This is a genomic window from Acinetobacter sp. VT 511 (assembly GCF_001077515.1).
In the GTDB taxonomy this organism is placed as follows: Bacteria; Pseudomonadota; Gammaproteobacteria; order Pseudomonadales; family Moraxellaceae; genus Acinetobacter; species Acinetobacter schindleri.
The window spans coordinates 1-57671 of sequence record NZ_LFRE01000048.1 but is presented as its reverse complement, the minus strand read 5'-3'; the positions used below and the strand labels follow the sequence as shown (position 1 = coordinate 57671).

At 43.5% G+C, this 57671-nt stretch carries 49 protein-coding genes, 1 other RNA gene and 3 pseudogenes; 30 read left to right on the top strand and 23 right to left on the bottom strand.

Translation table 11 applies throughout. The annotated features are described in order from the left end of the window. Nucleotides 1-82: 82 nt before the first annotated feature. Nucleotides 83-904 (bottom strand): IclR family transcriptional regulator, encoded by an 822-nt coding sequence (locus ACS72_RS04560; RefSeq protein ID WP_048881366.1) that lies wholly within the window; start codon nucleotides 902-904, stop codon nucleotides 83-85. Between the two features lie 188 nt (nucleotides 905-1092). Here ACS72_RS04560 and fahA point away from each other — a divergent pair, with 188 nt between their 5' ends. The 11 genes and pseudogenes from fahA to ACS72_RS04495 all read left to right on the top strand — a co-directional run bounded on the left by fahA (nucleotide 1093) and on the right by ACS72_RS04495 (nucleotide 13086). Then, nucleotides 1093-2376: a fumarylacetoacetase gene (gene fahA / locus ACS72_RS04555; protein ID WP_048881365.1), complete on the top strand. Its 1284-nt coding sequence runs from the start codon at nucleotides 1093-1095 to the stop codon at nucleotides 2374-2376. Nucleotides 2377-2396: 20 nt separating this feature from the next. After that, nucleotides 2397-3035 carry a maleylacetoacetate isomerase gene (gene maiA, locus ACS72_RS04550; RefSeq protein WP_048881401.1) on the top strand — a complete coding sequence of 213 codons (639 nt, stop codon included), beginning with the start codon at nucleotides 2397-2399 and terminating at the stop codon, nucleotides 3033-3035. Nucleotides 3036-3055: 20 nt separating this feature from the next. Then, a complete protein-coding gene (locus tag ACS72_RS04545; protein ID WP_048881364.1) occupies nucleotides 3056-3631 on the top strand; it encodes a VOC family protein in 576 nt (191 codons plus the stop codon). Nucleotides 3632-3652: 21 nt separating this feature from the next. Further along, complete coding sequence (locus tag ACS72_RS04540) at nucleotides 3653-4354, top strand: CoA transferase subunit A (RefSeq protein ID WP_048881363.1); 702 nt, start codon at nucleotides 3653-3655, stop codon at nucleotides 4352-4354. A 2-nt stretch (nucleotides 4355-4356) separates the two neighbouring features. Then, a complete protein-coding gene (locus tag ACS72_RS04535; protein ID WP_048881362.1) occupies nucleotides 4357-5004 on the top strand; it encodes a CoA transferase subunit B in 648 nt (215 codons plus the stop codon). Nucleotides 5005-5917: 913 nt separating this feature from the next. After that, nucleotides 5918-7072 (top strand): annotated as a pseudogene (locus tag ACS72_RS17300) (IS3 family transposase). Nucleotides 7073-7738: 666 nt separating this feature from the next. Next, nucleotides 7739-8254, top strand: coding sequence for a hypothetical protein (locus ACS72_RS04515; RefSeq protein WP_228156214.1), 516 nt, complete (start codon nucleotides 7739-7741; stop codon nucleotides 8252-8254). Beyond that, nucleotides 8251-9144, top strand: a complete 894-nt coding sequence (locus ACS72_RS04510; protein ID WP_045796778.1) for a hypothetical protein — start codon at nucleotides 8251-8253, stop codon at nucleotides 9142-9144. Before ACS72_RS04515 ends, ACS72_RS04510 begins: the two co-directional genes overlap by 4 nt. Further along, the gene (locus ACS72_RS04505; RefSeq protein ID WP_045796777.1) at nucleotides 9141-10394 is read left to right on the top strand and encodes a glycosyltransferase; all 1254 of its coding nucleotides are present in this window, start codon (nucleotides 9141-9143) and stop codon (nucleotides 10392-10394) included. The genes ACS72_RS04510 and ACS72_RS04505 overlap by 4 nt, the downstream gene beginning before the upstream one ends. Then, nucleotides 10391-12211 carry a hypothetical protein gene (locus ACS72_RS04500; RefSeq protein ID WP_048881359.1) on the top strand — a complete coding sequence of 607 codons (1821 nt, stop codon included), beginning with the start codon at nucleotides 10391-10393 and terminating at the stop codon, nucleotides 12209-12211. The genes ACS72_RS04505 and ACS72_RS04500 overlap by 4 nt, the downstream gene beginning before the upstream one ends. After that, entirely contained in the window at nucleotides 12211-13086 is an 876-nt protein-coding gene (locus ACS72_RS04495) for a hypothetical protein (protein WP_048881358.1), read from the top strand. Before ACS72_RS04500 ends, ACS72_RS04495 begins: the two co-directional genes overlap by 1 nt. On the opposite strand, the gene wecB is transcribed toward ACS72_RS04495, so the two are convergent. Further along, nucleotides 13076-14230: a non-hydrolyzing UDP-N-acetylglucosamine 2-epimerase gene (wecB, locus tag ACS72_RS04490; protein ID WP_048881357.1), complete on the bottom strand. Its 1155-nt coding sequence runs from the start codon at nucleotides 14228-14230 to the stop codon at nucleotides 13076-13078. The genes ACS72_RS04495 and wecB overlap by 11 nt on opposite strands. Before the next feature lie 2 nt (nucleotides 14231-14232). After that, a complete protein-coding gene (locus ACS72_RS04485) occupies nucleotides 14233-15405 on the bottom strand; it encodes a M48 family metallopeptidase (RefSeq protein WP_048881356.1) in 1173 nt (390 codons plus the stop codon). A 395-nt stretch (nucleotides 15406-15800) separates the two neighbouring features. Here ACS72_RS04485 and ACS72_RS04480 point away from each other — a divergent pair. Next, nucleotides 15801-16683 (top strand): annotated as a pseudogene (locus ACS72_RS04480) (Rieske 2Fe-2S domain-containing protein); the annotation flags it as partial. On the opposite strand, the pseudogene ACS72_RS04475 reads toward ACS72_RS04480, so the two are convergent. Both ACS72_RS04475 and ssrA read right to left on the bottom strand, forming a co-directional pair. Then, nucleotides 16675-17295, bottom strand: a pseudogene (locus ACS72_RS04475) (tyrosine-type recombinase/integrase); the annotation flags it as partial. The pseudogenes ACS72_RS04480 and ACS72_RS04475 overlap by 9 nt on opposite strands. 182 nt (nucleotides 17296-17477) lie before the next feature. Beyond that, nucleotides 17478-17838: a transfer-messenger RNA gene (ssrA, locus tag ACS72_RS17295) on the bottom strand. 130 nt (nucleotides 17839-17968) lie between these two features. Between ssrA and glpK the strand changes: the two genes are divergently transcribed. Beyond that, a complete protein-coding gene (glpK, locus tag ACS72_RS04470; RefSeq protein ID WP_048881355.1) occupies nucleotides 17969-19453 on the top strand; it encodes a glycerol kinase GlpK in 1485 nt (494 codons plus the stop codon). A gap of 50 nt (nucleotides 19454-19503) precedes the next feature. Here glpK and ACS72_RS04465 read toward each other — a convergent pair whose 3' ends face one another. Then, on the bottom strand, nucleotides 19504-19995 hold the full coding sequence (locus tag ACS72_RS04465; RefSeq protein ID WP_048881354.1) for a thioesterase family protein: 492 nt from the start codon (nucleotides 19993-19995) through the stop codon (nucleotides 19504-19506). 107 nt (nucleotides 19996-20102) lie between these two features. Between ACS72_RS04465 and hemB the strand changes: the two genes are divergently transcribed. Continuing rightward, a complete protein-coding gene (hemB, locus tag ACS72_RS04460; protein ID WP_048881353.1) occupies nucleotides 20103-21116 on the top strand; it encodes a porphobilinogen synthase in 1014 nt (337 codons plus the stop codon). Nucleotides 21117-21199: 83 nt separating this feature from the next. After that, nucleotides 21200-22321, top strand: coding sequence for a glycine oxidase ThiO (thiO, locus tag ACS72_RS04455; RefSeq protein ID WP_048881352.1), 1122 nt, complete (start codon nucleotides 21200-21202; stop codon nucleotides 22319-22321). On the opposite strand, the gene ACS72_RS04450 is transcribed toward thiO, so the two are convergent. Continuing rightward, on the bottom strand, nucleotides 22301-23212 hold the full coding sequence (locus ACS72_RS04450; protein WP_048881351.1) for a TIGR01777 family oxidoreductase: 912 nt from the start codon (nucleotides 23210-23212) through the stop codon (nucleotides 22301-22303). The genes thiO and ACS72_RS04450 overlap by 21 nt on opposite strands. A gap of 180 nt (nucleotides 23213-23392) precedes the next feature. Further along, nucleotides 23393-23848: an ABZJ_00895 family protein gene (locus ACS72_RS04445; protein ID WP_048881399.1), complete on the bottom strand. Its 456-nt coding sequence runs from the start codon at nucleotides 23846-23848 to the stop codon at nucleotides 23393-23395. Nucleotides 23849-24367: 519 nt separating this feature from the next. On the opposite strand from ACS72_RS04445, the gene ACS72_RS04440 reads away from it, so the two are divergent. The 3 genes from ACS72_RS04440 to ACS72_RS04430 are packed head-to-tail and all read left to right on the top strand — an operon-like array spanning nucleotide 24368 to nucleotide 30354. Next, the gene (locus ACS72_RS04440; protein ID WP_048881350.1) at nucleotides 24368-25618 is read left to right on the top strand and encodes an exonuclease SbcCD subunit D; all 1251 of its coding nucleotides are present in this window, start codon (nucleotides 24368-24370) and stop codon (nucleotides 25616-25618) included. A 9-nt stretch (nucleotides 25619-25627) separates the two neighbouring features. Then, complete coding sequence (locus tag ACS72_RS04435; protein WP_048881349.1) at nucleotides 25628-29242, top strand: SbcC/MukB-like Walker B domain-containing protein; 3615 nt, start codon at nucleotides 25628-25630, stop codon at nucleotides 29240-29242. Between the two features lie 5 nt (nucleotides 29243-29247). After that, nucleotides 29248-30354, top strand: a complete 1107-nt coding sequence (locus ACS72_RS04430; RefSeq protein ID WP_048881348.1) for an acyltransferase — start codon at nucleotides 29248-29250, stop codon at nucleotides 30352-30354. 45 nt (nucleotides 30355-30399) lie between these two features. Here ACS72_RS04430 and ACS72_RS04425 read toward each other — a convergent pair whose 3' ends face one another. Next, nucleotides 30400-31086: a YggS family pyridoxal phosphate-dependent enzyme gene (locus tag ACS72_RS04425; protein WP_048881347.1), complete on the bottom strand. Its 687-nt coding sequence runs from the start codon at nucleotides 31084-31086 to the stop codon at nucleotides 30400-30402. A gap of 123 nt (nucleotides 31087-31209) precedes the next feature. On the opposite strand from ACS72_RS04425, the gene ACS72_RS04420 reads away from it, so the two are divergent. Beyond that, the gene (locus tag ACS72_RS04420) at nucleotides 31210-32247 is read left to right on the top strand and encodes a type IV pilus twitching motility protein PilT (protein WP_004811122.1); all 1038 of its coding nucleotides are present in this window, start codon (nucleotides 31210-31212) and stop codon (nucleotides 32245-32247) included. A gap of 30 nt (nucleotides 32248-32277) precedes the next feature. After that, a complete protein-coding gene (locus ACS72_RS04415; protein WP_048881346.1) occupies nucleotides 32278-33399 on the top strand; it encodes a PilT/PilU family type 4a pilus ATPase in 1122 nt (373 codons plus the stop codon). 77 nt (nucleotides 33400-33476) lie between these two features. Here the strand turns inward: ACS72_RS04415 and fur are convergent, their stop codons facing one another. Next, nucleotides 33477-33914, bottom strand: a complete 438-nt coding sequence (gene fur / locus ACS72_RS04410; RefSeq protein WP_004811125.1) for a ferric iron uptake transcriptional regulator — start codon at nucleotides 33912-33914, stop codon at nucleotides 33477-33479. A 112-nt stretch (nucleotides 33915-34026) separates the two neighbouring features. Here fur and ACS72_RS04405 point away from each other — a divergent pair, with 112 nt between their 5' ends. Then, nucleotides 34027-34425, top strand: a complete 399-nt coding sequence (locus ACS72_RS04405; RefSeq protein WP_004811126.1) for an outer membrane protein assembly factor BamE — start codon at nucleotides 34027-34029, stop codon at nucleotides 34423-34425. Between the two features lie 109 nt (nucleotides 34426-34534). On the opposite strand, the gene ACS72_RS04400 is transcribed toward ACS72_RS04405, so the two are convergent. From ACS72_RS04400 to ACS72_RS04360, 9 genes are all read right to left on the bottom strand, one after another. Further along, on the bottom strand, nucleotides 34535-34861 hold the full coding sequence (locus ACS72_RS04400) for an RnfH family protein (protein ID WP_004893334.1): 327 nt from the start codon (nucleotides 34859-34861) through the stop codon (nucleotides 34535-34537). 8 nt (nucleotides 34862-34869) lie between these two features. Beyond that, nucleotides 34870-35940: a membrane protein gene (locus tag ACS72_RS04395; protein ID WP_048881345.1), complete on the bottom strand. Its 1071-nt coding sequence runs from the start codon at nucleotides 35938-35940 to the stop codon at nucleotides 34870-34872. A gap of 139 nt (nucleotides 35941-36079) precedes the next feature. Next, nucleotides 36080-36535: a bacteriohemerythrin gene (locus tag ACS72_RS04390; RefSeq protein WP_004893331.1), complete on the bottom strand. Its 456-nt coding sequence runs from the start codon at nucleotides 36533-36535 to the stop codon at nucleotides 36080-36082. Between the two features lie 275 nt (nucleotides 36536-36810). Continuing rightward, on the bottom strand, nucleotides 36811-37659 hold the full coding sequence (locus tag ACS72_RS04385) for a class II glutamine amidotransferase (protein WP_048881344.1): 849 nt from the start codon (nucleotides 37657-37659) through the stop codon (nucleotides 36811-36813). A gap of 280 nt (nucleotides 37660-37939) precedes the next feature. Continuing rightward, nucleotides 37940-38848, bottom strand: coding sequence for an acetylglutamate kinase (gene argB, locus ACS72_RS04380; RefSeq protein WP_048881343.1), 909 nt, complete (start codon nucleotides 38846-38848; stop codon nucleotides 37940-37942). A 10-nt stretch (nucleotides 38849-38858) separates the two neighbouring features. Further along, nucleotides 38859-40277, bottom strand: coding sequence for a phosphomannomutase/phosphoglucomutase (locus ACS72_RS04375; protein ID WP_048881342.1), 1419 nt, complete (start codon nucleotides 40275-40277; stop codon nucleotides 38859-38861). A 232-nt stretch (nucleotides 40278-40509) separates the two neighbouring features. Beyond that, nucleotides 40510-40962, bottom strand: coding sequence for a dUTP diphosphatase (gene dut, locus ACS72_RS04370; RefSeq protein WP_008305534.1), 453 nt, complete (start codon nucleotides 40960-40962; stop codon nucleotides 40510-40512). Between the two features lie 46 nt (nucleotides 40963-41008). Continuing rightward, nucleotides 41009-43048 (bottom strand): UvrD-helicase domain-containing protein, encoded by a 2040-nt coding sequence (locus ACS72_RS04365; RefSeq protein WP_004893324.1) that lies wholly within the window; start codon nucleotides 43046-43048, stop codon nucleotides 41009-41011. A gap of 135 nt (nucleotides 43049-43183) precedes the next feature. After that, the gene (locus ACS72_RS04360; protein WP_048881341.1) at nucleotides 43184-43837 is read right to left on the bottom strand and encodes an OmpA family protein; all 654 of its coding nucleotides are present in this window, start codon (nucleotides 43835-43837) and stop codon (nucleotides 43184-43186) included. 250 nt (nucleotides 43838-44087) lie between these two features. On the opposite strand from ACS72_RS04360, the gene ACS72_RS04355 reads away from it, so the two are divergent. The 6 genes from ACS72_RS04355 to ACS72_RS04330 all read left to right on the top strand — a co-directional run bounded on the left by ACS72_RS04355 (nucleotide 44088) and on the right by ACS72_RS04330 (nucleotide 48720). Beyond that, entirely contained in the window at nucleotides 44088-45011 is a 924-nt protein-coding gene (locus tag ACS72_RS04355) for an acyltransferase (protein WP_048881340.1), read from the top strand. 19 nt (nucleotides 45012-45030) lie between these two features. Continuing rightward, complete coding sequence (locus tag ACS72_RS04350) at nucleotides 45031-46098, top strand: hypothetical protein (RefSeq protein WP_004893321.1); 1068 nt, start codon at nucleotides 45031-45033, stop codon at nucleotides 46096-46098. Nucleotides 46099-46255: 157 nt separating this feature from the next. After that, nucleotides 46256-46975: a septum site-determining protein MinC gene (gene minC, locus ACS72_RS04345; RefSeq protein ID WP_004893319.1), complete on the top strand. Its 720-nt coding sequence runs from the start codon at nucleotides 46256-46258 to the stop codon at nucleotides 46973-46975. Between the two features lie 65 nt (nucleotides 46976-47040). After that, nucleotides 47041-47853 carry a septum site-determining protein MinD gene (gene minD, locus ACS72_RS04340; protein ID WP_004811150.1) on the top strand — a complete coding sequence of 271 codons (813 nt, stop codon included), beginning with the start codon at nucleotides 47041-47043 and terminating at the stop codon, nucleotides 47851-47853. A gap of 2 nt (nucleotides 47854-47855) precedes the next feature. Beyond that, a complete protein-coding gene (minE, locus tag ACS72_RS04335) occupies nucleotides 47856-48128 on the top strand; it encodes a cell division topological specificity factor MinE (protein ID WP_004811152.1) in 273 nt (90 codons plus the stop codon). 304 nt (nucleotides 48129-48432) lie between these two features. Continuing rightward, nucleotides 48433-48720 carry a PA4642 family protein gene (locus tag ACS72_RS04330; RefSeq protein ID WP_005221110.1) on the top strand — a complete coding sequence of 96 codons (288 nt, stop codon included), beginning with the start codon at nucleotides 48433-48435 and terminating at the stop codon, nucleotides 48718-48720. Nucleotides 48721-48784: 64 nt separating this feature from the next. Here the strand turns inward: ACS72_RS04330 and ACS72_RS04325 are convergent, their stop codons facing one another. Beyond that, nucleotides 48785-51931 carry a DNA translocase FtsK gene (locus ACS72_RS04325; protein ID WP_048881339.1) on the bottom strand — a complete coding sequence of 1049 codons (3147 nt, stop codon included), beginning with the start codon at nucleotides 51929-51931 and terminating at the stop codon, nucleotides 48785-48787. A gap of 261 nt (nucleotides 51932-52192) precedes the next feature. Between ACS72_RS04325 and trxB the strand changes: the two genes are divergently transcribed. The 3 genes from trxB (at nucleotide 52193) to ACS72_RS04310 (ending at nucleotide 54807) form a co-directional block, all read left to right on the top strand. Beyond that, a complete protein-coding gene (gene trxB / locus ACS72_RS04320; protein ID WP_004811157.1) occupies nucleotides 52193-53155 on the top strand; it encodes a thioredoxin-disulfide reductase in 963 nt (320 codons plus the stop codon). Between the two features lie 83 nt (nucleotides 53156-53238). Continuing rightward, the gene (gene aat, locus ACS72_RS04315) at nucleotides 53239-53970 is read left to right on the top strand and encodes a leucyl/phenylalanyl-tRNA--protein transferase (protein WP_005221106.1); all 732 of its coding nucleotides are present in this window, start codon (nucleotides 53239-53241) and stop codon (nucleotides 53968-53970) included. Between the two features lie 21 nt (nucleotides 53971-53991). Further along, nucleotides 53992-54807, top strand: coding sequence for an arginyltransferase (locus tag ACS72_RS04310; RefSeq protein ID WP_048881338.1), 816 nt, complete (start codon nucleotides 53992-53994; stop codon nucleotides 54805-54807). Between the two features lie 34 nt (nucleotides 54808-54841). Here ACS72_RS04310 and rimI read toward each other — a convergent pair whose 3' ends face one another. The 3 genes from rimI to tuf form a co-directional block, all read right to left on the bottom strand. After that, entirely contained in the window at nucleotides 54842-55300 is a 459-nt protein-coding gene (gene rimI, locus ACS72_RS04305) for a ribosomal protein S18-alanine N-acetyltransferase (protein ID WP_048881337.1), read from the bottom strand. A gap of 104 nt (nucleotides 55301-55404) precedes the next feature. Then, entirely contained in the window at nucleotides 55405-56286 is an 882-nt protein-coding gene (locus ACS72_RS04300) for a metal-dependent hydrolase (protein ID WP_048881336.1), read from the bottom strand. A 212-nt stretch (nucleotides 56287-56498) separates the two neighbouring features. Beyond that, nucleotides 56499-57671 (bottom strand): elongation factor Tu (tuf, locus tag ACS72_RS04295; RefSeq protein ID WP_048881335.1); only part of this gene is annotated, 1173 nt, incomplete at its 5' end.

The following is a 57671-nucleotide window of genomic DNA, read 5'->3' as shown; positions in this document are numbered from 1 at the left end:
CTTGATAAAAAAAGATCCAGCACCTCAATCAGGTCTGGATCTATGAAATGACTATAAAAGTGATCTGCAATAAATGAAAATATTAGACAGCCACCTGTGGATTAAACAAGGCATCAATCTGCTGTTGAATCCCGAGCAGATAATCAATAGCTTGTTGCATCTGGTCTGCTGGCAACTGATCTTCGGTGCCAATACAGGTAATCACATGATCAAGCTGTCGGCTAAAGTTATACGCCGGAATCGCCACTGCATGAATGCCTGCCATCATATCTCCGATTACGGACGCATAGCCCTGCTGCAGGATTTTCTCTTTAAGTTGCAAGAATTCTTCCCAGTTCGCAGGATATTGACCTGCTTTAGCACTATTCGCCCACTCTTTTTCTAGTAAAGGTTTGATGATGTGTTCTGGCTGGAGGCAGGCATGCAAGCGACCCGTTGCCGACTTTAGCAAAGGCATACGCGAGCCGACCCGGGTAATAATATTAAATACATGGTTGGATTCAAGCGACTGAACCACCACAGCACCGTCAGCAAACCATTTACTCACATGAATACTGCAATTTAAATGCTGCTGAATCTGCACAATATATTTTTGGGTTAACTCCAGCATATCGGTACGTTTTAAGGCATTGACGCCAAATGCGTGAGCACGCTCACCCAGGCTATAGCGCCCGTCACTGAGCTGCTGTGCATAACCTTTACGTATCAGACTCACCACATAACGATGCACTTTTGCAGGATGCATAGACAGGACTTCTGACAGCTCTTTTAACATCATCGGTGCATTATGTTCAGTCAATGCATCGAGCACAGTTAATCCTACTTCTAGAGACTGCACCCCTCCCTGTAATTTTTCTTCCTCAACGTTCATCGTTTCATCCTGCATATACGCATTAATTTTCATGGTTCTATCAAGCCATTGTACTACTGAAATCAAAAATCTTGCTCAGCCAAATCTGATTCCAGATTCAGATCATAGCGGCATTTTAACAAATTTACATTATTCATAATCAAATTATTTATTGCGTAATTTAAAAATATAAGTATGATTCTGTATAGCACTTAAATTTTCCACGGAAAGGATCCATATTTATGACGACGCGTTTAAAGTCATTTGTCGACATCGCTCCTGATTCAGATTTCCCTTTAGAAAACCTGCCTTATGGTATTTTCAGTGATAAGCAGAATGCTCAACCACGTGCCGGAGTTGCACTTGGAGAATGGGTGGTTGACCTGGCAGCATTGGAAGCAAAGGGTTATTTAAAGCTGGAACAAGGCCAGCAATTTTTTAACCAGCCGACTCTGAATGCCTTTATTGAGTCGGGTAAAGCCAACTGGTCTAAAGTACGAGCAGAGTTACAAGCATTATTGTCAGCCGATCATGCCGAATTGCGTGACAATCAGGAACTCCGTGATCAGGTTTTCTTTAAACAGTCAGATGTCAAAATGCATCTGCCGGTGTATATCCCGGGTTATACCGATTTCTATTCATCTAAAGAGCATGCCACCAATGTTGGCTGTATGTTCCGTGATCCGAAAAATGCACTGTTAGCCAACTGGTCAGAACTTCCGGTTGGTTATAACGGTCGTGCCAGCTCCGTAATTGTTAGCGGTACAGAAATCGTGCGTCCATCCGGACAGATCAAATTACCGGATTCTGAACGTCCAGTCTTTTCTGCATGCCGCAAACTCGACTTCGAACTGGAAACCGGTTTTATTATTGGCAAGCCAAATCATCTAGGTAAGCCAATTGCAATTGAAAATGCCTGGGACCATATTTTTGGTATGGTGCTATTTAATGACTGGTCGGCGCGCGATTTGCAGCAATGGGAATATGTGCCCCTAGGTCCATTCAATGCCAAAACTTTCGCTTCTTCGATCTCGCCATGGGTCGTCACTTTGGAAGCACTTGAACCGTTTAAAACCAGTTCACCAGTTCAAGATCCCAAACCTCTGACTTATCTGCGTGAAGACAACAGTAGCAATAGCTATGACATCAATCTGTCTGTCGAAATTCAGCCTGAAAATTCAGACCAGGCTGATGTCATCTGTGAAACCAATTTCAAATATATGTACTGGTCGATGGCACAGCAGCTGACTCATCACACCATTGCCGGCTGTAATGTTCAGGTCGGTGATCTGATGGGTTCCGGCACAATTTCCGGTCCTACGCCAAATTCTTATGGTTCATTACTGGAAATCACCTGGAATGCAACCAAACCACTGACTTTGTCGAATGGTGAACAGCGCACCTTCATTCAGGATGGCGATACCGTGATCATGAAAGGTCATTGTGAAAAAGATGGCCTGCGTATCGGTTTCGGTGCTGTGAGCGGCAAAATCCTGCCAGCGCTTGATTTCGGTTTTAGTGAATAAGCTGGAGTGAAATCATGATCATGAAACTATATACCTATTTTCGCAGTTCAGCCGCTTACCGGGTTCGTATTGCGCTCAACCTGAAAGAACTCAAAGCAGAACATATTCCGGTTCATCTGGTAAACAACGGCGGCGAACAGCATAGTGAAACATTTCGTCGGGTCAATCCGGGTGAGCTGGTCCCTGCCTTAATTGAAGATGATTTCACGCTGACCCAGTCGCTCAGCATGATTGAATATCTGGAAGAAAAATTTCCGGAAACTCCCCTGTTGCCTAAGAATTTGCAACAGCGTGCCCTGATCCGGGCCTTTAGTCTGAATATTGCCTGTGACATTCATCCACTCAACAATCTGCGTGTACTTCAGTACCTCAGTAAAACCCTGAATGCCAGCGATGAACAAAAAACCGAATGGTACAGACACTGGGTCATCACCGGCTTAAAAGCGCTTGAAGCTCAATTAACACATTCAAATGGCCAATTCTGTTTTGGAAATCAGCCAAGCCTTGCAGATTGCTGTCTGATTCCACAAGTATATAACGCCAAACGTTTCAACATCGATCTTTCGGATTTCCCGAAAATTGAATCGATTTATGCTCATTGCAACTCACTAGACGCATTTCAAAAAGCTGCACCTGAAGCGCAGCCCGATGCAGCATAAGAACATATAAGGATATAAGCATGACCATTCAAATTGAAAAAATTCACCATGTCGCCTACCGCTGTAAAGATGCCAAAGAAACCGTAGAATGGTACAAAAAAAACCTGAACATGGACTTTATCCTGGCTTTTGCTGAGGATCATGTCCCGTCTACCAAGGCTTTTGACCCATATATGCACCTGTTTTTAGATGCTGGTAATGGCAATGTGTTGGCCTTCTTTGAACTGCCCACCCAACCGGAAATGGGCCGCGATGAAAATACCCCGAAATGGGTGCAGCACATTGCCTTAAAAGTGAAGGATCGTCAGGCACTGGTTCAAGCCAAAGAACATCTGGAAGCTAATGGTATAGATGTACTGGGCATTACCAATCACGGTATTTTCCATTCGATTTACTTCTTTGATCCAAATGGTCACCGTCTGGAACTGGCTTATGATGATGAAAAAGCACCTCAGAAAATTGCCATGATTACCGAAGAAATGAAGTATGACATGCTGGAACAATGGAGCAAAACCAAACGCGCGCCTTCACATACCCACTTCCTGCATGCGGATGAATTAGACCAGAGCGCTCGTGAAGCCAAGATGGACTCTTGAATTTTAAGAAAAGGATTTCTGATGAATAAAGTCATTGCCAATGCTCAGGAAGCTTTAACGGATATCGTGGCAGATCATCAAACGCTCGCCGTTGGCGGATTTGGTTTATGCGGTATTCCTGAAGCACTCATTGAAGCTTTAAAAAATACTGGTGTGATTGGCCTGACCTGTATTTCCAATAATGCCGGTGTGGATGATTTTGGTTTGGGCAAATTGCTGCAAACTAAACAGATCAAAAAAATGATTTCTTCTTATGTCGGTGAAAATAAGGAATTTGAACGTCAATATTTAAATGGTGAGCTGGAGGTAGAGCTGACGCCCCAAGGAACACTGGCAGAAAAACTGCGTGCGGGTGGTGCTGGAATTCCCGCTTTCTACACCCAAACCGGTGTCGGCACATTGGTTGCTGAAGGCAAAGAAGTCCGTGAATTTGAGGGTAAAGAATTTATCCTGGAAAAGTCATTAACCGCAGATGTGGCACTGGTCAAAGCCTATAAAGCAGATAAGGCCGGCAACCTGGTCTTCCGTAAAACCGCACGTAATTTCAACCCCGAATGTGCCATGGCCGGGAAGATCACTGTGGCTGAAGTTGAACAGATCGTAGAGATTGGTGAACTTGATCCCGATGATATTCATCTACCTGGAATTTATGTCAATCGAATCATCGTTAATGCTGCACCGGAAAAGCGCATTGAACAGATGACCTTAAAGGCAGGAGCATAATCATGGCTTGGACTCGAAATGAAATGGCTCAGCGTGCGGCACAGGAACTGGAAGATGGTTTCTATGTCAATCTCGGTATCGGTTTACCAACACTGGTTGCCAATTATATTCCAGAAAATATCAATGTCTGGCTCCAGTCTGAAAATGGCTTGCTGGGTATTGATGAGTTTCCAACTTCTGAGACGGTCGATGCGGACCTGATCAATGCCGGTAAACAGACGGTGACTGCCCGTAAAGGTGCTGCCTTCTTTTCCAGTGCTGATTCCTTTGCCATGATTCGCGGTGGGCATGTCAATATTGCGATTCTGGGAGCAATGGAAGTTTCCGAAAAGGGTGATCTGGCAAACTGGATGATTCCAGGCAAGAAAGTCAAAGGTATGGGCGGTGCCATGGATCTGGTAGCCGGTGTGCAGAAAGTTGTAGTCCTAATGGAACACACGGCTAAAGATGGTACCTCGAAAATCGTTCCTCAATGTACTTTGCCACTAACAGGTAAAGGTGTGGTCAACCGGATTATTACTGATCTCGGTGTTATGGATATTACTTCAAGAGGAATAGTCTTAATAGAACTGGCCCAAGATGTCACGCTGGAGCAGATTAAAGCTGCAACTGGAGTTGAGCTGATTACGGATAGACTTGAGGCTGCCTGATCTGCTTTTACTGGATAATCAAAGCAGCAAAAGCTGCTTGATTATCTTCTGAAATATTGCTTTAGCATCGTAATTACACTAAAGATAAAGCATATTTTTCTATAATATTCATGTTCTTGCCGTATAATTTTAAAAATCCCAATAAAATCTCATGAATGTAATTCACTTTATTGGATCAAATAAAATTATCTTTATTTCTATTCAAATAAGTTTGCAGAAAAACTATTTTTTCTGTTTATTGTTTTTTTATTAAGCTCAATAAAACTTATAAAATTTAAGATTCAGAACTACTCTCACACTAATTTATATTTAAAGTGATCACTAAAGATAATGATGATAATAAAATTTTAATTAGTAAAAAAAATACTTAATAAAAAAGCCACTTATATAAGCGGCTAATTTATAAGAAGAATTTTGGTGGGATGGCGGGAGTTGAACCCACTAAAGCTTAACACTATCACAACCTTTCAAATATAAATATTTGTATTTTAAACCATTTACTTAATTTCATTTGATAGTCTGTGATAGACTTTTGAAAAAGTGTGGCAAAAAATGTGGCATCAATATCTGCATCAATGCCCCCGATTATTTATAAGGACTACCTTAGGGTGGTCTCTTCTATTTAATTAGTTCTGATGACCATTAAGCATTAAAAGCTCAATTGTAGGCTCATTCGGGCTAGCCTTGCTCTCTAACAGCTTCTCATGCACTTCTTGAATCAAATTAAGGAAGCGAATCATCTTAATGATCTTTTCATAGTGTGGTAGGAACGTAGGATTGGTACTAAACTTATAAACCAAGGTTTCACCCTGTCTATGTCTCAAGCAATCAATCTGTTCGGTAATAGCCCTGTGAATAGCCACCACTCTCTTAGACAAATATCATCTATTCTTTTTGTATAGGAGAGAACATTATGAGTGGACAACTATACACCCCAGAATTTAAAGATGAAGCTGTTAAATTGATTACTGAACGTGGATATTCTGTCACTGATGTCGCAGAACGTTTAGGCGTATTACAACACAGCATTTATAAATAGCTAAAGGCGGTACAACCTTTATGCAACAGCTCTGATGAACATGAACTGCTCGAGGCAAAGAAAAAAAATCCTTCGCCTTAAAAGTCAGCTTAAACAGACTGAAGAGGAACGGGACATCTTAAAGTGAAAGCACTGCTTTCACGCCGCTTTGCAAGCCTGCCCGAGTAAAGTATCAGTTTATCCTGAAATACAGTCATCAATTTAAGATCAAAACGATGTGCAGGGTTCTTAAGATCGCTCATGCTGGTTACTATGCCTGGTTGCATGAGCCCGAATCAGGCAGAAGTATTGAAGATAAGCGGTTATTGCAGCTCATCCGCTCTTCTCATGATGCCAGTTATGGCATCTACGGTCATCCTCACATCACGCTGGATCTTAAAGAGCTAGGTGAAAGCTGTGGGCCTAATCGTGTGCTGAAGATCATGAAGAACAATGGCATTTCTGCTATTCGAGGATATAAGAAGTATAAAAGCTATGGTCGTGGTCGTCCTCAGATTGTGCCACCTAACCATTTAAATCGAGAATTTGTTGAAACACACCTGATACCTCGTGGGTAACTGATATTACCTACATACGCACCTGGCAAGGCTGGTTGGCTGTGGTTCTCGATTTATATTCAAGGAAAGTCATCGGTTGGTCAATGAAACCTACGTTTGCTAAGGATATCGTTTTGGATGCACTTCTTATGGCGATATGGTGACGTAGGCCAAATGAACCTGTGCTCATACATTCAGACCAAGGCTCACAATATAGTAGCAGAGGCTGGCAGAAATTCTGTCAGAAGCATAACTTGGTCCCGAGTATGAGTCGTCGTGGCCTTACGCAGTATACTGCTCATAGGACAATGCTGTTGCAGAATCTTTCTTTAGCAGCTTAAAAAAGGAAAGAATTAAAAAGCAGATCTATAAAACACGAGAAATGGCGCGTGCAGATGTGTTTGATTATGTCGAGATGTTTTACAATCGAATCAGGCGTCATTCGCATCTAGACGGAATGAGTCCAGAAGCATTCGAGGCAGCTTCAAAATGAGGCCGTCTCGTGTCTAGGATACTGGGAGCAGTCCACCTTAAATAAAAGATTTACCAAGAGATGTGTATATAGCTTAAAATGTGATTCAGAAATTTCGTTGAATTGATGTATTTTCATTTGTAGATTATGCATCGATATCAAGAAAATAACCTACGAATCCTCAGCGAAAGAATGTTCATTTTTTGACTAGTGAAAGATATCTAAGATTAAGGTGATTCATTATTATTTATATAAGAACAAATACTTACGTATAAGTATTTAAGATTTAATCAAAAAATTAACAATATTTATCTTATTAATAAAAATTTTCTATACAAAAAGTATTATTAACTTAAACTTTGAAAAAAAATATATATTTTTTATACATTATTCATGTAATCATTTCATTATTATCTTAAATTATTATTTTTAATAATTATTTTAATGGAAAAAAATTGGTTAGTAAGGACAAATCAAACCATCACCTTTTTACCCATGGTCATAGTTATATTTATAGGACTAATTGGCTATGAATGGGTACGTACGGAACTAGTCGGAAGCTGGATTCTTCTAATTGGCTTTATTCTGTTAGGCCGCTTTTTAAATGTAGTTCAGTCCGTTGTATTAAGTATTGTCATTTTTATCATTCTTTTTATTTATATTCTATTTAGTGTCCAGACTGATAGCATGGATATTAATACTCGCTTGTTGCAGCTTTTTATTCTACCTATCGCACCACTTCTACTCAGTATTTATTATGAAATGATGTCGACCAATAGGAAAACAGACAATTTACTGGATACTTATCGTAAAAATCTGACCCATAAAACATTACCTATTAGTACTTATTCCTATACCCAAACTCAGGTTCAGGATATGTTAAATCTGAATCTGATTCCTCAATATGATGAAATTTATATAGAAATTACCAACCACAACTTATTAAGAGATATGTTGCAGGTGGATGAACTAAAACTGTTGCAACAAAAAATTATCCATGTGCTGGAAAGTAAGTTCCAAGTTCCTCATTTTTCCTTTACTGATAGTCGGCTCTCGGTCTTGCGTGTAATTATGATTGCCGATCGAGAATCTACTATTTCCAAACAACTGATTGAAAAAATCAGACAGATTGAACTGATTAAAACAGAGATTACTCATCAATCTCATCATCAAGGCGTGTCCTCTCTGGAGGAACGCCTATGAATCATTTGTTGCATGTCTGCGGTCTGATCATTTCAGTCAATACACTACCTGACCCGGTACTGAGTTCTTATTATCAACAATATTATCAGTGTGAGATTAAAGAAGTCGATTCGGTACAGGCAGAACAATCTTCAGATATTACACAAATTCCTGCTCATTTCCCTGCTTCCAGAAAGCTATGGCCGGTATTTAGCTTGGATCAACTACAGTACGAAACTTATCAAACCATGAAAAATCAGGGTATTAAACCGGGTTTAATCATTCCTGAAAATTTCATGAAACCGTCAATCTACTTTCAGATCAAACAGGAGGTTTCGGAAGGTGCTATCCCGATTCTTGATCTAAGCAGTATCGAACCAAAGCGTTTTCGCGGACTTGCGACCCTCGCCACCAGTGCAGGTCTACGTCCCATGGCGGCCTATATACAGGATGGCTGGAATCCGAATCTCAAAACTTTACCTGCGGGACTTTACATTATTCAGGCCAATCATGGACAACTGCCTTTACCCGCCCGTTTAATTCAATCTGGTCAGCAACAATTTTACACCGCCTACCCACAAACTGCTTTCAATGGTACTGGAATTATCCTGAATCCTCAGGTGCCACTTGCCGAAAGTGAGATTGCTTATCCTGAATTGGGAATTTCCTGGACCTTTTTAAATACGCGCTTTGACAGCCAAATGAACCGGGTGCATACCAATCTACTCGGCTATATCTTGCTCTCAGCAGGAATCATAATCTTGCCATTACACTTGGTGCTCTCGACCCATTACCCTAATTTATTAAGCTTCTGGGGTACCTCAACTTCCTGGGCATCCGTTTTTGTGATCGTTATTTTAATGCTCATCCTCCTGATCACCATGTTATGGCGGAGGTTCAAAAAATCATGAGCATGATCGATATTCTGTTTATTACCGGCTTTATCGGGATCTGGATTCCACAAGCGTTTTGGGCCTGGCTCAGCTTTTCTGCCTGGCGTTACTCGATTCAGGCCAGTCAGGAATTGACCAATTTACCAATACCTGAACGTTGGCCCATGCTGAGTGTGCTGGTGCCGGCATATAATGAAGCACTGGTAATTGAAGATACCTTACGTTCTCTAGCTGCACAGGATTATCCGGCTGAAAGCTATGAAGTACTGCTGATTAATGATGCATCTAAAGACAATACCCAGGAAATTGCGGATCGTATGGCTGCCGAATTTCCAGTCATTCGGGTCATCAATGTGCCTAAAGGTCAAGGTGGTAAAGGTAAATCCAGAACTTTGAATAACGGACTCAAACACGCCCGCGGAGAATTGATTGCGGTTTATGATGCGGACAGTACGCCAGAGCCGGATTGTGTACGGCTGATTGCCCAGACCTTGCTGGCAGATTCTAGTCTGGTCGCAGTGAATGGCAAAGTTCGTACCCGCAACTGGAAAGACAGCCCCCTTAGTACCTTTATCGCTATCGAGTTTATCTATTTCCAGTGGATTTTTCAGGGTGGACGCTGGCTGCGTTTCCGTCTTTCTACCCTAATGGGAACCAATTATGTGATCTGGCGAGATGCACTCGATATTCTAGGCGGATTTGACGAAAAATCCTTGGTCGATGACACCGAAATGAGTTACCGGATTTTTCTGGGACATAAACGGATTAAATGGGTGCCTTATGCCGTAGGCTGGCAACAGGATCCGGGCGACCTAAATATTTTTATCAAACAACGCTCGCGTTGGACTCAAGGTAACTTTTATGTAACCCGTAAATATTTAAGAACAGCGCTCCGGCATCCTTTTCCAATCGGAATGGAGATCGGCAACAATATTATGTGTTACATCATTTTTCTGCCAGCTCTGTTCTTAAGTCATATGACGCTGGTGGTTGGCCTACTCGGTATTGATGGTACCACGATTCCCGGTCCATTTACCTTACTCTTCATTTTGGCCTTTATTCTTTATCTGGTCCAGATCTGGTTCACCCTCAGTCTGGAAAAAGAAGTGCCTAAACGATTTTACTTCTATGCCTTTATCGCCTATTTCACCTATTCACAGGTATTTCTCCTGATTGTCTTTAAAGCCGCCTGGGACATGTTAAAAGGCAAAATCAAGGGTGAGGGAATTACCTGGTACAAGACAGAACGAAAGAAGGAAAAAAAATGATCATGCACATAAAAACAGCTCCTTTGAGATTAATGTCTTCACTTATCTTGGCATTGTCTAGTGCACATCTCTATGCGACCACCTGGAAGCTTGATGATGTAGTTGCGCGGCATGTAGAGCAAACTACGCCTTACTTTTTTTATGTTGGAAAAGGTGAAAGCTGGCAGGATGTCCAGTTCAGCAGTCAGTTCGATGTACAGGGTAGCAGTACGGTGATTGTCCGGTATGACAATCAGCTGATTCATCAACAAAATTTGAGTGGTAAAGGCACATTAAATTTTAGCCTCCCCCCTGCCGATAGCGGTTTTCATCGGCTGGATATCAGTATTTTACAAAAACCAGGACCTGGACAAAGCACTGCCAATATCTGTCTTGAATCAAGCAATTTACAGACTACCTTGACTCAACCAAATCTGAGTTACCAATCGCAGCGTAACAGCATGCAGCTGAATCAACTCCCGGATGTCCTGTTCAATAGCCAATTGAACCGCCCAGAACCGGTACAGGCACTGCTAGGTTTTAATACGGCAAATTTCCTGGAAGCCACCATGATGGGGAGGCTGGCAACTGCCTGGAATTTTGCGACACCTGTGCAATGGCGGCTAAATACCACTCCTGAATCAGCACCTGATTTCATGATCAATATTCAGCGTTCGGCCGCAAAATTACCCGCAGCACTGATGAGTTTAAATCAGGTTAACCAGGTACCAAGTCTGACGATTGAATATTCTTCAGAATCCCAATTATTGATGGCCGTCAATGCTCTGCTCAATCAGCAATATCTGGCACAACTAAATACTGCAACAGTGAGTTTAAATGGCCCTGTCGCGCGACCAAACTGGGCCAGTGTACGCCGTTTTGAAAGCTTGGCTGATTTGGGCATTTCCGATTTCAAACTAGACAATACTTCCAAAAATATTTCACTGGTCTTTCCTGCTGTTTGGGAAGTTACGGATATTTTAAAGGGTCAGCTTAATTTCCGTTCGCAAAGCGGACTCTTACAAGGCTCGACCTTACAGGTTTGGCTCAATGAAGTACTCGCAGGTAGTACCAGTCTGGCAAAACTGGATTCCAGCCCGGTTGAGCGGCAGTTTGAATTTGTAGGGGCAGATTATCCCTATACCAACAGCTTTAACATGACGGTGAATAATAACCAGTTAAATAGCAATAATTGTCTACCTAATGCGGGTAATGCCTTATGGATTGATGCTAAAAAATCCAAGCTTAGTCTGCCTTACCAGATGAAACAGGGAGTCATCAGCCTGTCTACAGTTTTTGACAAGACTCCTGAAATTGCCATGAATACGCCTATAGCCACCCCCATCGCGATCAGCCTGGCTCAAGTTGCCAAGAACATGCTGCTCAGTAATGATCCAATTGGTCTGAATATCACCCAGCTGAATCCAAGTACACCTAAAACCATTAATATCCTGCTGAATGCCCAGCGTTATCAATCTGAATTGCAAAAATACAGTCAGATTCTTTACTTACCTACTACGGCAAATGGTAGTTTGATCACCGTCAGAAACGGGAATTTCTGGATTTATAGCGACAACAACCTCGGGGTAGAAAATTTTGCCCGCTTTTGGCCGCAAATCCAGCAGAAAATCCCGAACAATACTGCGGCCTTGTTTATTTCTGCCCAAGGACAAATTACCGTACTTAGTCAAACCGCTATAGAAAAAGCAGAAACCCCGATAATTGAACAGATTTCCATGCGAACTATTGCTATTATTCTTGTGATTGTTGCTGCGCTTATTATAGGGCTGCTGTTCTGGCGCAGAACTCGTAAGGCACAAAAAACCAAAGAAGAATAATGATGAAAAAATACCTGATTTTAGGCTTACTGGTGTTACTGGCACTTCCTACCTTAGCTTTTACTGGCTCTGCGTTTTTTATGGCACGTGCAGATGCTAAAGCGGTAACAGCGCCTAAAATTGAGGGTATTTTCTGGCAGGTTGACCAGATGAGTCACGCCTCCGGTAACTGGCACTTATTAGGCATCGATACCTTAGTCACTCAATGGAGTATTGTAGACGGACGTTCCTTTTTTAAAGAAATCTCCGGAGCACAATGGCAACATCAGCCGGACTGGAATACGATTGCCGAACAACCCTGGTCCAAGCAGGTTATCTTAGGTCTGGCAGGCATTTTTCAGGAACCTGTGGCACGTGAAAATATTGACCAGCTCTTTTTACAATCCCAACAGATTATTAAGACTCCTCTTCCAGTCCAGCCTTCTGCTTATTACTTTCCTGTAGAAGCTGACCCAAGCTGGCATGGGGTTTCCAATCTGGCCCGTTATGTTGCCGAGTTCCAGCGACCGGTCTGGATCAGCATCTATAGTGCAGACCGCAAATCACGGTTTTTACATTATTGGCTTGAAAGCTGGTTGCCTGATAATGCCCAAGTTTTTTTTCAGGATGGCGTCGGTGTGGGCACGCGCAGTCCTGAAGAGGCTACGGTAATTTACCAAAACCTTAAACATCAGGTCGGTGACAAGAGAGTTGTGATTATTCTCGAAGCTTTCCGGCCTAAACCGGGAGGTGGCTTTCGTGCAGCCTACCCTTGGGAAATTGCAAAACAGTTGAAAGCCTATGCTGGAGAGCGTGTCTATATTTTTGATGGTCCACATTATGTAAATAAAGCCAGTGTGCTCTGGCTTTATCTGTGGATGAAAATCAATTACTAGACTCTGCCACGGTTAAATCTTGCAGCATCTGTTCCAAAATACGTTCCGAAGCATGACCATCACCAAATGGATTTTCGACTTCTGCATGTTGTCGATAATAGGCTGGATCATCCATTAGACGAGAAAACTCTTGTACGATTTTGGTCTGATCAGTACCGACCAGTATTCCACAACCTGCTTCAACCACCTCCGGGCGTTCCGTTACATCCCGCAGTATGAGCACCGGTTTTTGATAGGTGGGGCTTTCTTCTTGGATACCGCCTGAATCTGTCATAATAAAATAGGCTGTACCTAAAACAGCCAGTAAGTCCGGATAATCCAGCGGTTTTAACAAATGCACCTGCGGATGATTCAGAAACTCGCGATAGGCGATTTCATATACCTGCGGATTGAGGTGCACAGGCCAGGCAAAATGCAGCTCTGGATAACGGCTACATAGTGTATGAATGGCGGCACAGATATTCTGAATACCTTCGCCAAAATTTTCCCGTCGATGTGCGGTCAGCAAGACCAGTTTATCTTGTTCATTTAACTTTAGCCCCATTCGCTCTAACCTTTGCTGAGACTGCTGAGAAGAAGACTGCATTAAATCACGGGCATGATGAATAGCATCAACCACGGTATTACCGGTAATAAAAATCTGCTGGTCTGGAATATTTTCCTGGCGTAAATTTTCTGCAGAACGTCGGGTTGGCGCAAAATGCCAGTGGGCCAAGCGGGAAACCAGTTGTCGGTTAGCTTCTTCCGGAAAAGGATGCATTAGATCAAAAGAGCGTAATCCGGCTTCAACATGCGCCAGATAAATATTCAGATTAAAGGCCACCAAAGCACCTGCAAGTACAGTGGTAGTATCCCCTTGCACTACAATCACATCACATTTTGGCATGTCACGATATACCTGATCCAATTCGGTCAATGCCTTGCTTAACAGGATATTCAGGCTTTTGCCTGGCTGCATGATTTGCAGATGATGATCAATTTCGATCTGGAAAAACTCGATTGCATCCTGTACCAGTTCCAGATGCTGGCCAGTAAATACCACATTAACTTTAAAACGTGAATCTTGCCGGGCTTTTAAGATAACTGGTGCCAGTTTAATCAGTTCAGGACGGGTACCAAAAATAAAAGAAAGATCAATCGGCATGGTTAAAAACTCCAGTAATAAGTCAGTTCTACTCGGGTATTATCGAAAGTTCTTTTTCCAGACTCAGGTGCCCCATTTACATATTTGCCATACATCTGTTCAACACGTAGCTTGATTGGGAAGTCTGCAGGTTGCCAAGCTATACCCGGTCCCAGCTCTGCCAAGTTGTTATAAAATTCATTATTGGAATCATTAATCGTATGTAGCTTCAAATATGTCTGGATATTGCCTAGATGATCCCGGTTAAAGTTCCAGCCAGTACGCAGACGCAAATCACCAATTACATTATAATCTTCACGTGAATAACTTGCCGCATTGCCATACAGTTCTGCAAAATACTGGATCTGCTGGGGAACCGGACTATGGCCAGTTTTGGAATCCTGCCAATACCATTCCTGATAACCCGTCAAACCAAAATTAATGCTTTCCCTGAATTTGTCTCGATTTAAATCGATCAAATCATAACTTCCGCCGAGTTCCAGATACAGATAGACTGGCCATTCCCAAGGACGGTAATTCGTTCCAACACCGACAATGGCTGCATTCTGGTCAATAATCTCAGGTCGTGCACCACCGGTAGATCGGGTATCCCGGTTGATACTGGCAAAGCCATAAATCTGGCCACGGTTTTCTTCTCCCCAGTAACGTCCATAACGGAACTTCAAGGGCAAGATGGCCGTGTCGTAACGTCCTTCAAAAGAAGGAGAAAAATAGATATCGGTAAAAGTATTCTTAGTCTGACCGCTTGTTGTTCCACTTAAATTGATTACTGCCTGTTGGGCTTTGGCTGCTGTTTCAGGATCTGAGGAATTTTGCAGTTTTTTGAATATTTCTAAAGCTTCGGGATTACGTTGAGCAGAATTCAATAGATAGGCTTTTTGCAATAACAATTGTTCATCATTCGGTGTTAATTCAAGGGTTCGATCAATATAGATTAAGGCTTGATTATTATTATTTTTACGCATTTCCAGATATGTCCAGGTTTTCCACACCTTTGGATCTTGTGGCGATTTCTGGCTAATTTGCTGCAAAATGTGCGCTGCCTGCTCTGGGCTAGTCTGTTCTATTTGGTAATATTGTTCCCATAATTTATATAATTCAGATGTATTTTCTGCTTGAGTAGGAAAGCTAAAAATCATTAAGTAAGCAATTGAAATTATAGTTAATTTTTTCATATTAACAAGTGATTTAGAATTTTATACTTCCACTATAACAGTATTTTATTTTAAACTTAATGTGAATTAAATTAAGTTACCAAACTCTCTATTTTTTTTACAGGTGATATGGTATTCATAGAAAATATGAGAACATTATTATTATAAATCCTATTCAAACTGATAAATCTATTATTTAAATTATCATTTTTTTATTTATGTGGTAACTCAGCTGATTGCTCTAATCTTCCTGTTTTTCACGACCAATTGCTTATCCGCGATTCAGGCTAATCATTTAAATTAAAAATTATTTAGTATCCTAAACAACGGATAAAGATCTGGAGGATTTGGATAGCTGTATAGGATGAATTTCGCTTTAATGAGGGAAATATCCTAATAGACTAGAGGATATAATAATGACCTTACGCAGTATTACTGAATGGCAAGACTTTGTTAAGAACTGTATTGATTCTCTTCCACATGATGGTGTGTACCGCATTGCTCGAGACATGTTCACTGAAGCTGAACTGTTTGACCTTGAGATGGAGCAGATCTTTGAAAAAGCCTGGATTTATGCCTGTCACGAAAGTGAAATTCCAAATAATAACGATTATGTGACGGTTTAAATTGGTCGCCAACCCCTAATTATTAGCCGCGACAGTAATGCTGAACTTCATGCCATGGTCAATGCGTGTGAACACCGCGGCGCTACCTTGACACGTGTCAGTAAAGGAAACCAGGCCACGTTTGCCTGTCCCTTCCATACCTGCACCTATAAATCAGATAGTCGCCTAATTAAAGTTAAGGCTTCAGGCGAATATTGCGAACACTTCGATAAAACCATACGTGGTCTTAAACAACGTCGTATTGAGTTATCGTGGTTTTGTATTTGTTAGTTTAGATAACCAAGCGACAGATTGTTTAGAAGATTTTTTGGGCGATGCCAAGGGCTTTCTTGATTTAATGGTTGAGCAGTCACCAACGGGTGAGCTTGAAGTATTTCAAGGTAAATCAGCTTATACCTTTGCAGGCAATTGGAAATTACAGAATGAAAATGGTTTAGACGGTTATCACGTCAGTACAGTGCACTATAATTATGTATCGACTGTTCAGCATCGTCAGCAAGTGAATATCGAAAAAGGAGCTGACTTAGATATGTTAGATTACAACAAATTAGGTGCTGGTGATGCTGCAACTGATGATGGCTGGTTCAGCTTTAAAAATGGTCATAGTGTATTATTCAGTGATATGCCCAATCCAGCAGTCCGTCCATGTTATAGCACTGTAATGCCGTATCTTTCTTAAAAATTCAGGCATTTCAGAGGCTGTAAGCGAAGCCAGGTTTTTGACTCTTTTGTTCTTGAGCGCACAAACCAGATCACCTGCCGGATTATCATAGCGGTATCCATGTGCAATGGCATATTTCATGACCATACCACAGCGAGATAAGGTACGTTTTGCAATTTCAAGCGAACCTCTTGCCTCAATTTTCTTAATGATCTGGAGAATCTCAGGTGCCTGAATTTGATTAATACGCTTATTAGCAAGAGCAATATAAAGCTCATCCAATGAAGCCCGTACATTACTGATATGTTTGGATGACCAGGTTTCTTTTTGATTATTAAACCAATCTTCTGCAACTTCTTTGAAATAGGGCTTTAAGTCTTCATGCAATACTGAACGTGAGTATCGATGCTTAAGCTCATATGCAAGTTCCCTTGCCTTTTTTAAGCTTAAATCTGGATATGGGCCAAGCGATTCAGACTTACGTTCACCATGGACAGTGACGCGCACATTCCAATATTTTTGACCTTTGGTGGTAATGATTAGAGATAAACCATGTGAATCTGAAAGACGATACTGTTTATCTTTCGGCTGTGCTTTTCTACATTCAGTATCTGTAAGTGGCATATCGATTACCCATAATTGATGTATTAATTTCTGGGTAAATTTTCCCAATATTTACCCACAAAGAGCAAATATGGAGTCAAATGGGATCAGACGCTATCGGACAAATAGGCATAAAAAAAAGCCTTTAAACATTGAGTTTAAAGGCTTTTTTAGATTCCGATGGATTACTTCGGAAAGAATTTTGGTGGAGGTGGCGGGAGTTGAACCCGCGTCCGCCAACATTACGCTCGAGAATACTACATGCTTAGATATCGTCTATTGGTTTAGCTCTTTGTGACCCGACGAACAGGGTACAAATCGCGATCCTTTAAGATTTAGTACGAAACCCCAAGGCTTGATTTCATACGGACTTGTGTGCGTTCGCTTCAGTCGGGACCCCTAACCACAAGTATTCAGGGATGCGGACAAGCTGCCCTTAGGCAGCTAGAGCGTAAGTTTCGTCGTTTGCGACTATTAAAATGCAAATTTTATTTACGAGAGAAAATGCGCTCTCGGCATGCATCTATGAGTTTCATCATCAGCGTCGAAGCCAAGAACACCCCCAAAGTACAGAGCAATCATAGCATAACTAGTAAAAAATACGATGCATTTTCTACACAAATACACTTTTGAATACGCCTGATTACATAATTGCGCTAATATTTAAAAATTCAAGTCAGTATTTAAAAAAATTATGAGCTATTTATTGGCCCTTGATCAGGGAACGACGTCTAGTCGTGCAATTATTTTTAATGAACATGGACAGGTTCAAGCGACAGCTCAAAAAGAAACACATATTCAAACTCCTCGTTCGGGTTGGGTCGAGCAAGATGCCTTAGAAATTTGGACTACCCAAATTGGTGTCGTTCAGCAAGCGATCGCTTCTGCGGGAGTTCTAGCAAAAGACATTAAAGCGATTGGACTCACCAATCAGCGTGAAACCACTGTGGTATGGGACCGTCGCAATGGCAAGCCCCTTGCGCCGGCGATTATCTGGCAGGACCGCCGTGCGACAGAATGGTGTAATCAGCTGATTCAGCAAGGCCTGATGGATCAGGTACAACAAACAACCGGTCTACGCATTGACCCCTATTTCAGTGCGGGAAAGCTGGTCTGGTTATTAGAAAATACTGAGGGTTTACGCGCCTTGGCAGAACAGGGACATGTCGCTTTTGGCACCATCGATAGCTGGCTGATCTGGAACCTGACCCAAGGCGCTGAACATGTCATTGAAGCCAGTAATGCTTCCCGTACCATGCTCATGAATCTGCAAACTCAAAGTTGGGATGAGAGCCTACTGGATCTGTTTAATATTCCAGCTGCAGTCCTGCCAAGAATCATCAGCTCTGATTGCCATATTGCAGATACGGCACCTGGTTTATTAGGTGCTACCATTCCTATTACCGGTATTTTGGGCGACCAACAATCTGCCCTGTTTGGCCAATCCTGTTTTGAACCCGGTATGGCAAAAAACACTTATGGAACCGGCTGTTTTATGCTGTTTAATACTGGTCATGATATTCAACTGAGTCAGAATAAGCTGCTTTCCACGCTTGCCTGGCAAGCACAGGGTCACACGACCTACGCACTGGAAGGCAGTATCTTTATGGCGGGTGCGGTGGTGCAATGGTTACGGGATGGTCTGGGGATTATCCAAAAAAGTTCAGATGTAGAAAAACTGGCCTGTAAAGTTCCAGATACAGACGGCGTAGTTTTGGTACCTGCCTTTACTGGTCTCGGTGCACCGCACTGGGACAGTGAAGCACGTGCTTTACTTTGTGGGATGTCACGCGGTACCAATAAGTCCCATATTGCACGTGCTGCTTTAGAATCTATTGCCTTTCAAGTATCCGATATTCTGACTGCAATGCAATCTGATATTGCTCATCCTTTAAAAGAACTCCGTGTCGATGGTGGCGCAAGTTCAAATGATATATTGATGCAGTTCCAGGCTGATCTACTGAATGTCCCTGTGCTACGTCCCAAAATGCTGGAATCCACCGCTTGGGGGGCAGCAGCGATGGCCGGTTTAAAGTCCGGAGTTTTTTCCAGTCTGGATGAGATTGCCCAGTCCTGGCAACTGGATCAGGCCTTTGAACCGAAAATGCAAAATGATGAACGTGAAGCACACTTGGCCAAATGGAAAAATGCCTTAAAACGGGCCAAATCAGATTTATAAGCCATAAAAAACCGCTGAATATTCAGCGGTTTTTTTAATTATCTCAGCTTCTAGTAAGCATAAGAGGCGATCGCAGTCGCAATCGGTTTAGCTTCATCATTAATCAGGGTCATGCGCATGGTACATCCCTTACGCCCCAGACGCAGGGTTTCTGCACGTGCAGTAAAGTATTTGCCACGCCCGGGTGCCAGATAGTCGACACGCATATCCACAGTCGCCAGACGTGAAACTTTTTTGCTGGTTTCTTGCATATCTTCAGGGCTGGCTTTTTTGTACAGCTCACCCATTGCGGTAATTCCACCAATACTATCCAGAATGGTGGCAGCCACACCACCATGTAAAATCTGGAATGCCACATTGCCAATCAGATCCTTCTGCATTTCCACATATGCTTCAATCTGTCCATCCACAACGCGCATTTGCATACCGCAATATTGGTAGAATGGTGAAGCATTAAAAGCATCACACAACTGGTTGAATAGAACATTCTTATTCGAGCCTAAATCAATATTTCCTGTCCAACTTTTCTCTGCTACCGTCATAGTTTGCTCGAATAACCTTGATTAAATAAAAAAATGTATCCATTTGCCCTAAATGCAAATTAAGGCACTACAATACCCATAGTTTAATATTGATCAATGAGATTTTTATGACCTATACGTTCAATCGTCCCGCGTTTCCTGTAACTCGCATGCGTCGTATTCGTAAAAATGAACACCTGCGCTCAATGGTTCGTGAAACGCACCTCATGGCTGATCATCTCATTTATCCAGTATTTGTTTTACCGGGTCAAAACCAGACTCAAGACGTGCCAAGTATGCCAAATATTCAGCGTCTTTCGGCAGATCTGCTGGTGAAAAAAGCTGAACGCCTGCTTGAGTTAGGTGTCAGCAAACTAGCGCTGTTCCCGGTAACGCCACAAGAAGACAAAAGTCTGACTGCTGAAGCAGCATGGCATGAAGATGGTCTGGTTCAAACCACTGTTCGCCTGCTGAAAAAAGAATTACCAGAAATGGTACTGATTACCGATGGTGCATTGGACCCTTATACCACGCATGGTCAGGATGGCATTATCGATGAAACTGGTTATGTCTTAAATGAGGAAACGGTTGAATGTCTGATTAAACAGGGCTTAAGCCATGCCGAAGCCGGTGCGGATATTTTTGCACCAAGTGACATGATGGATGGCCGTATCGGCGCGATTCGTGAAGCTTTTGAAGCCAATGGTCATATCTATACGTCTATCATGGCCTACTCTGCCAAATATGCCTCCAGCTTCTACGGCCCCTTCCGTGATGCAGTAGGTTCTTCAAGCAACCTGAAAGGCGGCAATAAGTACAATTACCAGATGGATGTCGGCAACCGTGCCGAAGCCCTGCATGAAATCGCCTTGGATATTCAGGAAGGTGCAGACATGGTCATTGTAAAACCAGGCCTTCCTTATCTGGATATCGTACGTGAAGTCAAAGATACTTTTGGCATTCCAACCTTCGTGTATCAGGTTAGCGGTGAATATGCGATGCTGGCGGGTGCAATCCAGAATGGCTGGCTATCTGACAGCGTGATTCTGGAATCATTGATGAGCTGCCGCCGTGCTGGTGCAGATGGCATCTGGACTTACTTTGCGGAAGAAGCTGCAATCAAACTGAAAGAAATGAAATAGTCTGGAATGCCTTTCTTGATTCAAGGAAGGCATTTTTTTGGTTTTTGGTTTAAACAAGATTCGAAAATAAGGGTTAAAACCTGATGCATATTGCCATCATTGGTGCAGGGATTAATGGACTCATGACTGCACTGGAGTTGATTGAACAGGGCTGTTCAGTAACGATTCTGGATCAGCAGCAGGCAGGAAAAGCTGCCTCCTGGGCCGGTGGCGGTATTCTTTCCCCGATGTATCCATGGCGTTATCCTCAGGCAGTCAATGCCTTGGCCAAATATGCCAAACCGCTATATCAGGCCTGGAATAACAAATTAAAACCAGTTACTGGCATTGATTTTGAAATTCATGAAACCGGCATGCTGATCTTTGATGAAGAAGATTTCGACATTGGCTATCACTATGCTCAACGACATCATGAGCCGATGCAGCAAGCGCTTTATATCGAGCAGGAACAGATTGAGCAGATCAATCCGCAGGTTTCATCCGAATTTAAACATGCTTTGTACTTCCCCCACATCGCCAATGTACGTAACCCTCGCTTACTCCAATCCATTATTCATTATTTAAAACAGCATCCCTACGTGCGTTGGCTAGAACATACGCCAGTTCGGAAAATAAAAATTGGTAGTGCACAAATTGATGCGGTGCAAACTGAACAGGGTGACTGGATTGCAGCAGATCAGTTTGTCTTCAGCACCGGCGCATGGTCAGCACAATGGTCGCTGCAGCTAACAAGAGATATCCCAGTGCATCCTGTTCAGGGACAGATGGTGTTGTTTAAAACGCCAGACCACTGGCTGCCGACCATGTGTATGAATCAGGTCATGTACCTGATTCCACGTCAGGATGGGCATATTGTCTGTGGTTCCAGCATGCGCGAAGTTGGTTTTAATACCACGCCTGCTGTCGAGATTCGTCAGAAAATTCTGGATGCCAGTTTTGAGATGGTTCCAGAACTGGCAGAATTCCCGATTGTCCAGGAATGGGCTGGCTTACGTCCCGGCTCACCGCAAGGCATTCCTTATATAGGTCAACTGCCAAATTTGAAAAATGGCTGGGCCAATTTCGGCCATTTCCGCAATGGCTTATGTATGGCGCCTGCCTCCGCTATTTTGCTCAGACAGCTGATGTTCGGACAGTCGACTTTAGTGGATTCACAAGCCTATGCACCAGATCAGTTACAGCTTTTAACTGCGCTTGCCCACTAGATCCGTGAGTGCTTCCTTGATGCTTGGAAACTCAAATTCAAAGCCAGCATCTTGCAGTGCTTTAGGCTGGACATACTGACCATTTAAAATCAGTTGTGACTGCTCACCCAACATCCACTGCATAATACTTCCAGGCAAAGCGAATAGCGGTTTACGTTTCAGTAGCTCGGCTGCTGTCTGACTAAAACGCAGCTGGCTGGTTTTCTCAGGCGCGACCACATTAAAAATGTGAGCGTTGCTTTTTTCATGCAACAGAAAATCCATCACGTTAAGCAGATCCTGGATATGCACCCAGGCGAATGGCTGCCGACCACTCCCGATTCGACCCACCAGATTCATTTTGATTGGCATCAGCATTTGTGGCAAGATGCCACCTCTTCTACCCAGCACCACACCAAAACGCATAATCTTGGTATTCTGATCAGTATAGGATAAGGCCAGCTGCTCCCACTGCGCACAAAGCTGAGACATGAAAATCTGTTGGGGCGCAGCTTCTTCCGTATACACCTGTTGCCATTGTTCTTGAGGATCAATACCGTAATAACCCACGGCAGATGTAGACAAAATACATTTCGGGAAAATCTGATTCTTTTTTAAAAATTCATAGAGTTGACGGGTCGTTTCTAATCGGCTCTGCAAGAGAATATCTTTACGCTCGGCAGTCCAGCGCTCTGCACCGATATTTTCACCCGCCAGATTAATGACATAATCAATCTGACGGGTACGCAGTTCATCAAAATCATTGATCCAGTGAAAATCTGGATGCATTTCCAAGCGATGGTGTTCACGCGTCAGGCCAATGACATGACAATCTAGTCCAAGAAAGTGTTTGACCGCATATTGGCCAATAAAACCACTAGCTCCGGTAATGAGTACGACAGGCTTATGCATTGTTATTCAGTCGCTGTTTTTCTTAGGTCCCAAACATTGTACTGAACTGGCTAATCTTTGCAGTTATCAAAAAATACCATTCATCGTAATGACTTACAGAAAAAGATATCAAGCCTGAATATTAAGGGGTTTCAGGCTTTTTTTTTAGACTAAAGTTCTAGTCACTTATGTGCAAATAATTTACTGAGAGCTACCAAACATTTTGTTGGCCATGCGCTGAGCCTGATTTCCATAGAACCAGTAAGTCAGCAGATACAATGGAATCGCAATCAACAGGAACATGATCACCACGACACTCATAAACTGCGGTTGTTGAAGATACAGTATGAAATCCTGCCAGGCATTCGGATTGGACCGGGTTGCGACCAGAATTCCCAATAATAAAAATGCCAGATTATACCCCCAGAAAATCAGGCTGAATCCTAAAGTGATTTTTTTACGTTCGGCTTGTGTCGGTGCCCGACGGTTCTGACGAAGAAATTTAAATAATACCCAGATCATGGCCACCAGATACGGCACCATGGTCAGCACAGCCCCCATTCCCATCGGCATTAGGGCTGCAATCACTCCGCAAATACAGGTCATCACAAAACAGATTAAAAAAAACCAGAGAAAATAGCGTCTTAGCAGCGCCATAGCCATCACTCACACAAAAGAATGCAATCAGTATAAAAAAAAATGAGTTTTTTTTCATTGTATTGTCAACCGATCCTGTAAAGCTGACGTTATATAGGGTACAAGGTCACCAAATTTGTACCGGCATCCACAAATCTGTTTGATCTTTGCTAAAGCAATAAGACTCGTGTGCAGCAGAAAGTTTTGAATAGCAGCCAAAATTTTCTTAAACAGCATACTTTGACCGACGATTTCACCATCACTCGAATCGTCGGTCTTTATTTTTTGGGCTTCTAAATTTTTATTCCTTATTGCTCTAGTTTAAACATAGATAAAAAACAAGAAATTAAATTACCTTATTAGGGTCAGATAAAAAGTAGTTGCCCAACCCGATACTGGTTTTCTCAGATCGAGCTCACTATACTGATATTTTTCATCCAGACCAAAACGATCATTCCTGCTTCGGAAGTAAGATTTTTGCTGGTTTCATCCATGCTTTTACCCACTTCGGGTGTTTAAACTTTTATAGGCTCAGGGGACATGGCAGTTCATTTTTTACACACATCAGATTGGCATTTAGGACAATTTTTCCATAATCATGATCGTGAATTTGAACATCGCCATTTTTTGAGCTGGTTGCTGGAACAAATTAAACAAAAACAGCCAAATGCCTTGCTAATTGCAGGCGATATCTTTGATGTCATCAATCCGTCCTCCAGCGCTCAGAAACAGCTTTATCAATTTTTAACCAGTGCCCATACACTGGCACCGCACATGCAAACCCTGATGATTGCCGGCAACCATGATTCGGGTTATCGCATCGAGCAGGTTGAGCCTTTTCTTGCCAAATTCAATGCACGTGCAGTCGGTGTCATCAGCCGCAAGGAAAATAATCAGCTGGATCTGGATCGTCTGATGGTGCCGATTTATAGCCCTGAACAGAAAATTTTAGCCTGGTGCCTGGCCTTGCCTTATCTACGTAGTGCCGAAATTACCGGACTGAATGAACATACCACCAACAGTCAAAACGCGATTAGCTATCTGCATCAACAACTGATCGCTGAAGCCAAGGCACGTAAACAGCCAGATCAGGCGCTGATTCTGATGTCACATGCGCATATGCAAGGCGGAGAAACTTCGGATTCTGAACGTCCGATTGTAGTGGGACATGAAGAAGCCTTATCGACGGCGCTTTTTGAAGATGGTATTGATTATGTCGCGTTGGGGCATTTGCATAAGCCGCAGAAAGTCGGTCAGGAACATATCCGCTATAGTGGCTCGCCTATTCCTTTGTCTTTTAGTGAATTGAATTATAAACATCAGGTTGTAGAGGTACGAATTGATCCGATGCAGTCAGATGAACAACGCTTTCAATATGAGCCTCTAATCATTCCACGCACTGTAGATCTGCTCCGGATTCGTGCCGACCTCAATGATCTGATTGACCAAGTCAAGGCCTTGCCGAATGGTGAAATTGATCAGCTGTTTGCACGCCATTTCCTGGAAATTGAATACACTACCACTGCGCCTCCCCCAGTAGATCTCAGACAGCAGATTGAACAGGCTTTGCCGCCAAACCGTTACCGACTGCTACGTATTTCCCGGATTTATCAGCAAGTAGCGGACTCAAGCACGCACATTTCTAAAATTGATCTGGCGCCTCCGACCCCGGAATCCCTGTTCGGTAACCTCTGGGAAAAGATGGGTTATGATCCAGATGACTCGGTAAAGCGTGATTTCCTGCAGCTGCTACATGAAGCCCAGCAAGATATTGATGTGCAGCAGCCATAAGGAAATGCCATGAAAATTTTACGTTTGAGTTTAAATAATCTGGCTTCTCTGGCAGGCACTCATGATATTCGCTTTGATGATAGCCCGTTGGCACATGCCGGCCTGATTGCCATTACCGGTAAAACTGGTGCAGGTAAATCTACCCTGCTGGATGCCATGTGTCTGGCACTGTATAACGAAATTCCACGTTTAAAAGGTGCAACTGGCAGTCTCAAAGATACGGGTGGACAGGATGTTTCCATCAAAGATTCTAAAAATATTCTGCGTCGTGGCACAACCACCGGCTTTAGTGAACTGGAATTTATTGCGCTGGATAGCAAGCGCTATCTTGCCCGTTGGGAAATCCGCCGTGCCCGCAATAAAATTGATGGCAATTTAAAAGTCGACCGTTATATCAAATGCCTTGATGATGACACCACGCTCACCCAAAAAATATCCGAAGTCACGCCACTTATTGAAAAACTGATTGGACTCAGCTTTGAGCAGTTTACCCGTGCTGTCCTACTTGCCCAGTCTGAAGTGGGAGCCTTCTTAAAAGCCAAAGATCATGAACGTGCAGACCTGCTGGAATATTTGACTAATTCACAAATTTTCAGTGTGGTCAGTCAAAAAGCAGCACAAAAATTCAGTGAAGTAAAAAATAAGCGCAGTGATCTGGAAAAGCTGATTGGACATATTGAAACCCTGTCCGAAGAAGATATTAACGCCTTAAAACAGCAACAGACGGCGCTGTGTTTACAATTACAGAATCTTCAGCAATCTGAAAAACTGCTGGAAAATGAGAAAAAATGGCATCTGGACCGACATAAGCTGTATGCCGAAGTCCATGCAAAAAAAGAAGTGTATGATGTCCAGTTGGATGCCATAAATAAATCTGCAGGACAGCAACAATTACTGGAACAGCTGGATGAATTCCAGTCTATCCGTGATCAGTTTATTCAGCGTTCCCATTTAGAACCGAAAAAAATTCAGATTCAGCAACAACAGGCACAATTCACCCTTGAGTTTGAAACGCTAAAAAAACGCTTTATTGAAGAAGAAACCAAACTAGTAGCCTTGGAGCAACAGCAGCAGAAATTTCAGCAGCATTTAGACCAAATCAAGCCACATCTGGAAGCAGGTTTAAAGCTGGATCATGCTATCCATACGGTATCTGAACAGTATAAAAAACTGAATACGGAGCAAAATCAGTTTCAAACTACTCACCTGCATCCCCTAGAACAGCAGTTAGCACAGCAGCAATTGGCCTTAAGTCATGCTCAGGCTAAACAGCAGCAGATTAGTCAGCAGTTAACCCAATCAGAATTTTTAAGTGTTTTTGATCAGGAGCCGCAAAGTACCCTGCAACGTATGCAGGACTATTTACAGCAGTATCAGCAACTATTGCAAAAAAATCCTGAAAGCCTAAATCAGCCTTTGTCTGCACTGGAAAAAACCGTTACCGAATTATCTGCCAAGCTCAACCACTGGATCCAGCAACATCAAAGTATTGAACAGTTAGACCAGCAACTTAAATCTGTTCAGCAGACCCTCCAACAGCATTATACCGAACAGCTTCAGCTTGATGGGCTAAAGCAACGCTTACGACAGACTCTGCAACAATCTCAAGAGTCAGAGCAGCTACAAACCTCTATACATACCCAGCAACAGCAGCTGAAATTACTGCAAAATGCTGAACAGACTTTGCAGCAACAGATTCAATCTGAACAACAGGCTTATGAACAGCTAGAGCGGATTTTAGCTCAGCAGCGTTTATTGCATACACAAAGCGTGCAGGAACTGCGTGCCCAATTAAAACCTGATGAACCCTGTATGGTATGCGGCGGTCATGAACATCCTTTTGCTCAAGAACAACATGAGCTACTGGACAAAAGCTTATGTCAGCTACAGGAACAGCAATTACAGCAAGCCAGACAACAGCTTGATCAGCTAAGTCAGACCCAGCAACAGAAACAGATTGAAATCTCAAAGCTGCAAACTGTGATTGAACAGCAACAGCAGCGTTTGCAAGCATTCCAGCAGCAAATTCAGCAGCAACAGATTGAATATACAACTCAACTGGCAAATTTAGGGGTTATTACTGAGAGTGAAAATGACTTAAATCGTTTAGCCCACCTTTTGAAAGACCATAGCAATAGTGTCGTAAAGCAGATTGAACAGCTGCAACGACAAGAACAGCAGTTACAGCAGCTATTACAGCAATGGCGTCAGCAGCAGCAGCACTTACATCAACTGCAATTGGTTCTGCAACAGCGGACTCAATTGACCCAGCTTATTCAACCCCTAATCAATGTATTGCCTGAGAACTATGCATCTCAGGATCCGATAAAATGGTTATCCACTCTACAACAACAGTTACAACAGTTACAACAGCGCATTCAGCTTTTAAGTGTGCAAAAGCAACTGGAATCTGAGCTGCAAACACAGCAACAAGCAGTTGATAAAACCCAATATCAGCTGCAAGTTGAACAACATAATTTTGCGCAACGCCACCAGTCTTTAGAGCAACTTATCCAGCAAGGTAAGGACTTACGCCAGCAACTGGCTGAATTGACCGGGCAACATGCAGGACAAGTATATCGGGTGGCTGCAGAGTGGCAGACGACTTTGGATCAGCAAACCAAAGCTTTGCAACAGCAACTAGACATCCAGCGCCAACAAACCAGTCAGGCAGAAAAACAGCTGCATCAGGCCAATCTTAAGTTGCAGGATTTTATCACCCAACAAAAGCAGATTGATCAGCAACTTGAGCAATATCAACAGAATATTCAGGCTTGGCAGCAGAACCATCCACAGGTGACTACGACGCAAATTGAACAATGGCTGGGTATTGATCTCACCAGCCATCAACGTATCCGCCAGGATTTATCCAATCAAAAACAGGCACTGGAAAATGCCAAAACCGCATGGCAGTTACTCGAAGAACAATATCAGGCACATTTAAAACTGCAGCCTGAACATGAATTTGAAGAGATTGAACAAAAACTGGCTGCACTGATACAGGAAAAGACAGCACAACAAGAAATACTGAATGAAACCGATGCCAAACTGCGTATGAATGCCAACAACCAGAGTATGTATGCCAGATACCAGCATCAGATTGAACAGATTAAGGCTGAGGAATATCGTTGGGGTCGGATTTATGACCTGATTGGACATAAAGAAGGCACCAAATTCCAGAAAATTGCCCAGGAACATCATCTGGATATTCTAGTTGAATATGCCAACCAGCAGCTCCAGCCTTTGGCTCCACGCTATCAGCTGCACCGTATTCCGAACAGTCTGAGTCTGGCGATTATTGACCTGGATATGAACAGTGAGGTCCGCCCTGTACTTTCGCTGTCCGGTGGGGAAACTTTCCTGGTATCACTCGCCTTAGCCTTGGCCATTGCCAATATGGCGTCTGGCTCGATGAAGCTGGAATCGCTGTTCATTGATGAAGGTTTTGGGACACTCGATCCAGCGTCCTTACATATGGTGATGAATGCTCTCGATCATCTGCAAAGCCAGGGTCGTAAAGTGGTGCTGATCTCGCATATCCAGGAAATGCATGAACGGATTCCAGTCCAGATTCAGGTTAAACCCGTTGGCTCTGGTGCCAGTACCATTCAGATTATAGGCTAGCGCTCATGAATATGACTTCACGCAGATTTTCAGCTGAATTCAGTTTACAACTGGAAAGCTTGCGTGGAGTGAGTGCAATTGTGGTGCTATTTAGTCACTGCTTTCAGGCTTTTATCGCCCCTTTTGATTTAACACTGTATTCCTGGGTTCGGCTGCTTGGTCAGGCCGCGGTGATGATGTTCTTTGCTTTAAGTGGCTATCTGATCGGAACCTCTATACAGAATAATATCCAGCAAAACAGCCAGTTTAATCTGTCTCACTATATCCGGCAGCGCTGCCGTAGAATTTTACCGCCTTTCCTGTTTGCCCTTGCCCTGACCTTAACTTTATATATTCTGGCGCCCTACTTTTTTAGCTCTCATACACATCAGTTTCAGAACAGTTTTGGCATGATGATTCGTACCACCTATAGTCTGGAGTGGGACAATTTTCTGGGTTCACTGTTCTTTTTAAATGGCTTTGTGACGCCCACGTTATCTGCCAATGCGCCACTATGGAGTTTAAGTTTTGAGGTCTGGTTTTATGTGCTGGCGGGCTTTTTGCCTTTTTTAAAACATTCTGTTATTGCCAAACTCAGTTTTGCTTTAGTGTTAATTACACTTACCGCACTTAATCCCCAATTTCTGATTTATTTGCTTGTATGGCTGACAGCCTTTGCCAGTTCATTTGGTCATATTCAACAGTCTGTCTTAAATCATTTGAAATCACTCAAACTGGGATGCCTAAGCCTGGCTTTTTTCATTGCCTGTAGAGACGCCTATCACTTTCATATGATCGATCAGGCTAAAATTTATCGTGGTAACTATTTTGTACCATTTAACACGTTGATAGGACTGGCTTTTGTCTGCTGGCTGATTCAACTACAACAAAAACTCAGTTATTATCAACCAGTCTGGGTAAAGTCCGCGAGTTTTTCTTATACCCTCTATGTGACTCATTTTCCTTTACTGTTGTTTATTTTGGGTTGCTTTCCACAAAGCCGTGCTTATGGTCTAGGGGGTGCTGTTCTGGCCCTGATTTCTACTATGCTGGTTTTAGTTCTACTGGCTAGCTTAATGGCAAAATTACTCGAACCACAACAAAGAAAAGCGTTATCCCGCTCAATGCAATAACACTTTTCTTAACAATTTGAAAAACCTGTCTGAAATATGGTTCCGTTAATCCTTTTTAGGACGTGTACCAAACAAGGCGGTGCCGACCCGCACCATGGTTGAACCTGCCGCAATCGCTTCGGTCATATCCCCTGACATCCCCATGCTTAAAGTATCCCAATCCTCAGCTTTGGTATGTTGCATTTTAACCGCTTCGAATAAAGCCTTGGCATCGGCAAAAGCCGCTGTATTGTTTGGCGCCGGAATCACCATCAAACCACGCAGACGCAGTTTCGGTAACTGGCTAATTTGCGCTACGAGATCCGCTACTTCTTCTGGCTGACAGCCGTCTTTGGTATCCTGCCCGTCGATATTCACCTGAAGACAAATATTTAGGGGTGCTTGATTATCTTCGCGCTGATTAGACAGACGTTCAGCAATGATCAGACGATCTACCCCATGTACCCAGTCAAACTTTTCTGCCAGATGCTTGGTCTTGTTCCGCTGAACATGCCCAATAAAATGCCACTCAATCTCCAGATCCTGCAACTTTTCAATCTTATCCAGCGCTTCCTGCAAATAGTTTTCACCAAAACTGCGCTGTCCGGCTGCATACATTTCCGCCAAGATTTCCGCTGGATGTGTCTTTGAAACAGCCAGCAGCTGCACGGTCTGTTCATCACGACCAGCCTGCTGACATGCAGTATGAATTTGGGCCAATACCTGATCTCGTGCGAGTTGCAACATTTTCATTGACGGAGTTCTCATTTCGTTCATATTTTTTTCCCTTGCCCCCCAACTAAGTGTTGGTTAAGCTGTGGGAAAGCCTTATTATTCTATCAAAATAAATAACATTTAAATGCCTTTGGGGACTTTATGGACATTACAGAATTATTAGCATTTTCTGCTAAAAATGGCGCGTCAGATTTACACTTGTCTGCGGGGATGCCACCACTGATTCGTGTTGATGGTGAAGTTCGTCGTATTAACCTGCCTGCCCTGGAACATAAAGAAGTTCACAAGCTGGTTTACGATATCATGAACGATAAACAGCGCCGTGACTATGAAGAAAATCTAGAAACTGACTTTTCCTTTGAAGTTCCTGGCGTTGCCCGTTTCCGTGTAAACGCATTTAACCAGAACCGCGGTGCCGGTGCCGTATTCCGTACCATTCCCTCTAAAGTTTTAACCATTGAAGATCTGGGCATGGGTCAGATCTTTAAAGATATTTGTGACTATCCACGTGGTCTGGTACTAGTCACAGGCCCAACCGGTTCAGGTAAATCAACGACACTGGCAGCGATGCTGGACTATATCAATGATAACCGTTATGACCATATTCTGACCGTCGAAGATCCAATTGAATTTGTACACCAATCCAAAAAATGTCTGATCAACCAGCGTGAAGTGCATCGTGACACGCATGGTTTCAATGAAGCATTACGTTCTGCATTACGTGAAGACCCGGATATTATCCTGGTGGGTGAGATGCGTGACCTTGAAACCATCCGTCTGGCACTCACTGCTGCTGAAACCGGTCACCTGGTGTTTGGCACCCTGCATACGACTTCTGCTGCTAAAACTATTGACCGTGTGATCGACGTATTCCCGGCCGAAGAAAAAGACATGGTTCGTGCCATGCTGTCTGAATCATTACAAGCAGTCGTTTCACAAACCCTGCTCAAGAAAAATGGTGGTGGTCGTGTCGCTGCACATGAAATCATGATCGGTATTCCGGCCATCCGTAACCTGATCCGTGAAAACAAAGTTGCTCAAATGTACTCTGCCATTCAGACCGGTGCCAACTATGGTATGACTACGCTGGATCAGAGCCTGAAAACACTGGTATCTAAAGGCGTGATCAGCCCACAAGTTGCGCGTACTGCTGCTAAACAGCCTGAATCTTTCCTATAAAAAATGTTTTGATTTTCTCGGGGACGAAGTATGGATTTTAACGGCTTACTCGACTATATGGTGGCACAAAAGGCATCGGATCTGTTCATTACTGCAGATGTCGAACCTTCAATTAAAGTGAATGGCTCAATTGTGCCGATTGGATCAGTCAAATTACCTGGACCAGCAGTAGGCCAGATTCTGCATTCAATTATGACGGAAAAACAGCGCAAAGAATTTGCCGATACACGTGAGTGTAACTTTGCGATTACCAATCCCAGCAAATCAGCACGTTTCCGTGTCAGTGCATTTCAGCAGCGTGATCAGCCGGGTATGGTTCTGCGTCGTATTGAAACCGTCATTCCTACTATGGATGATTTAAAGTTACCGCCAATTCTGAAAGAACTGGCGATGACCAAGCGCGGGATTATCATCTTCGTGGGCGCAACAGGTACCGGTAAATCGACTTCCCTTGCCTCTTTGATTGGTTATCGTAATGAAAATTCCAAAGGTCATATCATCACCATCGAAGACCCGATCGAATTTGTGCACCAGCATAAGGGTTGTATCATCACCCAGCGTGAAGTCGGGATCGACACAGATTCATTTGAAATCGCCCTGAAAAATACCCTGCGTCAGGCACCAGACGTGATTCTGATCGGTGAGATCCGTTCCCGTGAAACCATGGACTATGCTATTGCCTTTGCGGAAACCGGTCACCTGGTATTTGCGACCTTGCACGCCAATAACGCCAACCAGGCGATTGACCGGATTATTCATTTCTTTGAAGCAGACCGCCATAACCAGCTGTTTATGGACTTGTCTTTAAACCTCAAAGCGATGGTGGCACAGCAGCTAATCCCAACCATTGATGGCACAGGCCGTCGTGCCGCAATTGAGATCCTGATCAACTCACCTTTAGTTTCAGATCTGATCCGTAAAGGTGATGTGCATGAAATCAAAGACTTGATGAAGCGTTCACGTGAACTTGGAATGCAGACCTTTGACCAGGCCCTGTATGACCTGTACAAGGCCAAACAGATCAGCTATAAGGATGCGTTGAAACATGCTGACTCTCCAAACGATCTGCGTCTGCAAATCAAGTTATCCGAAGAAGGTGGTGCACATCTGATGAATGCCGGCAGCAATATTACCTTTGATGGACAATCTTAAGATTAAGTCATCATCCTCATATAAAAAAAACAGGCTTCCTTTGAAGCCTGTTTTTTATACCTAGGAACATCCTGGCATTATTTTTTACGATAAGCGTCCTGACATTCAGGTTCATCACAGTAACCATACAGATTCAGTGAGTGGCCTGTTAATTCAAAGCCGAATTTTTTCGCAACTTCGTGCTGTTCATGTTCAATTACGTCATTGGTGAATTCAACAACTTTATTGCAGTTTTGACATACCAGGTGATCATGGTGATCATCCTGCATAATTTCAAATACAGAATGATTATTTTCAAAGTGATGACGCTGAATAATGCCCGCTGCTTCAAACTGTGTTAACACACGATATACAGTTGCAAGACCCACATCTTCCCCTTGATCGAGTAAAGTCTTGTAGATATCTTCCGCGCTTAAATGGTGCTGACGTGAGTTTTCTAATAGTTCTAATATTTTAATTCTAGGCAGGGTAACTTTCAGTCCAGCTTTGCGTAAATCTTGATTTGAAATAGGCATGTAAAAAGGTCTCTCAACAAAATTAAAGTTGGAATATGCAACAAAGTTTAGATGCAGTATGATCTATCCTTGGATCAAATGCATCATAATTAATTTGGGATAGTGTAGCAAAATGCAAAAAATCATGTTGACGTTATTCGTCACTTCATTGCTCGTCGGCTGTTCGACCTTAGGTGTGTACAAAGTTGATATTCCTCAAGGAACACCTTTAACTCAAGCACAAGCCTCTAAAATCCAGGTGGGAATGAGCCACCAACAAGTCCGCTTCCTACTTGGCAGCCCAACAGTGACAGATCCTTTAAATCCATTACGCTGGGACTACATCTACAATTATACCCCAGGAACCTATGCTAAAAAAGCCAACATTCCTGCTGCACGTGGTCAGCACTTAAAAATCTACTTCAATCCAAACGGTATTGTGGAACGCATTGAAGGTCTAGAAACAATTCCAGCGTCACAACCCGGTTTACCTGGTTCAAAAGAAGCGATTCTGACAGCGCCACCACTATAATCGCTTTTTCATAAAAAAACCCCTGTATTTCTAGGGGTTTTTCTAATTAACTGCATAGGTTTATCAAATTACTGGCATTTTGCCGATTTTATGACGCATTTGATCAACCTCAAGATTGCCACAGCTTGGACCGATTACCTTTATTATAACGTCCTACAGGATTTTGCGCTGCACGTTTACGGCGAATATCCTTAGGATTAATGATCAACGCACGGTAAATTTCTATACGATCCCCAGCATTCAAAAGCTGTGCATGATCCTGCAAGCGCACGCCAAATATTCCCAGATTCAAAGGTTCAGGCAATTCCACCTGATCGCGGATGCCGCTTGTAGCAATTGCATCCAGTGCAGTCATGCCCTGCTGAAATGGCACTGCAATATGAAACTGTTGCTCAGGGGCAGCATACGCCACCCAAATCAACGCTGACTGATTCATCAGAACCACTACCCTAACACTGCAATAATAGCCACAACAATCGACACTGGTAATACCACCCGGACTGCAATACGCCAGATATTATAGAACGCCTCTGAACTGAAATTCATTGATTTACGAAGATGACTGATCTTCATGATCCAACCAGCAAACAAGGCATAGATCAGGCTGATCACCAGCCCCCAAAGGATCAGCAGGTTATTAAATACCGGTGTGATATTTGGAATCAACCAGACCAGTGTTGCCACCGCTACAATTACCCATTGAATGATGACATTTATCTGACGCTGTTGCAGCTGTTCACGCGCCATCTGTAACATCAGTGCGGCAGCAGCTACAATCGCGGCAACCAAGGCAAATGCAGGAACTTCAGCTTTTACCGCGAAGAAACCAAAAGCAATTACTGCAAGCAGTTGTGCAATCCAGATCGGTAATACTGTTTTGGTCGCTCCATCCTGCTGTTTGACAGCAGCCAAACTAGACTGCCAGTACAAGCCCATGCCTAACCCGCTGGCCACCAGTGCCAATACCGTTGCATTGCCCCATTCAGAGAATTGTACCGGAGTTACCTGCCATTCAGGCAGTGCTGTACCCATGACATTGGCAAGGACCAAGGATGCAATCACGCCTACAGTGGTAATTCCCACCAGAATTAGACGTGGAACTAAAGACAACAGCAAAGCCGCAATCACCAATCCAGCCAGGATGGCCGGTTGCTGTACTTCAAGGTTGGCAATCGATACCACGTTGGAGGCATGATTCAGCATTGCACCCGCAAGAAATGGAATAAACACCACAGCCAGCCAGCCGACAATACGCCAGCGCTGCGAGCTGTCTGCCTCACGGGTCAGGCTCGACAATGCCTGTAATGCGGTGGTCTTGGAACGTTTCGCTAAAGCAATTTCCAGATAACAGACTGGAAGCGCCAGGATCAGCATTGTCGCTAACCACAACATCCAGAAATCAAGCTGACGATCAATCTGAATACCTGTTATTGGTGCGAGGGTCGCAATAATAAGAAAAGATAAACAAAAAGCCATCAGAGGCGATAACCATTTTGACATAGCATTGTCCTGCATGATGCATTCCTATAAAAATCTAGCGCTATTTTGCCTTGCATAGCGGTGAAAATCAAAAACAAAAAGCAAACCACCCGAAGATGATTTGCTGCGCAAAATGATCATTAGACTTTAATTTTTGTTATAGGGAAAAATTGCTTTATGAGAAGAAACGAGCGAACCAGTTTTTGCCCTTTTTCTTTTCTTTTTCTTTGATCAGGCCGATCATGTTTTCCTTCACCGCACCCACATAATCCGCATCATCATGCTGAATATGGTTGATCAGCCATTTAGATAATACTTCATGCAATTCAGCTTCAATCGAATGTCCCATTTCAAAACGGTCACGATACGACTCAATTTTTTTAATGAACAGATCATGCACGCGTTTATGCGGTACACGATATTTATAACCCGCCTCTTCTTGAAGTGATTCTTCAAAAGTGAAATGCGATTGTGTGTAATCGATAATATTTTCTAGAATTTGCTTAACACGCGCACGATTGGTATTGACATCAATTTCGTCGATTTCATTAATGTAATCGAGAATTCGTTTATGCTGATCGTCAATCACATCGATACCAGTATTGTATTCTGGAACCCATTTCATTTTCATTACGACCACCTATAAATATTGAGGATTTATCACATAACTTGAAGCATATAGGGTATTGATTTAAATAAAAATGAAGTGAATTAGTCGGCTTTAGTGGTGAAATTGTATTTTTATATTTAAGTATTTGTTATATATAATTAAAATTAATTTATTCTGAGCAAAAAGATCAGATATTAATTAACCAATAAGAGCTATAAGCTCTTATTAATCTTTGATTTTTACATGAAAATTAAACAAAAAAAACAGTATTTTCACTGTCATTATTAGCTTCGAGATCAGTACTGATCTGCACGTGTCACCCGTTTGAGTGAAGGGTCCAGTCGCTCACGTTCCAGACGTTCTACGTGGGTCAGTTGAGAACGTACTTTTGCTCCGTGCTGGAACAGAATCATCTCGCCGGGTTGGAAAGCCGTCCATTCCTCATTCTGGGTCAAGGGTTCCGTGGTAATCACAGCGACACGGTCCTCGGGAGTGGTCACTTGGCTAAAATCGACTTCTACCTCAATATCAATGAGTTGTGCAGGCTTAAACGGATATTCACGCACCAGCCAATGTAGCTTGGTAATGGCATAGGTAAACAGCGCCTGACCATTGGACAAACAAAAATTAAAAGTACCATGCTCGGCGATGGATGGCGAAATCTCGGTCAGCAGATCAAAGATCTGATCCTGTTTTGGCTCATGATAACCAAAGCGCTTTACTAACTGATCAAGCAGATAACAGAAAGCACGTTCACTGTCGGTATTACCGACTGGCGTAAAACGGCCTGAGAGCTCTGGAAAAAAATTATGCAGGTCACCATTATGCGCAAAGATCCACTGACGTCCCCACAACTCGCGACTAAAAGGATGCGAATTTTCCAGATTGATTTTACCCTGAGTCGCCTTACGGATATGTGCGATCACATTACGTGATTTGATTGGGTAATTGCGGATCAGCTCGGCAATCGGTGATTCAACCGCAGACTGGTTGTCGACAAACAGGCGACAAGCTTTATCTTCAAAGAAAGCAATCCCAAAACCATCAGCATGATCTGAAGTAATTCCTGCGCGCTGTGAAAAGCCTCGAAATGAAAAGGTAATATCTGTTGGTGTCGCACAATTCATTCCAAGCAGCTGGCACATAATCTTCATTCAGGTATCGGAGTATTTATGCAGTTATTGTGCATGAGTCCCTGGAGCTTTTCAAATCTTGATCCATGCAATCTTATGCGCTAAAAATGCTAAATAATGCTTTTTTATGCTTTATTTAAAAAAAAAGATAAATCTGGTTCAAGCTGTTTTTTCAAGACAACAGGGTTCTGCTCAAGAAAAATTATGATGATTTCAGAAGACAAGAGCTAAAAATAAAAGGCATAAAAAAGAGTCCCGATTGAGACTCTTTTTAATCATTAAATCATTTAAATTAATGATGGCCTGACTTTACACGGTTGGTAATCAATGTACCAACACCATGATCAGTAAAAATTTCTAGCAGGCTGGCATGCGGTACACGACCATCCACAATGTGTGCACTGATGACACCACCTTTCACAGCATCGAGTGCACAACCCACTTTCGGAATCATTCCACCATAGATCACACCTGTTTCAATCAGGCGATCAACTTCCTGAGTGGTCAGGCCAGTCAGCAGATTTTTATTTTCGTCTAGCACACCGCTAATATTGGTCAGCAGAATCAGTTTTTCTGCACCCAAGGCTTCAGCCACTTTACCTGCAACCAGATCGGCATTGATATTGTAAGTATTGCCTTCCTCATCCACACCCAGCGGTGCAATCACAGGAATAAAATCGCTATTGGTAAACATTTCCAGTACATCAGTTTTGACACCAACCACTTCACCCACCAGACCCAAATCAATTTTTTGCACTGAACCATCTTCAGCAGTTTTTTCCATCAGCAGTTTCTGTGCACGAATCAGGTTACCGTCTTTACCGGTCAAACCAATGGCACGTCCACCATGTTTGTTGATCAGATTAACGATCGATTTGTTTACGCTTCCACCAAGCACCATTTCAACGATTTCCATGGTTGCAGAATCAGTAACACGCATGCCATCAATACGTTCAGATTCACGGCCCAGCTGTTTCAGCATAGAATCGACTTGAGGACCGCCACCATGTACTACGATCGGATTCAGACCTACAGTTTTCAGCAACACGATGTCACGAGCAAATGAACTTTCCAGCTCAGGATCGGTCATTGCGTTACCGCCATATTTCACCACAAGGGTTTTACCCGCAAAGCGTTGAATATACGGCAAAGCTTCAGTCAGAATTTGTGCTTTGTCGATGCCTGTCTGTTGATTTGGCATTCGCCTCTCCTTATTGAGCATCTAAAATGTCTTGGGCGATCGCAGGATAGCGGTCACGTAACATCGAAACGAACAGGTGACGAATTTCATTCAGGCGGCTCTGATTTTCCGCATCAAAACGCACTGTGAAGTATTCACCTGTATTGGATGCTCGAATGATGCCAAAACCATCATCAAAATCAAGACGTATACCGTCAATTTTACTAATTCGCGCGTTTAATTTACGTGATTGTGCTTCAACAAAGTTAAGCAATTCTAGTGGCTTAATCTGATGCGTCGAAATATACAGGTCTTCAGTGCCCGTACGTTTTGGATAACGTGCCAGTGCTTCTGCCAGTGTCTGCCCAGTTTGATCCAGGTATTCCATGACTCTGAGTGCCGCATAAACACCATCATCATAACCGCCGCCACGGCCATCATTGAAGACATAGTGTCCGGCATATTCACCACCAAAAATCGCCTGTCCTTGAGAATTCGCCAGATACTTCCGCAGGAAAGAACTTCCTGTGCGGATCATGACCGGCGTAGCACCCAGCGCTTGTACCGTATTACGAACCAGGGTAGAACATTTCACATCAAAAACGAATTCTTTATCAACTGTATCTTTCAGACAAATTTCCGCACATAGGCATAACAGCTGATCAGCCGTAATAACCTGCCCATCCGCGTCGATGAGTACCAGTCGATCACCATCACCATCCAGGGCAATTCCGAGGTCGGCTCTTATCTCTAAAACTTTTGCTTTTAACAGCTGTAAATGAGCTTCCTGTGAGGGATCCGGCGCATGATCGGGAAAATGACCGTTCGCTTCAGTTCTTATTGTCGTCAGATCACAACCAAGCTTGTTCAATACCAGAGCCGCACAACGCCCCGCTGAACCATTCAACCCATCCAGTACGACCCGATAACGGCGTTTCAGTTGAATATCATTGAGAATGGACTGCTGATATTTGAGGCAATATTCTGGAATAATCTCATGCTCAATCCAGTCTATCTGTTGTAGTTGATCTGAATAATATTTTTGAGCTTCCTGCCCTACCGCCTGAATCATTTCAGGACATGGGGGCTGATTGTTAATCAACCACTTGATGCCATTATCTTCTCGTGGATTATGGCTTGCAGTAATCATGATACCGTTGCCACCAAATTCACGTGACGTGTAATACAGCATCGGACTAGAACAGCAGCCAATAATGTGCGCTTCAATCGCATACAGGCTTAAGGTGCGCTGGATAATATGGGCATAGGTCGGACTGGATAGCCTTGCATCATAACCAATCGCGACACGTGTCTGTCCCGCAGACTGATACTGCTGGGCCAGGCCATGTGCAATGGCATTTACCATGCTGACATTGAGTAAACTAACCTTACCGCGAATGTCATAAGCACGAAAGATTTGCATGGGGAATGGATGATGCATAAATCCCATAGATCGTAATTTCACTGCTAAATAGGAGAATATAAGTTCAGAAATCAGGTGTCATCACCATGATGTGAAACTTTAGTTTTTGTTCTAGGACCCTGTACTTTTAGCTGATTTCAGATAAATAATCAATTTAAAAAATATAACGAATGGATAAATGCCAGCTGAAAAACGGGATAAATCTTATTCTATCAACCATTAAAAAAGCCCACATTTTATTGAATGTAGGCTTTTTGAATTAGTTCTTGCCAGTATGACCAAAGCCACCTGCACCACGCTCAGTGGCTTCGAATTCATTCACAATATCGAATTGTGCTTGCACCACTGGGACGAGGACATACTGCGCCAGACGCTCACCTGGTTCCAGGCTAAATGCAGTCTGGCTACGATTCCATACCGAAACCATGAGTTCACCTTGGTAATCTGAATCGATCAGACCTACCAGATTACCCAATACGATACCATGTTTATGACCCAGACCAGAACGTGGCAGGATCAGGCCCGCAAATGCAGGATCTTCAATATAAATAGCCAGACCAGTTTTCACGAGTACTGTTTGACCTGGTTCAATTACTGTAGTTTCGTTTACACATGCACGAAGGTCGAGTCCTGCAGAACCTGTAGTTGCATAATTTGGCATTGGCCATTCATTGCCAAGGCGTGCATCAAGGACTTTCACCTGTACTTTCATCATTTTATTCCTGTAGAAAAATACCAATAAATTAATTACTTAAATTTTAACGCTTAATCAGTGCGCGTAAATTATCCAGATAATGTTGTGCCTGCTGTTTCGGATCAATATTACCAGCCAGCTTTTTCTTGCGACCCAACCATTCCAGCTCATCTTCTGGCAATTCATCCAGGAAGCGGCTTGGCGTCATCTGCTTCATCTGACCACCAGCCTTACGCTGCTCAGCCAAGGTAATCGTCAAGCCCTGACGTGCACGGGTAATGCCCACATACATCAGACGGCGTTCTTCCTCAACCGTTTCTGCCGCGATCGAGTTTTTGTGTGGCAGAATCTCTTCTTCCAGACCAATCAGATAAACATAAGGGAATTCCAGACCTTTAGATGCATGTAAGGTCAGCAGGTTCACCTTATCCGTATCTTCTGCTTCCTGCTGCTGTTCCAGCATATCCAGCAGCACCATCTTACGGATCACGCTTTCGATATTCTTTTCATCCACATCTTCAGCACGGTTAATCAGGCTCTGAATACTGCTATACAGCACTTCAATATTGTCGAGCTTGGTTTTTTCCTGTGCCGGAGTTGCCGCTGATTCCTTGATGTAGTCGATATAGCCGGCTTCTACCATCATCTGGCGGATAATCGGTACTGGCTCATCATCATCCAGCAGATTGCGGGTAAAGTTATTGATGAAGTCAGCAAACTCAGCCAGCTGAGTGGTGGCTTTCTTTGGCATTGCCATGGTCAGACGCTGGTCAGCTGCCGCGGCCAAAAGCGACAAATTATTTTCTTGCGCAAACAGACCCAATTTTTCCAGTGTCACCGGACCGATGGCACGTTTCGGTGTATTGATAATACGCAGGAAGGCACTGTCATCTTCTGGATTAATGATCAGACGCAGGTAACTCATGACATCTTTGATTTCGGCGCGCGCGAAGAAAGACTGACCACCAGAGAGCTTGTAAGGAATCTGCATCTGACGCAGTTGGGTTTCCAGAATACGTGCCTGGAAATTCCCACGGTACAAAATTGCGTAGTCTTTCCAGTTTTTACCATTCATCAACTTGTGCGTGATGAGATCTTTGACTACGCGTTCGGCTTCATCATCATCATTACGGCAAGTGATGACACGGATCACTTCACCATGGCCTTTGTCTGACCAGAGTTTTTTATCGAAGATATGCGGGTTGTTGCCAATAACGGTATTCGCCGCTTTCAAAATACGGCTGGTCGAACGGTAGTTCTGCTCTAGCTTGATAACTTTCAGATTCGGGAAGTCCTGCTGTAACAACGCCATGTTTTCCGGTTTAGCCCCACGCCAGGCATAGATTGACTGGTCATCATCACCTACTGCAGTAAACTGGCCCATTACGCCGACCAGTAACTTCACCAGAATATACTGGGCGGTGTTGGTATCCTGATATTCATCCACCAACAAATAACGCACACGGTTCTGCCATTTGTCACGCACTTCAGCGTTTTCCTGTAACAAACGCGTTGGCATCACAATCAGGTCATCGAAGTCAACGGCGTTATAGGCACGCAAGTTACGTTCATACAATTGATACAAATGTGCAAACTGGACATCTTCCTGAGTTTCACACGTGGTATGAGCCTGCTCGGGTGGAATCAGATCGTTTTTCCAGTCGGAAATCATCTTCATTGCTTTTGCGATCAATTCCTTGCTTTCTGCCCCGGACAAGTTATCGCGATGCATCAGGTCCATCAGAATACGTTTACAGTCATCCGCATCCAGAATCGAGAAATTATTTTTCAGCGGTGTATGTTTTAGCTCTAAACGTAATAGATTCAGACCAAAGGTATGGAACGTCGATACTGATAAGCCTTTGCCTTCTTCACGTGTGAGTAACTTACTTACTCGCTCTTTCATTTCACGTGCGGCTTTGTTGGTAAAGGTCATGGCCGTAATACGATGTGCCGGAATGCCGCAATGCTTGACCAAGTAGGCGATTTTTCTTGTGATTACTGAAGTCTTACCTGAACCCGCACCGGCAAGCACTAACAAGGGTCCTTGAGTATATTTCATGGCTTCAAGTTGCTTGTCATTTAACTGACTGGCGAGTGACATAGTGCTTCCTCTTCTAGATTCGGCTCCGATTATAGTCGGCTCAAGCTCAGTTGCCTAATTGAAAATTCATTTTCCTGCGTCATACTTCAGACATAAAAAAACCACCCGAAGGTGGTCTTTTCTGCAATTCAGATCTTACTGAACAGCATATACCGCGATTTCAACACGACGGTTTTGTTCTTTACCCGCTGCAGTTGTGTTGTCTGCGATTGGATTCGCTGAACCTAAACCTTGAGCATTAATACGTGTACGTGCAACACCTTGGCCTGCCAAGTAGTTTGCTACAGAGTTCGCACGTGCTTGAGACAATGGCAAGTTGATTGAGTCATTACCAGTGCTGTCTGTATAACCAGTCACAAGAATACCGCTTTGGTTATCTTCAGTTAGAACTTGTGCAACTTTGTTCAATGTTGCATAGAAGTTTGGTTTGATATTTGACTTGTTGGTATCAAATGTAATCGCACCTGGCATTACCAAGTTGATTGAACCGTCTGGATTACGGTTTACATCTACACCAGTACCCGCAGTCGCTTGACGTAATTTTTTCTCTTTATTGTCAAGGTAAACACCCGCTGCACCACCAAGTACTGCACCGATTGCCGCTGCACGGTTGTTTTGACGGCTAGTGTTTGCATTGCCTTTAGAAATACCATAACCTGCCGCAGTACCAATTACTGTACCCAAAGCTGTTTTGTCGTACTCAACACCACCGAGGTTATTACCAGTAGTTTGACAACCTGTAAGTGCTACCGCCCCTGCTACTGCTGCTGTAACTAACATTGCACGCATCGCATGCCTCCTTAACTTGTTTTGTTGTATTTGAAGAATAATGCTCAATAATTCAATCAATAACTATATCTGATTTGTTAATAATAAATCTTTTCGTAACTATTTGTAATGTTTATGTGTAACCAAAACGGTTAACTTCATCACATTTTCTCCACAGTTCTCATTCGGTACTTTTCTATTTCAGATTGAAAACGTATATTGTTAATAATATGAAAAAATTTAGTCGATTTTCAGCTTAGGACAGGGTTATATGTCGTCGGAAAGTAAAAAACAGCCTATATTAAAAAAAATTGCACGTGGCCTTACTGTGACTTCAGTAATGACGGGAAGTACCTTTTTCCATGGACCGCCAGTACTGGCCCTCGGTCTGACCAAACTAGTCAAAAAGTCATCCAAAATTGATGAAACCAATATCAAGATTACCAACAGTTGGCTTGGCGTAAACAACTGGCTGATCGAGAATGTCCTTAAAAATACCCAATGGACCATTACCTTCGATGAATCTCTGGATCTGAATATGCAGGGCCGCTACCTGATGAGCTGTAATCATCAGAGCTGGGTCGATACTACAGTCAATCAATACTTCGGCTTAACCCGTATGCCATTGACTCGGTTCTTTACCAAATGGGAACTGATCTTTATTCCATTCGTCGGACAGGCATTTAAGATTCTTGGTTTCCCGATGATGAAGCGTCACACCAAGGAACAGATTGCTAAAAATCCGGCCCTCAAAGATCGCGATATGGATGAAGCACGTAAATCCTGCCAGCAATTGCTGAGTCAGCCATTTACCCTGCTCAACTATCTGGAAGGTACGCGTTTTACCCAAGAGAAACATGACCAGCAACAGTCTCCCTTTAAACATTTGCTCAAACCGAAGGCAGGCGGTCTGGCCCTGGCGCTGAATATTCTGGGTGACCGTATTGATGCCTTTGTGGACATGACTATCATTTATCCGGACGGCATACCAGGTTATGGTGAATTCTGGCTAGGCGAAGTACCCCGTATTGCGGTAGATTTAAGAAAGATTGATATTCCGGACTGGGTACTGGGCGGTAATTATGAAGAAGATGCTGAATACCGCGAGCGTTTCCAGCAATGGGTTCATCAAATTTGGACTGAGAAAGATCAGTTGATTGAAAAAATGAAGCAGGATCTGGCTCAAGCAGCCTAATGCACTGATCTGAGAGACTATGAAACCAACTCCCCCGAAAACCAGCTCCAGCGCCTTTAAGTTTTTCCGTGAAGGCACCTGGGGCTGGAAGGTCGCCTTGGCCTATGACATCTTTATGATGGTGTTAATCGTCATCAACCTGTTCTGCCTGAGTGCCAATGCCATTTTAATGAGCGACTTCGGACAATGGTTATTCGATTTCATACGTCTGCCTGAAATCCTGCAATTTTATAAGGCTGAACTGCGTCCCTGGGTGATCATTACTGAAGGCTGGTTTACGACTTTCCTGATTGGGGAGTTATTGGTGCGCTGGCTAATTGCCATAGTCTTGCGTCATCATGCCCGCTGGTGGTTCTTTCCGTTTATTCACTGGTATGAAATTCTCGCTATCGTGCCGCAACTGCGTTTCCTGCGTCTGCTCCGCGCAGTGGCTATCGGCTACAACCTGCATAGCCATGGTTTCAAGGTGATTCCGTCTCGCTGGTATAAGCGTGGCAACTTCTACTACAACCTAGTTATGGAAGAATTGACCAGCCGTATTGTAGTGACCGTACTGGACGGAATTAAACGCGAACTGACCACCAGTACCACGCACCGTCAACTGATTGATGACCTGGTCGAGCATCACCGTCAATTATTTGCGATTGCCTTGGCAGATATCCTGCAAGAAACCCTAGGCAAGGAATTACAGGCACAACGTTATATGATTTCCAAAAACGTCGGCCAGGTGGTGAATAAAGCCATTGAAGATACGCCAGAGCTGACCCGGCTGTTACGCCTAATCCCGATTGTAGGCAGTCGCATGGAACAGCAGATTCAGAGTATCGGACAACGTCTGGGAGAAAATATCACCCAAGGATTGATCGATCCGTTTACGCATACTGATTACAGTAAAGATAATCCAACTTTTGCCATGATTTCTGAAAAGATCAGTCAGATCCAGATTGAACAAAATCCAAACATCGACAAACTGGTGGAGTCGGCTGTTTTTGAAACACTTGAAGCGATCCGCAAACAGGTCAAAATTAAACAGTGGCAGCAGATTCTGGAAGAAAATGAGCAAAATCAGCGTTCAACATACCTCTAATTCAGCATGAATAATGCTATGCTTTTTTATGGCATCTGATCGCATAAAAAAATAACTTGGATCGCTAGAGAATTAACGAAATTTGTTCTAGGATTTGCACTATTTACAACATTACTTCGACATAAAATTTACAAGTCAGAAGTATTAAGGAAGAACTATGGCTGATATACGGATTAAGGGCAGAATGGTCAATGCGATTCGCATTACCCTTGAAACAAATGACCATGATGCGATCCGCCAGCAATTAGCACCAAAATTACAAGCTGCTTTTCCACCGGGCACCCTGGTGGTGATTGAAAGTACTGTCGAGCAGGAACTTATCGCGCTTATCCAGCTGTTGATCAGCATGGATGTACAACCGATGGCGGTGACTGAAGGCCTGCTTGCAGATCAGGCACGTGCAATCCAGTTCCCGGTATTGCCACCTGACCGTCAGCTACAGGAAATCAAGGCAACCAAAGAACAGGTCATTGAAGTCAAACCGGAAGTTGTTAAGTCAGATGCTGGAACAGAAGAAGTTAAGGCAGCACCTGTCATTGCTCATGTGACTTCTTACCATGATGAAATCCTGCGTACTGGCCAGTGCATTGTGCAGCATCATGGCGACATTATTATCAGTGCTGGCATTAACAGCGGTTCAGAAGTGATTGCCTCTGGCAATATTCATGTTTATGGCAGTGCCCGTGGTCGTGTGATTGCCGGTGCAGGCGGCAATACTGCAGCACGCATTTTCTGTCATGCACTGGAAGCAGAACTGATTTCGATTGCAGGTACCTATTGTGTTGCAGACGATATTCCACCGCATGTGGTGAAAAAGCCTGTGCATATTTACTTGAATGATCAACTAGAGCTTGTATTTGAAGCTCTAGAATTTTAATGTATAAATAAACACCAAAACCCTATGTTAAATAGGGAATTTAAACCATAACAGGAGTGGATTCGGTGGCGAAAATTGTTGTCGTAACGTCAGGCAAAGGTGGTGTAGGTAAAACTACAACAAGTGCATCTTTTGCAACAGGTTTAGCCCTACGTGGCCACAAAACTGTTGTTATCGACTTTGACGTGGGTTTACGTAACCTTGACTTGATCATGGGTTGTGAACGCCGCGTTGTTTATGATTTTGTGAATGTTTTAAATAACGAAGCGCGATTACAACAAGCGCTTATTCGCGATAAGGATATTGAGAACTTATATATTTTGCCAGCGTCTCAAACACGTGATAAAGATGCCCTCACTGATGAAGGTGTTGCACGTGTAATGGATGAACTGTCGCAGGAGTTTGACTACATTATTTGTGACTCACCTGCAGGGATCGAACGTGGTGCCATTATGGCCATGTACCATGCTGATGAAGCCATCATTGTCACTAACCCTGAAATTTCTTCAGTACGTGACTCTGACCGTATCATTGGTATGCTCGACAGCAAGACTAAAAAAGTAGAACAAAATGAAGGCCGCATCCGTAAACATCTGTGTATCACACGTTTCAATCCTGAACGCGCGGATAAACAGGAAATGTTGACCATTGATGACATTTCTAAAGATATTTTACGTGTGCCGACTCTGGGTGTAATTCCTGAGTGTCCAAGTGTCCTGCAAGCATCAAACGAAGGCAAGCCAGTTATCAACTTTACTGCTTCTGCTGCAGGTCAGGCTTATGATGACCTGGTTGCGCGCTTCCTGGGTGAAGAGCGTCCTTACCGTCATATTGAAGTGAAACCAAAGGGCTGGTTAGCTCGACTATTTGGAGCATAAGCATGGCTGGATTCTGGAGTAAGCTTTTTAGCAGTGAGGAAAAACCAACAAGCGCACAAACCGCGAAAGACCGTTTAAAGGTAATTGTTGCATCTGAACAGGGTCTGGGACGTCGTTTAAGCCAGGACAAGATTGACATGATGAAGAAAGAAATCATGCAAGTGGTCAATCGTTATGTTCGCGGTGTAGATGAACAGCATATTCAAATGCAGGTCCGTTCTGAAGCGAATATTGAAATGCTTGAAATGAATATCAATTTACCTGAAGAACGATAATTTGATTTTTGATTAGTCAATTAAATTGATTCAAGGCAAAATATGAGACTGAACAAAGCACTGCTTTGTTCAGTCGCAAGACGAGAAGCTTTGCTTCGATTGGACTGAAAGTAAATTACTGCTTTGTTGAAGCGCAAGACGAGAAGCGATGCTTCGAGTGGACTGGTTATACAAAGTTTACTTTACCCAATCACAAGATCCGAAGTTTAGCTTCAAGGTAGACAGAGAAAATGAAAAATACTTTGTCACTTGCGTACTCATATTTTGCCTTTTTCATGTCGAAAATTATATCAAGGAGCTTGTGATGGCATTGTCTCAACCGGCAACGTTTAACGAAGAATGGTCAGATGAGCGTGTATTTGCCTATCTCACTCAATTACCTCCTGCAGGCGTAAACGCAGACTTTCATGTGCTTTATCATGCTTATAAACACATGCGTCCTTTTGACTATGAACGCCTGTTGACTCAATTCGTTGCAGATGGTCGTGATATCAATGCTACTAACCCTGAAGGTGAACGCATTCATGACGTGATCGCGAAATTCCCGCGTCACAGTGCTGAGTTCCTTGAAGTATTGGCCAAGTTCGCTTAAGACTTTGCTGATGCAATAAAAAAGCCTGCTTCATGCAGGCTTTTTTATCGGTGGAGATGCTGAATTAGATCAGAATCTCACGCTTACCATTCGCGCCCATCGCGCTCACCACACCATTTTCTTCCATCTGGTCAATGATTCGGGCAGCACGGTTATAACCGAGGCTAAACTTACGCTGTAGCGATGATGTAGATGCCTTACGAGTTTCCAGTACGAAAGACACACACTGGTCATACAGTGGATCACGGTCAGAAGCACCATCGCCACCATCTTCAAAGCCACGACTTGTTGGTTCTTCATCAAATGGAGTTAGAATTTCATCAACATAGTTCGGTGCACCACGCTCACGCCAGGCATCACAAATACGGTTAACTTCATCATCGGCAATAAAGGCACCATGCACACGCTCAGGCTCAATCTTACCTGGCCCCAGAAACAGCATGTCACCATGACCAAGCAGGTCTTCTGCACCGCCTGCATCCAGAATGGTACGCGAGTCGATTTTCGAGTTTACACGCAGTGCTACACGTGTTGGGATGTTGGCTTTGATCAGACCGGTAATCACATCTACCGATGGGCGTTGAGTTGCCAGTAACAGATGAATCCCCGCAGCACGAGATTTCTGTGCCAGTCGGGTAATCATTTCTTCCGCTTTTTTACCGACCTGCATGATCATATCTGCGAATTCGTCCGCGACAATCACAATCGATGGTAATGGTGTCAAACGTGGTGCACGTTCCCCTGCCACCGATTCACTGGCTTTCCAGGTTGGATCAAACAGATCTTCACCATTGGCAATGGCTTCTTCAACCTTACGGTTGTAGTCACTTAGCTTACGAATTTTCAGGAAGGACATCAGCTTATAACGACGTTCCATTTCATTGACACACCAGTTTAGTGCACTGACTGCATCTTTCATGTCCGTGACGACAGGCGTCAACAGGTGTGGAATATCATTATAGTTTGCGAGTTCCAGCTGTTTCGGGTCAATCAGGATCAGACGTAATTGATCAGGTGTGTACTTGAGCAGCATCGACAAAATCATCGAGTTTACTGCAACCGACTTACCGGAACCAGTGGTACCGGCAACCAGCATATGCGGTGCCTTACCAAGTTCAGTAATCACCGGATTGCCAGAAATATCTTTACCCATCGCCATCGACAGGATGGCACTTGCATCTTCAAATTTCGGCGTTTTAACCAGCTCGATCAGGCGTACCATTTCACGGGTGCTGTTTGGTACTTCAATCCCGATATATGGCTTTCCTGGAATCACTTCAACCACACGCACTGAAGCCATCGACATGGAACGCGCCAGGTCGCGGGAAATATTGGTCACTTTAGAGGCTTTTACACCTGGTGCCAGATCCAGTTCAAAACGAGTGACCACTGGGCCAGGCTGCGCTTCAACCACTTTGGCCTTGACGTTAAATTCCTGCAGTTTGATTTCCAGCAATTCAGACAGACGTGATAATTGCTCTTCGGTGAAATTGACTTTCTTGTTCGGATCAACTTCATCCAGTAGTTCCAGCCCTGGTAATGGCGAAAGATCTTTACGGCGTTCAGCCACCATCATGGCGCGTGACAATGGACGGCCCATCGAGTCAGTCAATGGAGCATCAAAATCGAATTCATCTTCTTCTTGAGGAGCACCCGCAGTTTCATGCCATGCTTCAATAAATTCTTCTTTGGATAATGTCGCTTTCACTTCATCAATAGTATTGTGCTGATTTGTATTTTGTTGAAGAGCTGTCTGAGCAGTCGAGTTGCTTTCAGGTGCAGAAACTTCTATGCTTTGATGCTGAATCGGTGCCTGTACAAAAGCGGAAGACTGCGCATAGCTGGAAGCACGGGCTGGCTTTTCTGGCTCAATATCCTCGACCAGCAAATCATCCAGATCATCAAAATCAGTTTCTAGCCCCGTGTTACGTATTGCGGACGTAGAAACCGGTGGAATACTGATGCCTGTTGCCACAGCTGCAGTCGCTGCCGCACCTTTGGGCAAGTCTTCGACAATTCTTAAGGTTGGCTGTTCAGTGGCTGCTTGCGCAGTAAATGGACTATGCACATCCGTCGCAGTTTTACCCGGCGGTACAGCTGCCAATAGCTCATCAAAGATTTCATCATCATCCCAATCCAGACCTTTTTTCGTCGTCACAGACGGTACAGGTGTTTCAGTTTTGAGATGTGCCTTGATTTCCTGAATTGGAGCAATTGTTGTAGGAGGGGCTGCAGGGGTATGTTGTTGTTCTTCCGCTGCTTTTAATAAAGCATCGATATCCTGTTTATGGCGCTGATCCTCATCAGAATGCAAGGCACGCCAAACTTCGCCCGTGGTAATTACGCGATCTGGATCCTGAATCAGGCGATGCGCTTTTTCAAGCGTTTTTTCAAATTCTTCATCTTCCGGACTAAGTTCAGGTTCGATATGTTTTTTCTGTTGCGCCTTGAATTCACGGTCAGCAATGTCATCAAACAGGCGCTCGGCTACATGGTCACGAACTACGGGATCTATTTCTACAGGCTCATGCTCAGGTACAGGAACCACCGGCGTTGAGATGCTCTTTTTAGCGGGGCTGCTGGCGATATCTTTCTTGGCAACTGCCATAGAGCGATCAAACTCGCCCTCCCCTTCCGGGACATTACGATAAAACAGATCCTGTAAATATGCAGGCGTTGCTTTCAGGCTGCTCCAGGTCTTGTTCCATTTCACGCCAAAGGCCAAGGTAAACAGCATGACCCATAAACCCACCAGAAACACTGCCGCACCGTATATCGTCAATAGCTGTTCAAGACTCTGACCTAACTCATAACCGATAATGCCGCCCGACGAATTATCCAGTGTATCAGCAGGAACTTCCCAGAACAGGAACAGTAAGGCAGAAGTAGTCAGTAACAGGAAGAATTGCGCTGCATAACGGAATGGCCGGTTCAGGAAGCTGTGTGGCCACCAGACCTGTACCGCTTCTACGAACAGATATAATGGAATGAGTAAGCTCGCCCAGCCCAGAAAACCAAACAGTAAGTCTGAAATCCATGCACCTGCAACCCCACTGGCATTTGATACCGTCTGGGTGTCACTGGAAATGTGCATCCACCCCGGGTCAAATGGCGTATAAGTCACTGTTGCAAGAAACAGATAGATCCCAAATGAGACCAAAAATAATGTCATTACTAAGCGCTGTGCATAAGCACTCGACACCGTTGTCATATACTGTCCTGTAGCCAATTCTTCATGAATGTTCTTTTGCTATTATGATTCAAAAAAACGACGCAATAAAATGCCTATTATGCACCTGTTACACGAAAAAAGATGCAGTATTGTGCAACTGCACATAGGTCTTGTTCTTTATCACTTCTATATAGCTCAAATCGATTTGGATGATCAATAATATCGACTTTAATCTCACACCACTGTTATACAGTTTCACGTATAATTCAATAAATTTCTAAATACAAAAAGGATAGCCCGATGAGCGCACGTCACTCAAGACTGATTATTTTAGGTTCCGGCCCTGCTGGCTATAGCGCCGCTGTGTATGCAGCGCGTGCAAACTTAAAACCGACACTCATTGCAGGTCTGCAACTTGGTGGTCAGCTGACAACGACGACTGAAGTGGACAACTGGCCAGGTGATCCTGAAGGCCTGACTGGTCCAGTATTGATGGAGCGTATGCAGGCGCATGCGGAACGTTTCGGTACTGAAATCGTGTATGACCACATCAATGAAGTAGATCTGAACGTACGTCCTTTCGTATTAAAAGGCGACATGGAAGAGTTCACTTGTGACGCCTTGATCATTTGTACCGGTGCGACCGCGCAATACTTGGGTCTTGAATCTGAAGCTGCATTTATGGGTCAAGGTGTGAGTGCATGTGCGACCTGTGATGGTTTCTTCTATAAAAACCAGAAAGTTATGGTTGTCGGTGGTGGTAATACTGCGGTAGAAGAAGCACTTTACCTGTCAAATATCGCATCTCACGTGACTTTGGTACACCGTCGTGACAGCCTGCGTTCTGAAAAAATTCTTCAGGACCATCTGTTTGAAAAAGAGAAAGAAGGAAAAATCAGCATCATTTGGAATCATCAAGTGGATGAAGTTTTAGGTGATGCCAAAGCAGGCGTAACTTCTGTACGTTTGAAATCAACTCAAGATGATTCGACTCAAGAAGTTGAAGTTTCAGGCATGTTCGTTGCGATTGGCCATAAGCCAAACAGCAGCATGTTTGAAGGTCAATTACAGCTTCGTGATGGTTATATCCAGGTGCAAAGCGGTACTGCGGGCAATGCAACGCAAACTTCTATTCCTGGCGTATTTGCTGCGGGTGATATTGCGGATAGCGTATACCGTCAGGCAATTACCTCTGCAGGTTCGGGCTGTATGGCCGCACTGGATGCAGAAAAATATCTCGATGCGATGGGCAAGTTAGACTAAGCAGCGAAAATGAGAAAGCCGTCCATCTTGGGCGGTTTTTTTATGTATGATAAATACTGATGATTCTAAAACCAGGTTCAAGCATGCAACATCTTCCTCCTTCACAGTTCATTTTCCCCAATCCTGTAGAAGTGGATCTTGAAGGAGAAGGCCTGATTTGTATTGGCGCCGATCTCACTCCATCTACCCTGTTTGAAGCCTATTCACATGGCCTGTTTCCATGGTTTTCCGAAGGTGATCCAATCTGCTGGTGGAGCCCGGAACCACGTTGCATTATCCGACCACAGGGTTATCATCCGAGTAAATCGCTGATTCGAAATATGAAAAAGTATGATTATAAAATTACTGTGAATCATGCTTTTGAACGTGTTATCCGTTCCTGCTCACTGCCTCGTGCTTATGCCGATGACACCTGGATTAGCGAAGATATTATTCAGGGTTACTGTGATATGTTCGAAGCCGGTTATGGCTATAGCATTGAAGTCTGGGATGAAGAGCAAGTGGTGGGCGGATTATATGGTATCACCATTGGACAGGGCTGTTTTGGTGAATCCATGTTCAGCACCCAGACCGATGTCTCGAAAATGGCATTTTATACTTTAATGCTGATAGGTCAGGAAAATCAGCTTCCTTGGATTGACTGCCAGTTGGTCAATGACCACCTGTTAAGCCTCGGTGCCAGTACAATTTCTCGCCAAGCGTATCTTAATTCGTTACAGGATGTGATAAAACGCCCACCTATCAATTGGCAAAAGTATCAGGAGGGTGTATTTTCAAGTAAAACAATAGCGTTAAATGCGCGATTAAATGAATGAAAATAACAGAGGGAATTTGTCATGAACTCCTATCAACCAAAATCCCTACTGAACGATTTACAGTATTATATTACCCCGCCACACGATTGCAGCTATCTGCCCAACAAGTCTGCACGTATGGTTTTTCTCGATCCCTCACATCGCATAGATGTGGTGACACTTTCTGAATTATCCCGTACCGGTTTCCGCCGTAGTGGCGATTTTGTATATCGTCCTGAATGTCACCTGTGCCGTCAATGCCTCTCCTCTCGTGTACCCGTGCGTGAATTCAACATGAACAGTTCACAAAAAAAGGCATGGAAAAGAAATCAGGACTTAAGCCTGCGCATTACTGCACCGCAGCAGGCAAATGATAGCCATTATGCGCTGTATGAACGCTATATCAATGAACGCCACGCCGATGGTGATATGTATCCACCAAGCCGGGATCAGTTTGAAAAGTTTTTGTTGCAAAGCTGTACCGATAGCTTTTTCCTGGAACTCTGGAAAGATGATCGGCTGATTAGTGTATCGACCTGTGATCTGCTCGACGATGGAATTTCTGCGGTTTATACCTTCTTCGATCCGGATGAAAATCGACGTTCACTCGGTGTTTTTGCAATTCTAAAACAGATTGAACATGCTCAGAAATTAGAGCTGCCTTTTATTTATCTGGGTTACTGGGTACCGCATTCCAGCAAGATGAATTACAAGTCTCAATATCTGCCGCTTGAATTGCTGATTGATGGCCAATGGCGTCGGTTAAACCGCTCGCTCAATGCGGCGGAGATTGAACACCTGGGAAACTCCTTGATGACGACCCTACCCTCCGGATGGAATAATCCCATCATCAAGTAAGATGGTCGTCACTAAAAAGAAGCATTAATCTGATTTATTTAAACAGGCTGGCAAAGTCATCCGTACATGCTTTCACCATAATAATGGCATGTTCACGCCCACCGCCCGGGTTTGGATAGTAATTCTTGCGCAGGTCAATCTGGTGAAAACCAGCCTTTTCATAAAGACGAATTGCAGCTGTATTTGATTCACGTACTTCCAGGAAAATCTGTACCGGATTATTTTTCAGTAACTGAATAGATTCTTCTAGCAACTGAAAACCAAGACCTTTACCCTGCTGGCTTGGGTCAATTGCCATGAGTAATAAATTGGCTTCATCCAGTACCGGTTGCAAAATACAAAAGCCCACCACTTTACCTGCATATTCAATAATAGTGCTCTGATAAGCACTAACGGCTTCCTCGAACTGGATTCTGGTCCAAGGATGAGATTGCACTTGTTGCTCAATCTGGGTGACCGCATCTATATCTGCTATTTGCATCAAACGAATCATGTTCGTTCATCTATCAATAAAAATCTCCTGCGCATTATAGAAACTTTATGCTGAAAATCGAGTAAAAAAAAGAGCGATTTCAATCGCCCTTTTTTAGTGTCAGATTAAAGACCAAGTTTACCTTTCCAGTGTGCCAGCAAACTGTGTGTGTCATGGTCATTTGGATGGAAACCCGGCTTGAAGTACATCGCCATTTCACGCCCCATACCAGTAATTACACCTTTGGACGGACTATAACCATATTCGTAAATGTCCTTGAGGGATTCCAGGTTTAACTGACGATCTTCCTTTAGCAAACGCATGACAAAATAGCTTTGCACAAAGAACAAAGTCACCATAGCAATTACCAGTGAACTGGTACGTAACAGATATGACTTTAAGCCTTTTCCAAACACGCCTTCAAACACGTCATAGGCCACAGCTTTATGCTCATTTTCTTCAATGGCATGCCACAACCACATGGTTTTCATGGTGTCATCTTTCATCAGTTCCTGAATATGACTATTGGTCAACAACTGAGAGGCAATGGTCGCAGTAAAATGTTCAAGTGCGGTCGTTGCAGTCAAATCTACCATTTCCTGAGTAATTCCCACAGGCTTGGCCAATTTTGCCATGACTTTACGCGTCGTTTGAATGACTTTATCGGTATAACGATCCAAGGTATCAACATCATGGCCGTATTTTTGCGCTGAGGCATTGAAGCCGACATGTTCCTGGGTATGCATCGCTTCTTGCCCAATGAAAGCAGAGATTTCTTTTTGCAGTGCTTCATTGTCTTTAAGCTTGGGATGATTACGTACCGCACGCACACTGTCGATAAAGAATTTTTCACCTGCGGGAAACAAGGCAGACAATGCTGTCATAAAATGAGTCAGCCCGGCTGAACCATTCATCCAGTATTCTGGAACCTGTTCAAAATCAAAGTTCATGCGACGTACAGGAAAACTTGCACCGGCACGATGAGTAATTTTTACTTCAGCATTCATATAACGCCTCCTGACAGATCTTCTCGACCCGGCCCTATTTTTCTATTTTCTTATTGGTATCTTACTCAGTTATCTGCTTGACATCATTGCAGTTAAGGTCAGCTGAATATCACTTTAGGACAGCGCTCTAATTTTGTTAGACAATTTATTTTTCACTTTAGATAAACAAAAAAAAGCGTCCCAAAGGGACGCTTTTTTTACACAATCAGTGATTATGCAGTAACACGAGACACTACACCAGCACCCACTGTACGACCACCTTCACGGATCGCGAAGCGAAGGCCTGCGTCCATTGCGATTGGGTGGATCAGCTCTACTGACATCTCAACGTTGTCACCAGGCATAACCATTTCAACGCCTTCTTTAAGCGCGATCGCACCAGTTACGTCAGTTGTACGGAAGTAGAACTGTGGACGGTAACCGTTAAGGAATGGAGTATGACGACCACCTTCTTCTTTAGAAAGTACGTATACTTCTGCGTCGAATTTAGTGTGTGGCTTGATTGTACCTGGTTTAGCAAGTACTTGACCACGTTGAACGTCTTCACGCTTAGTACCACGAAGAAGAACACCACAGTTCTCGCCCGCACGACCTTCGTCAAGAAGTTTACGGAACATTTCAACGCCAGTTACAGTTGTTGTTTGTGTATCACGGATACCAACGATTTCAACTGACTCACCAACTTTAACAATACCAGTCTCAACACGGCCAGTTACTACTGTACCACGACCTGAGATTGAGAATACGTCTTCGATTGGCATCAAGAATGCTTGGTCGATTGCACGTTCTGGTTCTGGGATGTAAGAGTCAAGCGCTTCAACAAGAGCTTCAACTGCAGCTTCACCATATTGACCAGCGTCGCCGTTAAGCGCAAGAAGAGCTGAACCACGGATAACTGGAGTGTCATCACCTGGGAAGTCATAAGTAGAAAGAAGTTCACGAACTTCCATTTCAACTAGCTCAAGAAGCTCTTCGTCGTCTACAAGGTCGCATTTGTTCAAGAATACAACGATGTAAGGTACACCTACCTGACGAGAAAGAAGGATGTGTTCACGAGTTTGTGGCATTGGACCATCAGTCGCAGCACATACAAGGATCGCGCCGTCCATCTGAGCAGCACCAGTAATCATGTTTTTAACATAATCGGCATGGCCCGGGCAGTCTACGTGAGCGTAGTGACGAGTTGGAGAATCATATTCTACGTGAGAAGTGTTAATGGTAATACCACGTGCTTTTTCTTCTGGTGCAGAGTCAATTGCAGCGTAGTCTTTCGCTTCACCACCGAATTTCTTCGCACATACAGTTGCAATCGCAGCTGTTAAAGTTGTTTTACCATGGTCAACGTGACCAATTGTGCCCACGTTAACGTGTGGCTTATTACGTTC

Bases quoted from the DNA above. Each gene is read 5' to 3' on its own strand.
- ACS72_RS04505 (WP_045796777.1), top strand. From the start codon at position 9,141: ATGAGCATGATCGATATTCTGTTTATTACCGGCTTTATCGGGATCTGG.
- wecB (WP_048881357.1), bottom strand. From the start codon at position 14,230: ATGCCGATTGATCTTTCTTTTATTTTTGGTACCCGTCCTGAACTGATT.
- ACS72_RS04495 (WP_048881358.1), top strand. From the start codon at position 12,211: ATGATGAAAAAATACCTGATTTTAGGCTTACTGGTGTTACTGGCACTT.
- minC (WP_004893319.1), top strand. From the start codon at position 46,256: ATGGCTGATATACGGATTAAGGGCAGAATGGTCAATGCGATTCGCATT.
- ACS72_RS04450 (WP_048881351.1), bottom strand. From the start codon at position 23,212: ATGCATAAGCCTGTCGTACTCATTACCGGAGCTAGTGGTTTTATTGGC.
- ACS72_RS04500 (WP_048881359.1), top strand. From the start codon at position 10,391: ATGATCATGCACATAAAAACAGCTCCTTTGAGATTAATGTCTTCACTT.
- ACS72_RS04395 (WP_048881345.1), bottom strand. From the start codon at position 35,940: ATGCAGGACAATGCTATGTCAAAATGGTTATCGCCTCTGATGGCTTTT.
- ACS72_RS04515 (WP_228156214.1), top strand. From the start codon at position 7,739: ATGGATATTAATACTCGCTTGTTGCAGCTTTTTATTCTACCTATCGCA.
- ACS72_RS04325 (WP_048881339.1), bottom strand. From the start codon at position 51,931: ATGACAACGGTGTCGAGTGCTTATGCACAGCGCTTAGTAATGACATTA.
- ACS72_RS04545 (WP_048881364.1), top strand. From the start codon at position 3,056: ATGACCATTCAAATTGAAAAAATTCACCATGTCGCCTACCGCTGTAAA.
- ACS72_RS04560 (WP_048881366.1), bottom strand. From the start codon at position 904: ATGAAAATTAATGCGTATATGCAGGATGAAACGATGAACGTTGAGGAA.
- ACS72_RS04445 (WP_048881399.1), bottom strand. From the start codon at position 23,848: ATGGCGCTGCTAAGACGCTATTTTCTCTGGTTTTTTTTAATCTGTTTT.
- ACS72_RS04420 (WP_004811122.1), top strand. From the start codon at position 31,210: ATGGACATTACAGAATTATTAGCATTTTCTGCTAAAAATGGCGCGTCA.
- rimI (WP_048881337.1), bottom strand. From the start codon at position 55,300: ATGATTCGTTTGATGCAAATAGCAGATATAGATGCGGTCACCCAGATT.
- fur (WP_004811125.1), bottom strand. From the start codon at position 33,914: ATGCCTATTTCAAATCAAGATTTACGCAAAGCTGGACTGAAAGTTACC.
- ACS72_RS04355 (WP_048881340.1), top strand. From the start codon at position 44,088: ATGTCGTCGGAAAGTAAAAAACAGCCTATATTAAAAAAAATTGCACGT.
- ACS72_RS04485 (WP_048881356.1), bottom strand. From the start codon at position 15,405: ATGAAAAAATTAACTATAATTTCAATTGCTTACTTAATGATTTTTAGC.
- ACS72_RS04300 (WP_048881336.1), bottom strand. From the start codon at position 56,286: ATGAATGCTGAAGTAAAAATTACTCATCGTGCCGGTGCAAGTTTTCCT.
- ACS72_RS04465 (WP_048881354.1), bottom strand. From the start codon at position 19,995: ATGACGGTAGCAGAGAAAAGTTGGACAGGAAATATTGATTTAGGCTCG.
- ACS72_RS04440 (WP_048881350.1), top strand. From the start codon at position 24,368: ATGGCAGTTCATTTTTTACACACATCAGATTGGCATTTAGGACAATTT.
- ACS72_RS04430 (WP_048881348.1), top strand. From the start codon at position 29,248: ATGAATATGACTTCACGCAGATTTTCAGCTGAATTCAGTTTACAACTG.
- ACS72_RS04405 (WP_004811126.1), top strand. From the start codon at position 34,027: ATGCAAAAAATCATGTTGACGTTATTCGTCACTTCATTGCTCGTCGGC.
- ACS72_RS04510 (WP_045796778.1), top strand. From the start codon at position 8,251: ATGAATCATTTGTTGCATGTCTGCGGTCTGATCATTTCAGTCAATACA.
- ACS72_RS04540 (WP_048881363.1), top strand. From the start codon at position 3,653: ATGAATAAAGTCATTGCCAATGCTCAGGAAGCTTTAACGGATATCGTG.
- ACS72_RS04425 (WP_048881347.1), bottom strand. From the start codon at position 31,086: ATGAAAATGTTGCAACTCGCACGAGATCAGGTATTGGCCCAAATTCAT.
- thiO (WP_048881352.1), top strand. From the start codon at position 21,200: ATGCATATTGCCATCATTGGTGCAGGGATTAATGGACTCATGACTGCA.
- ACS72_RS04535 (WP_048881362.1), top strand. From the start codon at position 4,357: ATGGCTTGGACTCGAAATGAAATGGCTCAGCGTGCGGCACAGGAACTG.
- trxB (WP_004811157.1), top strand. From the start codon at position 52,193: ATGAGCGCACGTCACTCAAGACTGATTATTTTAGGTTCCGGCCCTGCT.
- argB (WP_048881343.1), bottom strand. From the start codon at position 38,848: ATGCCAAATCAACAGACAGGCATCGACAAAGCACAAATTCTGACTGAA.
- minE (WP_004811152.1), top strand. From the start codon at position 47,856: ATGGCTGGATTCTGGAGTAAGCTTTTTAGCAGTGAGGAAAAACCAACA.
- ACS72_RS04385 (WP_048881344.1), bottom strand. From the start codon at position 37,659: ATGTGCCAGCTGCTTGGAATGAATTGTGCGACACCAACAGATATTACC.
- ACS72_RS04360 (WP_048881341.1), bottom strand. From the start codon at position 43,837: ATGCGTGCAATGTTAGTTACAGCAGCAGTAGCAGGGGCGGTAGCACTT.
- glpK (WP_048881355.1), top strand. From the start codon at position 17,969: ATGAGCTATTTATTGGCCCTTGATCAGGGAACGACGTCTAGTCGTGCA.
- hemB (WP_048881353.1), top strand. From the start codon at position 20,103: ATGACCTATACGTTCAATCGTCCCGCGTTTCCTGTAACTCGCATGCGT.
- ACS72_RS04400 (WP_004893334.1), bottom strand. From the start codon at position 34,861: ATGAATCAGTCAGCGTTGATTTGGGTGGCGTATGCTGCCCCTGAGCAA.
- ACS72_RS04310 (WP_048881338.1), top strand. From the start codon at position 53,992: ATGAACTCCTATCAACCAAAATCCCTACTGAACGATTTACAGTATTAT.
- maiA (WP_048881401.1), top strand. From the start codon at position 2,397: ATGAAACTATATACCTATTTTCGCAGTTCAGCCGCTTACCGGGTTCGT.
- ACS72_RS04390 (WP_004893331.1), bottom strand. From the start codon at position 36,535: ATGAAAATGAAATGGGTTCCAGAATACAATACTGGTATCGATGTGATT.
- fahA (WP_048881365.1), top strand. From the start codon at position 1,093: ATGACGACGCGTTTAAAGTCATTTGTCGACATCGCTCCTGATTCAGAT.
- ACS72_RS04415 (WP_048881346.1), top strand. From the start codon at position 32,278: ATGGATTTTAACGGCTTACTCGACTATATGGTGGCACAAAAGGCATCG.
- ACS72_RS04350 (WP_004893321.1), top strand. From the start codon at position 45,031: ATGAAACCAACTCCCCCGAAAACCAGCTCCAGCGCCTTTAAGTTTTTC.
- aat (WP_005221106.1), top strand. From the start codon at position 53,239: ATGCAACATCTTCCTCCTTCACAGTTCATTTTCCCCAATCCTGTAGAA.
- dut (WP_008305534.1), bottom strand. From the start codon at position 40,962: ATGAAAGTACAGGTGAAAGTCCTTGATGCACGCCTTGGCAATGAATGG.
- ACS72_RS04330 (WP_005221110.1), top strand. From the start codon at position 48,433: ATGGCATTGTCTCAACCGGCAACGTTTAACGAAGAATGGTCAGATGAG.
- ACS72_RS04365 (WP_004893324.1), bottom strand. From the start codon at position 43,048: ATGTCACTCGCCAGTCAGTTAAATGACAAGCAACTTGAAGCCATGAAA.
- ACS72_RS04435 (WP_048881349.1), top strand. From the start codon at position 25,628: ATGAAAATTTTACGTTTGAGTTTAAATAATCTGGCTTCTCTGGCAGGC.
- ACS72_RS04375 (WP_048881342.1), bottom strand. From the start codon at position 40,277: ATGGGATTTATGCATCATCCATTCCCCATGCAAATCTTTCGTGCTTAT.